Annotated in this window: 56 protein-coding genes (2 of these 56 only partly in view); 51 read left to right on the plus strand and 5 right to left on the minus strand. The window is 44.8% G+C overall.

Going from position 1 to position 57,671, the window contains the following annotated elements:
• Positions 1–753 carry the 3' portion of a glycoside hydrolase family 57 protein gene (locus G9Q97_RS17140; RefSeq protein ID WP_166149030.1) on the plus strand. It extends 456 nt beyond the left edge of the window, so the window shows 753 of its 1,209 coding nt (coding positions 457–1,209); its start codon lies off the left edge, out of view; it ends in the stop codon at positions 751–753.
• Between the two features lie 57 nt (positions 754–810).
• Here the strand turns inward: G9Q97_RS17140 and G9Q97_RS17145 are convergent, their stop codons facing one another.
• Positions 811–3,849 (minus strand): SbcC/MukB-like Walker B domain-containing protein, encoded by a 3,039-nt coding sequence (locus G9Q97_RS17145; RefSeq protein ID WP_166149032.1) that lies wholly within the window; start codon positions 3,847–3,849, stop codon positions 811–813.
• Entirely contained in the window at positions 3,846–5,072 is a 1,227-nt protein-coding gene (locus tag G9Q97_RS17150; RefSeq protein ID WP_166149034.1) for a metallophosphoesterase family protein, read from the minus strand. The genes G9Q97_RS17145 and G9Q97_RS17150 overlap by 4 nt, the downstream gene beginning before the upstream one ends.
• A 311-nt stretch (positions 5,073–5,383) precedes the next feature.
• Here G9Q97_RS17150 and G9Q97_RS17155 point away from each other — a divergent pair, with 311 nt between their 5' ends.
• The 14 genes from G9Q97_RS17155 (at position 5,384) to G9Q97_RS17220 (ending at position 19,521) form a co-directional block, all read left to right on the plus strand.
• The gene (locus G9Q97_RS17155) at positions 5,384–5,893 is read left to right on the plus strand and encodes a septal ring lytic transglycosylase RlpA family protein (RefSeq protein WP_166149036.1); all 510 of its coding nucleotides are present in this window, start codon (positions 5,384–5,386) and stop codon (positions 5,891–5,893) included.
• Positions 5,894–6,064: 171 nt separating this feature from the next.
• The gene (gene rsmA / locus G9Q97_RS17160; RefSeq protein WP_166149037.1) at positions 6,065–6,847 is read left to right on the plus strand and encodes a 16S rRNA (adenine(1518)-N(6)/adenine(1519)-N(6))-dimethyltransferase RsmA; all 783 of its coding nucleotides are present in this window, start codon (positions 6,065–6,067) and stop codon (positions 6,845–6,847) included.
• On the plus strand, positions 6,835–8,202 hold the full coding sequence (gene mgtE / locus G9Q97_RS17165) for a magnesium transporter (RefSeq protein WP_166149038.1): 1,368 nt from the start codon (positions 6,835–6,837) through the stop codon (positions 8,200–8,202). The genes rsmA and mgtE overlap by 13 nt, the downstream gene beginning before the upstream one ends.
• 6 nt (positions 8,203–8,208) lie before the next feature.
• Positions 8,209–9,141, plus strand: a complete 933-nt coding sequence (locus G9Q97_RS17170; RefSeq protein WP_166149039.1) for an NAD(P)-dependent oxidoreductase — start codon at positions 8,209–8,211, stop codon at positions 9,139–9,141.
• 141 nt (positions 9,142–9,282) lie between these two features.
• Complete coding sequence (gene greA / locus G9Q97_RS17175) at positions 9,283–9,756, plus strand: transcription elongation factor GreA (protein WP_166149040.1); 474 nt, start codon at positions 9,283–9,285, stop codon at positions 9,754–9,756.
• Positions 9,757–9,816: 60 nt separating this feature from the next.
• Positions 9,817–10,218 (plus strand): HIT family protein, encoded by a 402-nt coding sequence (locus tag G9Q97_RS17180; protein WP_166149041.1) that lies wholly within the window; start codon positions 9,817–9,819, stop codon positions 10,216–10,218.
• Positions 10,205–11,203, plus strand: a complete 999-nt coding sequence (locus G9Q97_RS17185) for a ligase-associated DNA damage response exonuclease (protein ID WP_166149042.1) — start codon at positions 10,205–10,207, stop codon at positions 11,201–11,203. Before G9Q97_RS17180 ends, G9Q97_RS17185 begins: the two co-directional genes overlap by 14 nt.
• A 79-nt stretch (positions 11,204–11,282) precedes the next feature.
• Positions 11,283–12,812 carry a glutamine-hydrolyzing GMP synthase gene (gene guaA, locus G9Q97_RS17190; RefSeq protein ID WP_166149043.1) on the plus strand — a complete coding sequence of 510 codons (1,530 nt, stop codon included), beginning with the start codon at positions 11,283–11,285 and terminating at the stop codon, positions 12,810–12,812.
• A gap of 136 nt (positions 12,813–12,948) precedes the next feature.
• Positions 12,949–14,607, plus strand: coding sequence for an ABC transporter substrate-binding protein (locus G9Q97_RS17195; protein WP_166149044.1), 1,659 nt, complete (start codon positions 12,949–12,951; stop codon positions 14,605–14,607).
• Between the two features lie 7 nt (positions 14,608–14,614).
• A complete protein-coding gene (gene hemL, locus G9Q97_RS17200; RefSeq protein WP_166149045.1) occupies positions 14,615–15,901 on the plus strand; it encodes a glutamate-1-semialdehyde 2,1-aminomutase in 1,287 nt (428 codons plus the stop codon).
• Positions 15,902–16,081: 180 nt separating this feature from the next.
• Complete coding sequence (locus G9Q97_RS17205) at positions 16,082–17,164, plus strand: AAA family ATPase (protein ID WP_166149046.1); 1,083 nt, start codon at positions 16,082–16,084, stop codon at positions 17,162–17,164.
• 574 nt (positions 17,165–17,738) lie between these two features.
• The gene (locus G9Q97_RS17210; protein ID WP_166149047.1) at positions 17,739–18,266 is read left to right on the plus strand and encodes a DUF2975 domain-containing protein; all 528 of its coding nucleotides are present in this window, start codon (positions 17,739–17,741) and stop codon (positions 18,264–18,266) included.
• A gap of 3 nt (positions 18,267–18,269) precedes the next feature.
• The gene (locus G9Q97_RS17215; RefSeq protein WP_166149048.1) at positions 18,270–18,500 is read left to right on the plus strand and encodes a helix-turn-helix domain-containing protein; all 231 of its coding nucleotides are present in this window, start codon (positions 18,270–18,272) and stop codon (positions 18,498–18,500) included.
• A gap of 118 nt (positions 18,501–18,618) precedes the next feature.
• Complete coding sequence (locus G9Q97_RS17220) at positions 18,619–19,521, plus strand: NAD-dependent epimerase/dehydratase family protein (RefSeq protein WP_166149049.1); 903 nt, start codon at positions 18,619–18,621, stop codon at positions 19,519–19,521.
• A gap of 120 nt (positions 19,522–19,641) precedes the next feature.
• Here G9Q97_RS17220 and G9Q97_RS17225 read toward each other — a convergent pair whose 3' ends face one another.
• Together G9Q97_RS17225 and G9Q97_RS17230 are read right to left on the minus strand one after the other, a co-directional pair.
• On the minus strand, positions 19,642–20,016 hold the full coding sequence (locus tag G9Q97_RS17225) for a group I truncated hemoglobin (RefSeq protein ID WP_166149050.1): 375 nt from the start codon (positions 20,014–20,016) through the stop codon (positions 19,642–19,644).
• Between the two features lie 119 nt (positions 20,017–20,135).
• Positions 20,136–21,227, minus strand: a complete 1,092-nt coding sequence (locus G9Q97_RS17230; protein WP_166149051.1) for a nickel-binding protein — start codon at positions 21,225–21,227, stop codon at positions 20,136–20,138.
• A gap of 350 nt (positions 21,228–21,577) precedes the next feature.
• Between G9Q97_RS17230 and G9Q97_RS17235 the strand changes: the two genes are divergently transcribed.
• From G9Q97_RS17235 to G9Q97_RS17375, 30 genes are all read left to right on the plus strand, one after another.
• Positions 21,578–21,949 carry a DUF6567 family protein gene (locus tag G9Q97_RS17235; protein WP_166149052.1) on the plus strand — a complete coding sequence of 124 codons (372 nt, stop codon included), beginning with the start codon at positions 21,578–21,580 and terminating at the stop codon, positions 21,947–21,949.
• A 233-nt stretch (positions 21,950–22,182) separates the two neighbouring features.
• A complete protein-coding gene (locus G9Q97_RS17240; RefSeq protein ID WP_166149053.1) occupies positions 22,183–23,139 on the plus strand; it encodes a flagellar protein FlgN in 957 nt (318 codons plus the stop codon).
• A gap of 413 nt (positions 23,140–23,552) precedes the next feature.
• Positions 23,553–24,062, plus strand: a complete 510-nt coding sequence (locus tag G9Q97_RS17245; RefSeq protein WP_166149054.1) for an RNA polymerase sigma-70 factor — start codon at positions 23,553–23,555, stop codon at positions 24,060–24,062.
• A gap of 62 nt (positions 24,063–24,124) precedes the next feature.
• Positions 24,125–25,066: a FecR family protein gene (locus tag G9Q97_RS17250; RefSeq protein ID WP_166149055.1), complete on the plus strand. Its 942-nt coding sequence runs from the start codon at positions 24,125–24,127 to the stop codon at positions 25,064–25,066.
• A gap of 1 nt (position 25,067) precedes the next feature.
• A complete protein-coding gene (locus G9Q97_RS17255; RefSeq protein WP_166149056.1) occupies positions 25,068–27,659 on the plus strand; it encodes a TonB-dependent receptor in 2,592 nt (863 codons plus the stop codon).
• A 5-nt stretch (positions 27,660–27,664) separates the two neighbouring features.
• Positions 27,665–28,525: a DUF4249 family protein gene (locus G9Q97_RS17260; RefSeq protein WP_166149057.1), complete on the plus strand. Its 861-nt coding sequence runs from the start codon at positions 27,665–27,667 to the stop codon at positions 28,523–28,525.
• A 195-nt stretch (positions 28,526–28,720) separates the two neighbouring features.
• Positions 28,721–29,647 carry a hypothetical protein gene (locus tag G9Q97_RS17265; RefSeq protein ID WP_166149058.1) on the plus strand — a complete coding sequence of 309 codons (927 nt, stop codon included), beginning with the start codon at positions 28,721–28,723 and terminating at the stop codon, positions 29,645–29,647.
• The gene (locus G9Q97_RS17270) at positions 29,635–30,534 is read left to right on the plus strand and encodes a TraB/GumN family protein (protein WP_166149059.1); all 900 of its coding nucleotides are present in this window, start codon (positions 29,635–29,637) and stop codon (positions 30,532–30,534) included. Before G9Q97_RS17265 ends, G9Q97_RS17270 begins: the two co-directional genes overlap by 13 nt.
• 440 nt (positions 30,535–30,974) lie before the next feature.
• Entirely contained in the window at positions 30,975–32,771 is a 1,797-nt protein-coding gene (locus G9Q97_RS17275; RefSeq protein WP_166149060.1) for a tetratricopeptide repeat protein, read from the plus strand.
• Between the two features lie 98 nt (positions 32,772–32,869).
• Complete coding sequence (locus G9Q97_RS17280; protein WP_246255765.1) at positions 32,870–33,910, plus strand: NAD(P)-dependent alcohol dehydrogenase; 1,041 nt, start codon at positions 32,870–32,872, stop codon at positions 33,908–33,910.
• Positions 33,907–34,278, plus strand: a complete 372-nt coding sequence (locus G9Q97_RS17285) for a DUF6567 family protein (protein WP_166149061.1) — start codon at positions 33,907–33,909, stop codon at positions 34,276–34,278. The genes G9Q97_RS17280 and G9Q97_RS17285 overlap by 4 nt, the downstream gene beginning before the upstream one ends.
• A gap of 23 nt (positions 34,279–34,301) precedes the next feature.
• On the plus strand, positions 34,302–35,024 hold the full coding sequence (locus G9Q97_RS17290; protein ID WP_166149062.1) for a DUF4386 domain-containing protein: 723 nt from the start codon (positions 34,302–34,304) through the stop codon (positions 35,022–35,024).
• A complete protein-coding gene (locus tag G9Q97_RS17295) occupies positions 35,011–35,703 on the plus strand; it encodes a DUF4386 domain-containing protein (protein WP_166149064.1) in 693 nt (230 codons plus the stop codon). Before G9Q97_RS17290 ends, G9Q97_RS17295 begins: the two co-directional genes overlap by 14 nt.
• The gene (locus G9Q97_RS17300) at positions 35,700–37,133 is read left to right on the plus strand and encodes an amidohydrolase family protein (RefSeq protein WP_166149066.1); all 1,434 of its coding nucleotides are present in this window, start codon (positions 35,700–35,702) and stop codon (positions 37,131–37,133) included. Before G9Q97_RS17295 ends, G9Q97_RS17300 begins: the two co-directional genes overlap by 4 nt.
• Positions 37,134–37,456: 323 nt before the next feature.
• Positions 37,457–38,335 carry a DUF488 domain-containing protein gene (locus G9Q97_RS17305; RefSeq protein ID WP_222852016.1) on the plus strand — a complete coding sequence of 293 codons (879 nt, stop codon included), beginning with the start codon at positions 37,457–37,459 and terminating at the stop codon, positions 38,333–38,335.
• Positions 38,335–39,153, plus strand: a complete 819-nt coding sequence (locus tag G9Q97_RS17310; protein ID WP_166149070.1) for a hypothetical protein — start codon at positions 38,335–38,337, stop codon at positions 39,151–39,153. The genes G9Q97_RS17305 and G9Q97_RS17310 overlap by 1 nt, the downstream gene beginning before the upstream one ends.
• 351 nt (positions 39,154–39,504) lie before the next feature.
• Entirely contained in the window at positions 39,505–41,895 is a 2,391-nt protein-coding gene (locus G9Q97_RS17315) for a penicillin acylase family protein (protein ID WP_166149072.1), read from the plus strand.
• Between the two features lie 219 nt (positions 41,896–42,114).
• Complete coding sequence (locus G9Q97_RS17320) at positions 42,115–42,696, plus strand: Crp/Fnr family transcriptional regulator (RefSeq protein ID WP_166149074.1); 582 nt, start codon at positions 42,115–42,117, stop codon at positions 42,694–42,696.
• Between the two features lie 81 nt (positions 42,697–42,777).
• The gene (locus tag G9Q97_RS17325) at positions 42,778–43,398 is read left to right on the plus strand and encodes a hypothetical protein (RefSeq protein WP_166149076.1); all 621 of its coding nucleotides are present in this window, start codon (positions 42,778–42,780) and stop codon (positions 43,396–43,398) included.
• A 74-nt stretch (positions 43,399–43,472) separates the two neighbouring features.
• A complete protein-coding gene (locus G9Q97_RS17330) occupies positions 43,473–43,646 on the plus strand; it encodes a hypothetical protein (protein WP_222852017.1) in 174 nt (57 codons plus the stop codon).
• Complete coding sequence (locus tag G9Q97_RS17335; RefSeq protein ID WP_166149078.1) at positions 43,643–44,017, plus strand: hypothetical protein; 375 nt, start codon at positions 43,643–43,645, stop codon at positions 44,015–44,017. The genes G9Q97_RS17330 and G9Q97_RS17335 overlap by 4 nt, the downstream gene beginning before the upstream one ends.
• 876 nt (positions 44,018–44,893) lie before the next feature.
• Entirely contained in the window at positions 44,894–45,070 is a 177-nt protein-coding gene (locus G9Q97_RS17340) for a hypothetical protein (protein WP_166148645.1), read from the plus strand.
• Positions 45,071–45,190: 120 nt separating this feature from the next.
• Complete coding sequence (locus G9Q97_RS17345; protein ID WP_166149080.1) at positions 45,191–46,222, plus strand: serine hydrolase domain-containing protein; 1,032 nt, start codon at positions 45,191–45,193, stop codon at positions 46,220–46,222.
• 129 nt (positions 46,223–46,351) lie between these two features.
• Positions 46,352–46,942, plus strand: a complete 591-nt coding sequence (locus tag G9Q97_RS17350) for a hypothetical protein (RefSeq protein WP_166149082.1) — start codon at positions 46,352–46,354, stop codon at positions 46,940–46,942.
• A 252-nt stretch (positions 46,943–47,194) separates the two neighbouring features.
• A complete protein-coding gene (locus tag G9Q97_RS17355; protein ID WP_166149084.1) occupies positions 47,195–47,491 on the plus strand; it encodes a hypothetical protein in 297 nt (98 codons plus the stop codon).
• A 70-nt stretch (positions 47,492–47,561) separates the two neighbouring features.
• Positions 47,562–47,888 (plus strand): DMT family transporter, encoded by a 327-nt coding sequence (locus G9Q97_RS17360; protein WP_166149086.1) that lies wholly within the window; start codon positions 47,562–47,564, stop codon positions 47,886–47,888.
• Positions 47,889–47,977: 89 nt separating this feature from the next.
• Positions 47,978–48,310 carry a hypothetical protein gene (locus G9Q97_RS17365; protein ID WP_166149088.1) on the plus strand — a complete coding sequence of 111 codons (333 nt, stop codon included), beginning with the start codon at positions 47,978–47,980 and terminating at the stop codon, positions 48,308–48,310.
• A 106-nt stretch (positions 48,311–48,416) separates the two neighbouring features.
• Complete coding sequence (locus tag G9Q97_RS17370) at positions 48,417–48,827, plus strand: hypothetical protein (protein WP_166149090.1); 411 nt, start codon at positions 48,417–48,419, stop codon at positions 48,825–48,827.
• Positions 48,828–49,144: 317 nt separating this feature from the next.
• On the plus strand, positions 49,145–49,273 hold the full coding sequence (locus tag G9Q97_RS25405; RefSeq protein WP_394353000.1) for a helix-turn-helix domain-containing protein: 129 nt from the start codon (positions 49,145–49,147) through the stop codon (positions 49,271–49,273).
• Positions 49,274–49,309: 36 nt separating this feature from the next.
• Positions 49,310–49,777 carry a DinB family protein gene (locus G9Q97_RS17375; RefSeq protein ID WP_166149092.1) on the plus strand — a complete coding sequence of 156 codons (468 nt, stop codon included), beginning with the start codon at positions 49,310–49,312 and terminating at the stop codon, positions 49,775–49,777.
• 23 nt (positions 49,778–49,800) lie between these two features.
• Here G9Q97_RS17375 and G9Q97_RS17380 read toward each other — a convergent pair whose 3' ends face one another.
• On the minus strand, positions 49,801–51,849 hold the full coding sequence (locus G9Q97_RS17380; RefSeq protein ID WP_166149094.1) for a helix-turn-helix domain-containing protein: 2,049 nt from the start codon (positions 51,847–51,849) through the stop codon (positions 49,801–49,803).
• Positions 51,850–52,080: 231 nt separating this feature from the next.
• Here G9Q97_RS17380 and G9Q97_RS17385 point away from each other — a divergent pair, with 231 nt between their 5' ends.
• From G9Q97_RS17385 to G9Q97_RS17410, 6 genes are all read left to right on the plus strand, one after another.
• The gene (locus G9Q97_RS17385; RefSeq protein ID WP_222852018.1) at positions 52,081–52,641 is read left to right on the plus strand and encodes an ankyrin repeat domain-containing protein; all 561 of its coding nucleotides are present in this window, start codon (positions 52,081–52,083) and stop codon (positions 52,639–52,641) included.
• 7 nt (positions 52,642–52,648) lie between these two features.
• Entirely contained in the window at positions 52,649–53,764 is a 1,116-nt protein-coding gene (locus G9Q97_RS17390; RefSeq protein ID WP_246255766.1) for an acyltransferase family protein, read from the plus strand.
• A 78-nt stretch (positions 53,765–53,842) separates the two neighbouring features.
• Complete coding sequence (locus G9Q97_RS17395) at positions 53,843–55,051, plus strand: PQQ-dependent sugar dehydrogenase (protein ID WP_166149095.1); 1,209 nt, start codon at positions 53,843–53,845, stop codon at positions 55,049–55,051.
• Positions 55,052–55,171: 120 nt separating this feature from the next.
• Entirely contained in the window at positions 55,172–56,203 is a 1,032-nt protein-coding gene (locus G9Q97_RS17400; RefSeq protein WP_166149097.1) for a serine hydrolase domain-containing protein, read from the plus strand.
• Between the two features lie 93 nt (positions 56,204–56,296).
• Positions 56,297–56,677, plus strand: coding sequence for a hypothetical protein (locus G9Q97_RS17405; RefSeq protein ID WP_166149099.1), 381 nt, complete (start codon positions 56,297–56,299; stop codon positions 56,675–56,677).
• Positions 56,678–56,958: 281 nt separating this feature from the next.
• On the plus strand, positions 56,959–57,671 hold the 5' portion of the coding sequence (locus G9Q97_RS17410) for an MBOAT family O-acyltransferase (protein ID WP_166149101.1). 697 nt of this gene lie beyond the right edge of the window; only the first 713 of its 1,410 coding nucleotides appear in the window; it begins with the start codon at positions 56,959–56,961; its stop codon lies beyond the right edge, outside the window.

Genomic DNA, 57,671 nt, shown 5'->3' on the forward strand with positions numbered 1-57,671 from the left:
AGTATTGGAGAAATGGTTGCAGGTATGGGCTTCGAAGGAATCCTTTCTGAAGGTGCCAAACACATCCTGGGATGGAAAAGCCCCAATTTTGTCTATGTCAATGCCAATGAACCAAAACTCAAGGTCTTGCTTAAAAATTTCCGGCTAAGCGATGATATTGCATTCAGGTTTGGGGAAAAAACATGGTCTGATTATCCCCTTACCACGGATAAATTTATCAATTGGCTGAACCAGGTTCCACAGGAAGATGAGGTAATCAACCTTTTTATGGATTATGAAACTTTTGGAGAACACCAATGGAAAGAAACCGGAATTTTTGAATTCATGCGGCACCTTCCGGAGGCAGTGCTCAACCGGACCAATTTTGGCTTTTCCACTCCTTCGGAGGTGATTGCCAATGCATCCCCCGTAGGCAAAATAAATGTGCCTATTCCCATATCCTGGGCAGATGAGGAGCGGGATCTGACCGCCTGGCTTGGCAATGACCTGCAGGATGAAGCCTTTGATCGACTGTTTGAGCTGGAAGGAATGGTAAAAAAATCAAAAAACCCGGAAATTCACCGGGATTGGCGCTACCTGCAAACCAGTGACCACTTTTACTACATGTGTACCAAGTTCTTCTCGGATGGAGATATACATGCTTATTTCAGCCCTTACGAAAGTCCCTACGAAGCCTTTATCAATTATATGAATGTGCTGAGTGATTTCATCCTGAGGCTTAAGCAGGAACAAAAAGAAAATATTTCTATTTAAATTCTTTTCACCGGAACTTATACGAAACAACCCCTTGATTTTTAGGGGTTGTTCTTTTCAGGAAAAACTGTACCGCACCTGGCTTCCCCTATCGGGATCCAGTTCGATGTTGGCATATACTTCTATTTCCTGTTGCAACTCTTCTACATGACTGATGATGCCCACTATGCGGTTTTCGTGCCTGAGGGCTTTCAATGTTTCGAAAACAACCCTTAGAGAGTTCCTGTCCAGTGCACCAAAGCCTTCATCCAGAAAAAAGAAACTTTGGTCGGCCTGATTAAGAGATTTTACCTTTTCGGCCAGGGCCAATGCCAGACACAAAGAGGCCTGAAAGGTCTGCCCGCCTGACAGTGTTTTCAGCAGCCTTTTCTTACCCCCATTCAGGTAATCCACCACCCAAAATGTATTGTTGTCATCGATTTCCAGACTCAGGCTGTTTTTGGTCAGTTTGGAAAACCTTAAATTGGCCGTATTACAAAGTTCCCGGAGGTAAATACGGCTAACATATTTTACAAACCCGCTTCCTTTAAACAATTGTTCCAACTCCCTGAAGTAAGATAGCCTTATTTCCAGTTTTTTAAATGATTGGCTAAGCCTGTCCTTTTCTTCCAGCTTATCCCTGGTCTCCACAATCACCTGATTGAGGAGTGTAAGCTGGTTTTGGATTTTTTCCAGGGCCTCCTTCTCAGCCAAATGCCGGGTAGTTATCTCATCAAATTTTTCCGGGTCAAAATCTTTCACCCCGGGAGTATTCTCCAGTACCGAAATCCTGGATTTTACCACCGAGCAGTTTTTTTCGTATTCCCGGATTTCCTGGTCTACCTGATCGGTATCCACTTTCCGGGAGAAAAGCTGTACCAGCTTCTCCTTATCTTCAAAACCCCATTCCTGCCGGAGCATTTCGAAGGTGTCGTTGAGATTTTGTAGCTTTTCGGTAGCTTTTTCCTTTTTGGTTTTAAAATTCTCCAGGTTTGCCAGATTGGTTGCCGCTTTGCTTTTTGTGTCATTCAATACTTTCTGTTTGCTATCCAGCAAGTTAGCTGTTTCTAGTATGTCTTCCTGAACCTTTTCTATGGTTAGTCTGATAACTTCTCTGGTTTTTTGAAGGTAAGCCTGGGTAAAATCCGGATTTGTGATCTCTTCCTGTTTGGCTTTCAGGGTACTGTTCAAGCCCAAAACATGTTGCTGCACCGCTTGAAATTCTTCCTGATAGGAATCTATTTGTGTGCGCAACTGATCCAGTTTTTTTCTCAGGGTCCTGCTTTTAATTTGCAGGTCTTTCTGTTTTTGTACTTCGTCTTCCAATTTTTGCTGCATGGCCTGTAGGGCCTGCAAATCGGGGATTCCCTGTTCCCCAAGCTTTTGCTGAACTTGATTCAGCTGATCCTTTACCCGCTTGAGTGCTTCGGTTTTATTTTGAATTTTCTGGTTTTCATTTTCTTTTTGAGTCCGCAGTAGCATCAGGTCACGGGCCATTTGTTGGCTTTGGTCCAGTACTGTTGCCGCTTTACTCAGCTCACCCTTAACATTTTCCAGTAATTCCTGTGACTGGTCCGGATTGAGCGGTGAAGGATGCTCAGAAGATCCACATAAAGGGCAGGGCTCTCCCTCATTAAGAACATGGGCATGATGTTGCAAAGCTTTTTTCTCAATTAGTCTCTCCTTCTCCGCTTCAAGTGTTTGGATATCAGCTTTCTGGGCTTCAACCCATTCGTCAAAATCTCCATATTTCTGAGGGAGCTTTTTGGTCATGGTTTCTATCTGTGTAGCGTATTGCTGAAGGTGCAATTCCATTTCTTTCATTTCCTGCCGGATCTCCAGGCCTTGCTCCTCAAATGTCATCCAGTCCCTGGCATCATTTCTATAAATAGCCAACAGTTCACTGCCCCCGTTTTTTTCTGTCTTTTCCGCTTCCTGATCTGATTCCGTCCACTGTTCTTTAAGGGTTTTTTCCTGTTGCAGGGAGTTTTCCAATTGAGGTTTTAAGACATTTAATTTGTCCTGCGCAGCTTTAAGGTCTTCCCGGATGGCCTGTATTTCCAGGACTTTTTTCAAATCCCTGATTTTAGCCTCCCTTTCGGATCTCTTTTCGGCTTTTTCCTTCAGGTCTGCTTCTTCCCTCTCCAGGTTTTTGATTTCCTGTTCATAACTCAGTTTAAATCGGGAACAGTCGGTGAAGCCTACACTGGCTTCCTCCAGGTTCATTTCTTCCTCCTGGATTTTTTCCCAGACAGGCCACAAATGGGTTCTGGCCTGAAGAAACGCTTTCAATTCCGTTTTCTTTTTTTCTATATCAGGAATTTGCTTTTCCAGGATCTCCCAGGATTGCGTTTGCGCTTTGAGTTCCTGGTGCTTTTCCTTGATTCCCTCCATTTGCTGCAGCTCCCGGCTGGATAAATCAAAGGATTCTCTTTGCTTTTTCAGCTCCTCTCCGATATGGGACTTTTCATTCAATTTGTCCTTGAGCATTTCTGGAGACAGGTGTTCAAGGGCCTCCAACTTGGTTTGCAACTTGATCCCTTCCTCTTTTTCCCTTTTCAGGAGAGTACCTGTTTTCCCGTAAAGATCGAATCGCTCGAGTCCAAACAATTCCTTCATCATGGATGCCCGGTCTCCGGGTTTCAGGTCAATAAACTCCCGAAACTTCCCCTGTGGAATAATCACCGTTTGCTTGAAGTGTTCTTTCTTCATGCCAATGATGGTCTCCGCCCGTTCGGCTATAGGAACCATTTCTTCACCCTGCCTCTTGTAAAAAGTATGCTCTGCTGGCCGGATGTCATCAAAGTTCTTCGGGTTCCTTTTGACTGCATACCTGGCCAGGTAGCTATAGCTGTGGTTTTTTCCTGCCGTGAACTCAAAGTTGATCAGCAAAAAATCACTTTGAAGATTGACCATGCTGTTTTTTTCACCTCTATCGGAAAGCCTTTCGGTGCTTCCGTACAGTGCCAATAAGATGGCCTCCAAAATTGATGATTTGCCGCTCCCTACAGCGCCGAAAATGCCAAAAAGCCCGGCGGCCGTGAGTTGACTGAAATCGATGGTTTGGGGTTCTTTATAGGAATAGAGTCCCTGAAGGGTAAGTTTTATGGGAATCATTGGGTTTCATTTTGGCTGATCACTTCTTTAAAAATAGTAATTAATTCGGGGTTGGGTTTTTGTCCTTTTTCATCCTGATAATACATCCCGAAAAGTGTAACCATATCTTTTTCCAGGTCTGCCACCTGCAGTTGCTGGTCTGCACCGGATAATTTGTTCTTGATTTGCGGGATGAGGTTAATGATGCCATCATGTGCTTTCATCAGGCTACGCCTGGTGGAGGCATCGATCGAGTGTTCCGTTTCATAGGTGAGTTCCACAAAACAATTCGGATGAGCCGCAAGCCATTCCAAAGCAGTTTGCAGGTCTGCAAAGGTTTTTCGTTCCAGGCTTCTGCCCTGGGTAATCGGTATGGCTTCATAGCTAACCGCTTCTCCTGGTTTGGCATCGATAACGACGACTTGTTTTTGCTGGCCTGCTTCGCTAAATGAATAAGCCAGGGGTGAACTGGAATACACCACTGGGAATGGTGTTTTGCTGGCAGCATGGTAGCGGTGAAGGTGGCCGAGGGCGGCATATTGTACCTGATCGGGGATGTTGTGTGTGAAGAGGGCCTGGGTTCCCCCGACATGCAGGATAGGGCGCTCACTTTCTGGCTCGGGTTCCGGTTTTTCTCCCTCCTTCAGGAAGAAAAAATGACCCAAAAACAAATTGACACCTTTGTCGTCACAGTATTTTTCTGCCAGGGTTTTCCACCTGCCAGCCAATAAACTCCTGAGTTCTTCCTCCCTGTCCTTTTCACCCAGATAGCTGCGCAGTAATATTTCGTTGGCATAGGGCGCGAGCAGTATGCGGACCGGAAATTCCACCTCGGGCAATTTCAACGATACAAAACCCGTATCTGCATCGAGAATTTCCAATCCATTATCCAATTTTCCCACTGGGATAACTGTGTCGTATTTTCCATAAAAGAAAATTCCCATTTCCCTGGCCAGGGGATCCGGTGCTTCAATAAACTGAGTGGAATCATGATTTCCTGAGATGGCAATGACGGGACGTTTTCCGTAATTGGAAAGTTTCCGAAGTGTGCGGTAAAGTAGCTCTACGGCTTCATGGCTGGGGTTGAAATTGTCAAAAATATCTCCTGCGATCAAAACCAGGTCTACATCATTGCCCTCTGCAATGGCCACAATTTCTTCGAGCACCAACACCTGTTCCTCATATCTGGAAACTTCCTGCAGCTTTTTACCCAAATGCCAGTCGGCCGTATGTAAAATTTTCATTTGTATATAATTGTTTTTCAAAGGTCATATCTAGCCCCGCACCGAAGGTTTCCCACTTTTAGGAGCAGCTCGCAATGATAATTATCCCTTTGTGTTTTGTTGTCGTTTTGCCCGATTTCAAATCTGCAAAAAAGGACTGATAAAACATTAATTAAAGTTTCAATTTACGCCAAACCGAGGGTAGGGCAATAAGAATTCATGAAATTTTAATGACAATATGGGTGGCTATTTAAGAAAAAATAGTAAAATTGAATGTGTAAAGCCCTTATCTGCTATATGGTATGGTATGCTGGTTGTAACTGATGAAATTTATGAAATTGATTTTTGGAATATTGATGATCAGCCAGTTGGCTGTAGTTTTTTCTTCAAGTGCGCAATCCCCATTTACAGCTCCGGATTCCCTGTTGATCATACAAGAGGGGATTGCCAGCTACTACGGGACCAGGTTTCATAACCGCATGACAGCCAATGGGGAGATCTATGACATGTGGGAATTCACTGCGGCTCACAAGCACCTCCCTTTCGGGACCCTGCTTAAAGTCACCAACAAAAAAAATGGCTACCAGGCCATAGTTCGGGTAAATGACCGCTTGCCCAAATCATCCAGACGTATCATAGACCTTTCCAAAGGTGTGGCCGAGCACCTGAATATGGTGAACGACGGGATTGTGCCGGTAAGCTTGGAATTGCTCAGCCACCATGCCATAGATTGGGTAAGAAATCAGTACCGGGAAGTGCCTCGGGACATCCGGTTAAGAAGTTATTTTCATGGGATAGCCTACCAAAAAGACCTGGAAATCATCAAGAAACCCCTGAGATAGTCGAATAGAATTATAAGTTGTATTTTTTGAAATTATTTTCGGCATAAAAAGGTTTTCTCACCAGAAATCCTGGCCAGTCCAAATTTTATATCAGCTCCGGTACAGGTCTATGGTCATTACAGATTATTGTTTTACTTTTGAAACACGAACCCCAATTAAACACCTTTCTATATGCGTAAAGTGAAAGCCAAAAAGCACCTGGGGCAACATTTCCTTACGGACTTGCATGTGGCAGAAAGGATTGCCAATTCGCTTTCAGGTCATATGCAAGTAAAAAAGGTGTTGGAGATAGGTCCGGGTATGGGCGTATTGACTGATTTTCTGGTGCAGCAGCACTGGGAATTATTTCTTATAGAAATAGATGAAGAGTCCGTGGAATTCCTGCAGGAAAAGTATGCCGATCCTGCTGTACATATAATTAAAGGAGATTTTCTTGACCGCAAGTACCGAACCTTATTTGAGGAGCCTTATGCCATTATTGGCAATTTCCCTTACAATATTTCCAGCCAGATTTTTTTCAAGGTTCTGGAGGAAAGGCATCATGTTACCGAAATCGTAGGGATGTTACAAAAGGAAGTAGCCGAAAGGATCGCTTCAAAAAAGGGCAATAAGACCTATGGCATATTGAGTGTATTGCTTCAGGCCTTTTATGAGGTGGAGTATTTATTTTCTGTGCCCCCTGAAGTTTTTGATCCGCCTCCGAAAGTAAATAGTGGGGTGATCCGCCTGAAAAGGAACGCTACTGGCCAACTTGCCTGTGATGAAAAGCTATTTTTCAGGTTGGTCAAACAGGCATTCAATACCCGAAGAAAAACCCTTCGCAATGCTTTAAAGCCAATGGGGCTTTCGGAAGTATTTAAAAATGAGCCCATGCTGGACTTGAGGGCCGAGCAACTCGGGGTGGAAGAATTTGTTTATTTAACCCAACAACTGGAAGCATCTTGGAACAAATAAAATCATTTGAGCTCTCCAAAGAATATTTGGAGGCTTTAAGGGAAAGCATAGAAAATGAAAACAGTGTTTTCATTCAGGAGTCCATGCAGGATGCCAACAGAGCAGATGTGGCTGCTCTGTTGGATGAGCTGGACATGGAAGAGGCGCTTTTTGTGCTGCGTGCCCTGGACCTTGATTTTTCTGCCGATATCCTTATTGAGCTGGATGAAGATTCGCAGTATAAGGTAATCACCACCATTCCTCCCGAAGAACTCGCTACCCTGATCGACCACATGGATTCTGATGACGCAGTGGATGTCCTCAACCAATTGGTGGTCAATGACAGGGAGGCAGTCATCAGCCACCTGGAAAAGAAAGAAAAATCCCTGTACATTATCGAACTGCTTCGGTATGATGAGGACAGTGCGGGGGGCTTGATGGCCAAGGAAATCATCAAAGCCAACCTGAACTGGACGGTGGTGCAGACCATTGAGGAAATAAGGAGACAGGCAGAAAATGTGGAAAAGATTTTTTCCATCTATGTGGTAGATAACAAAGAAAAACTTCTGGGTCGGATTGCGCTAAAAAAATTAATTCTGGCCTCATCTAATACCAAGGTGGCGGATTTGTATGAGGACAATATCATTTCTGTGCCTACCTATATGGAAGGAGAAGAAGTGGCAGAAATCATGCGCCGTTATGATCTGGAGGCAGTACCGGTGGTAAATGTAAAAGGCAAACTGGTGGGCAGGATTACGGTGGATGACATTTTAGACCTTATCCGTGAGCAGGCAGAGGAAGATATTCAGGCCATGACTGGTTTTTCTGATGATGTAGAAGAATCCGATTCCATATACAGGCTTTCCAGGGCCAGGTTGCCCTGGTTGCTTATTGGTATGGTTGGGGGACTTATGGGAGCAGGTTTTATTGGATTATTTGAAGAAGGCTTGAATGCGGTTACGGCTTTGGCCTTTTTTATTCCCCTGATAACAGCTACAGGAGGCAATGTGGGCATACAATCTTCTACTTTGGTAGTGCAAAGTCTGGCCAATAAATCTGTTTTTGAAGACAGCCTCACCAGGAGATTTTTAAAAGTCTTGCTGGTTGCTGTGTTAAATGGTCTGGTCTTGGCTGCATTTGTATTTTTCACTGTGGTATTTCTATACGGGCAGGAGACCAAATTTGGTTTGGTGGTAGGCATTGCCCTGTTTAGCGTAGTCTTGCTGGCCTCCTTTATGGGCACTTTGACCCCAATTATTTTGGACAAAATCGGTATCAACCCAGCCATGGCCTCGGGTCCCTTTATCACCACTGCCAATGACTTGTTGGGACTAGGCGTTTATTTTGGGGTAGCAACGCTTTTGTTAAACCTTTAATTAAACATGAGAATACTTATCATCGATCAAATGCATGAAAGCATTGTCCCATTATTAGAGGAGAAGGGACACCGGGTGGATTACAAGCCTTCCATAGACAGGAAAGGAATAATGGCCTGCCTGGGAGATTATGAAGGTCTGATTATTCGTTCCAAGACTCCCATTGACAGACCATTGTTGGAGAAAGGACGGGGTTTACAGTTTGTGGCCAGGGCCGGGGCAGGCCTGGACAATATCGATCTGGACTACCTGGAGAAAAATAAGATTGCCCTGTATCATGCGCCGGAAGGCAACCGGGATGCAGTGGCAGAGCATGCTATCGGCATGCTTTTGGCTTTGTTTAACCATTATATCCAGTCAGACCAGCAGGTTCGTAGAGGGATTTGGGACAGGGAAGCCAACAGGGGTGAAGAATTGGCCGGTAAAACAGTAGGTATATTTGGCTTTGGCAACATGGGGGAAGCCTTTGCCAGAAAGCTACGAGGTTTTGATGTGGAAATCCTGGCTTACGATAAATACAAGCAGGGTTTTGGAAACTCATGGGTGAAGGAATGTGATTTCAACACCCTACAGGAAAATGCTGATGTTTTGAGCATCCATGTACCACTTACGCCAGAGACCCGGTATTTTTTCAGCAGCGATGTGATGACAGGTTTCAAAAAGCCATTTTACCTGATCAATACCGCCAGGGGCGAGGTTATTAGTATGGATACCTTGAATGAAACTCTGCAAAATGGCGTTTTGAAAGGCGCCATATTGGATGTGTTGGAAAAAGAAAAACTTCAAGCCTTTAGTGCAGCGGAAAGACTTTCATTCGAAAAACTGACCGAAAGGAATAATGTAATTTTTTCACCCCATGTAGCCGGATGGACACGGGAGTCATACCTTAAAATCAACCAGGTTTTGGTGGCCAAGATCAGTGGTACCTGGATGGGGTAATGGTCTAATAAAAGGGCAGTTAAATTGTAAAATAGGAATTCTTACTTTATCTTTGTCTTTACAAAATACAGGAAGCATAAGGAAACGGTCTCAAAGTTGAGACCGTTATTTTATTTAATGTCAGGCTATTAATTAATGGATATGGGAAACATACAATATTACACAGAAGAAGGTTTGAAGAAACTGAAGGATGAACTTCAGCAACTGAAAACCAAAGGCAGATCTGATATTGCAAAGCAGATTGCGGAGGCCAGAGACAAAGGAGACTTGAGTGAAAATGCAGAATACGATGCTGCCAAAGATGCTCAGGGACACCTGGAGTTAAAGATTGCCAAACTGGAAAATGTACTCGGCAATGCCCGGGTGTTGGATAATTCGAAAGTGGATACTTCCAAGGTCAGTATTCTTTGTACCGTTAAAATCAAAAACACAAAAAATGGCATGACGGTAAGTTATACTTTGGTATCTGAGGAAGAAGCCGACTTGAAAGCCAATAAAATTAGCCTGGCATCTCCTTTCGGAAAAGGTCTGTTGGGGAAAAAAGTAGGTGAAATCGCTGAAATTCAAGCACCTGCAGGTAAACTTGAATTTGAAATATTGGATATCAGTTACTAAATTTCATCCCGATTGCATTGCATCGGGATTTTTTGTTTAGAACCATTAAGCTCCTGAATCATGTCTTCCATATTTACAAAAATAATTAATAGAGAAATCCCCGGATATATTGTCGCAGAGGATGAAAATCACATTGCTTTCCTGGATATCATGCCTTTGGTAAAAGGTCATTTATTGGTAGTGCCCAAAAAAGAAGTCGATTACATTTATGACCTGGATGATGCATTATACGCCAGCCTGCACCTATTTGCCAAAAAGGTTGCCAAAGCACAGGAAAGTGTCGTGGCTTGTACCAGAATAGGCGTGGCGGTTATCGGCCTGGAAGTCCCCCATGTCCACATTCACCTGGTGCCATTGAGGAGTATGGATGATATCAACTTCAACAGGCCCAAATTAAAAGTTCCCAAAGAAGAAATGGAGGCCTTGACCCAAAAGATAAAAACCGCCTTTGATAACGCTTGACGACAAAGGAATTTTTTGCCCTCAGGCGGGAATCTACATAGACCCCTGGAAACCCGTCGATAAGGCAGTCATTACCCACGCGCATGCCGATCACGCCCGTTGGGGCATGAAACATTACCTGGCGCAAGACCAATCCAAAGAAATTTTAAAGTACCGCCTGGGTGCAGACATACAGCTGGAAACCCTGCCCTATGGAAAGGAAATAAGCATTAATGGGGTAAAGCTTTCTTTACATCCGGCCGGGCATATTCCCGGATCAGCTCAGGTCAGGCTGGAATACAAGGGCCAGATTGCTGTGATCAGTGGAGACTATAAAACCGAAGCGGATGGCATCAGCAGCCCGTTTTCCCCAGTTTCCTGCCATATCTTCGTTTCGGAATGTACCTTTGGATTACCCATATATCGTTGGGAAAGTCAGGAGAAAATATTTGCCGACCTGAATCAATGGTGGGCCCGAAATGCCAAAGAAGGACTTTGCTCGGTGGTTTTTGCCTATTCCCTGGGAAAGGCGCAGCGAATCCTCCGACACCTGGAACTGGATACAGGCCATGTATACGCACACGGAGCGATATGGAATACCAATGAAGCACTGGCAGCAGATGGGTTTTTGTTGCCAGAGGTGCAAAAAATCAGTCGGGAAATACCCAAAGAAAATTACAGAAATGCTTTGGTATTGGCTCCACCCTCTGCTGCGGGAAGTCCCTGGATGAAGCAGTTTTTTCCTTATAGAACGGCAATTTGCTCGGGCTGGATGAATATCAGGGGTGCCAGAAGACGGCGGGCTGCGGATGCCGGTTTCGTATTGTCCGATCATGCGGACTGGACAGGCCTGAATGAGGCCATAGTGGCCACAGGAGCCAGCAAGGTCTATTTAACGCATGGCTCCAATCAGCCATTTGCCAGGCATCTACAGGAGGCCGGGCTGGACGCGGAGGCCCTGAACACCCTTTTCAAAGGGGAGTCTTCCGATGCCGGCGACGACTGATCATGGCATTGGTCCAAACATTCTTTTGAAAATTGCCTTTTTTATTTCGGGATTTGGTGGGGGCTGGTTAACTTTGCGCATGGCCGAACAGATTCTGATTCTTGATTTTGGTTCTCAATACACCCAACTCATTGCGAGGCGTGTTCGGGAACTGGATGTATATTGTGAAATTCATCCTTTTAATAAAATTCCACCCCTAACTGCTGACATCAAAGGAGTAATCCTTTCCGGGAGTCCCTGTTCGGTAAGAGATAAGGGTGCTCCGGACCTGGACCTGGATATTTTCAGAGGAAAGATCCCCCTATTGGCTGTTTGTTATGGAGCGCAATTGATGGCCCAAAAATACGGGGGGAATGTCACTCCCTCAGAAATCAGGGAATATGGCAGGGCCAGTCTTTCTCATTTGGACACCCATGCAGCCCTCTTCAAAGAAATGACCCATGGCTCCCAGGTTTGGATGTCACATGGGGATACCATAAAGGAACTGCCTGAAGGATTTGACATCATCGCCAGCACTCCCTCGGTAAGAATCGCCGCCTATAAAATTCAGGAAGAAGAAACCTATGGTATTCAGTTTCATCCCGAGGTAACCCACTCCACGGAAGGGAAGAATCTATTGAGGAATTTTGTGGTGCAGATCTGTGATTGTTCTCAGGATTGGACATCAGATGTATTCATCGACATTACTGTGGATGAATTGAAAAAAACGATCGGTCCGGACCGGGTAGTGATGGGACTCTCCGGAGGGGTGGACTCTTCTGTAGCAGCCACCCTGATTCACCGGGCCATTGGAGACCAGCTTACCTGCGTGTTTGTGGATAACGGGCTGCTGCGGAAAAATGAATTTGAGGAGGTGTTGGACTCTTACAAAGACATGGGATTGAATGTTATCGGTGTAGATGCCAGGCAAAAGTTTTATGATGCCTTGAAGGGTATTTCTGATCCGGAAGGAAAAAGAAAAGCCATAGGAAGGACATTCATTGAGGTTTTTGACCAGGAAGCCCATAAAATACAGGGGGTCAAGTGGTTGGGTCAAGGGACCATCTATCCCGATATTATCGAATCTGTTTCCGTTAATGGCCCCTCCGCTACCATCAAATCCCACCACAATGTGGGAGGATTGCCGGATTTCATGAATCTGAAAGTGGTGGAACCATTGAAAACCCTGTTCAAGGATGGAGTGAGAGAGGTAGGAAAAGCCCTGGATATAGCGGATACTATCATTGGTCGGCACCCTTTTCCCGGTCCCGGACTGGGCATCAGGATACTAGGAGATATCACTCCTGAAAAGGTACAGACCCTTCAGGAGGTGGACCATATATTCATTCAGGGGTTGAAAGATGCCGGCCTTTACGATCAGGTGTGGCAGGCGGGAGCTATCTTGCTGCCCATTCAGTCGGTGGGGGTTATGGGTGATGAGAGAACCTATGAAAGGGTGGTGGCCCTTCGTGCGGTATCCTCCGTTGACGGCATGACTGCAGACTGGATCCATCTCCCCTATGAGTTTTTGGGAAAAATTTCGAACGACATCATCAATAAAGTAAAGGGAGTCAATCGGGTGGTATATGATATCAGTTCCAAGCCTCCTGCTACCATTGAATGGGAATAAATACCCACAAAAATCTGATCATGTAAACATGCGAATGTTTCCAGAACCTTTAAATCCGAATTTCAGTTTCCTATAAAGGTATCTTTTAAAAAAGGTATGAAATTTGACTATCAATGCCTGTAAAAATATGCCAATCATGAAAACAGCACTATCCATCATCTTTTTATTCCTTTCTCTGGGGGGATTGTTTGCTCAGGAGGAAATAGCAAACTACAAGCGGGCCAAAGTACTCATAGAAGAGGGAGAACATGTAGAAGCCATGGAGCTTTTGAGGCCTTATCTGGATGAGGAAAAATATGGTGCACTCTCCGGTTATGCAAGGTATCATTTTGCCCGCGCAGCCTATGGAAACCGGCAATTTGAATTGGCCAAAAATACCTGCCTGATGCTATTGGAACAGGATAATTGGTCCGGTGAAGATGAAGCCAGGTACCTGCTTGCACTTTCACATTTTCAGCTCTCAGCACCTTCAGAAGCATTAAAGCATATTGCTGCCATCTCTTCGGAAAACATAAAAAATGAGGCTTATAAAGCCACTTTTAAATTTTTAAAAGTAAGTTCTTCCAGCGTCCTGGCAGTTCAATATGGTCAATATCCGGATAATAAGGGTTTGGTCATGGCATTAAAAACCATACTTGAATCCCAGGGTTCCCTGTCCAGCACTGAGCGCAACCTCTACGAGGAAATCCGAAGAAGGGCTTTTGAAATAGTGGATAGTGGTGAAGATGCCAAAAAAGATCAGGTCCTGGATATCGCAGTGGTTTTGCCTTTCAATTATGAGGGCGGTTCGGGAACAGCTTCGCTTGGCGGAAATAATTTTGTTTTGCAATTGTACCAAGGTATCCAACTGGCCCTGGAGCAGGCAAGGGAAGATGGTGTGGATCTGAATTTTCAGGTTTTTGATACCCAACGCAATGCAGAAAAAGTAAGGGCAATACTCGGGGATCCATTTTTGAAAAAGGCAGATATCATTTTGGGCCCGATCTATCCGGAAGAAACAGCATTGGTCGCTGAATTTGCCAATTTGTATCAAATCCCTCAAATCAATCCACTTTCCAATATGGATGAAAATATTAAATCATCCAACTACTCTTATTTGTTCAGACCCTCTGTTCAATCCATCAGCCAGAAAGTCATTGATTACTGCAGGAGATTTGAAGGGAGAAGGATTGCACTGGCTTATTCCGGAGCAAGCAGGGATGAACAATTGGCCAACTTATTTACAGAGATGGCCAGAAGAAGTGGCCTGCAGATTGTTCAAAGCCAAAAGGTCAACACCCCGGATATGCGGGACTTTTTTGAAAGCCTGGGTTTAGGCAAAGATGATGAGCCAAAAGTAGACATGATGGTGATCTTTTCCGATGACCCCAACGTGGCTTCTCCGGTTTTTGCCATGGTGGAATCGCTTGGCCCTGGCATTCCGGTGGTGGTTATGGAAAGCTGGCTGTATTTCAATTTTGCCAACTACGAAATGATGGAAACACAAAATTTTCATTTTGTGGGCAACAATACCGTGGATTTCAATGATGAAATCCTGAATAATTTTAGAGAACGTTACATGGATACCTACAAAACCTATCCCTCTTCATTTGTGTACATTGGGTATGAACTGGCAGACTTTGTCTGCCAGATGATTAATGGAAGGGAAGGATTTGATTTTCGGAAAAATCTGGATAGAAGTGGTTATCAGAAAGGGAAATTAACATTCGGGTTTGATTTTGCCGGACAGAGATCCAACGATTACGTTCCCATTTTGAGGCTGGAAGAAGGAGTATTGACCATTGAAGAAGAATAAACCACGCATGATTACAGAAAAAAGCAAACAACTTTTCGAAAAAGCCAAAAAATTTATTCCAGGTGGCGTAAACTCCCCCGTCCGGGCTTTCAAAGCCGTCGGAGGAAACCCACTGTTTATTTCCAAAGCAGATGGACCCTATATTGTGGATGCAGATGGCAACCGTTTTATTGAACTGATCAACAGCTGGGGCCCCATGGTCCTGGGCCATAATCATCCAGAAGTAAGGGAAGCGGTAATCAAAGCCATGGAAAATGGAACTTCTTTTGGAGCCCCCACCGCCATGGAAGTAGAAATCGCAGAGTTGATCACAACCATGGTTCCCTCGGTAGAAAAAATAAGGATGGTCAATAGTGGTACAGAAGCCACCATGTCCGCCATAAGGGTTGCCAGAGGATATACGGGTAAGGATAAATTCATCAAATTCGAAGGGAACTACCATGGCCATGGCGACAGTTTTCTGATTGCCGCTGGGTCTGGTGCCATTACCATGGGAAATCCGGATTCCCCGGGAGTGACCAAAGGAACGGCCATGGATACACTATTGGCCCCCTACAATGATTTGGAAAAGGTCAGGTTATTGGTAGAGGCCAATAAAGATGAAATTGCTGCCATAATCCTGGAGCCTGTAGCTGGAAACATGGGCTGCGTTTTACCAGAGCCGGGCTTTTTGGAAGGCTTGAGAAAAATTTGTGATGAAGAGGGTATTGTCCTCATTTTTGATGAGGTGATGACCGGATTCAGGCTTGCCAGAGGCGGAGCTCAGGAAGTCATGGGTGTAAAACCTGACCTGACTACAATGGGTAAGATTATCGGTGGAGGAATGCCAGTAGGTGCCTATGGAGGAAGAAAAGAAATTATGGAGTTTGTGTCACCGGATGGACCAGTGTATCAGGCAGGAACCCTTTCAGGCAACCCCATAGCCATGGCAGCTGGATTGGCCATGCTGCGCCACCTGCACCAAAACCCCGCAGTTTATACCCGCCTGGAACAAACCGGCAACACACTTGTCAATGGCATTCATACCATCCTGGATAAATTAGGCTTGCCCTATACCACCAACCATATCGGTGGCATGTACAGCCTTTTCTTCACGGATAAAAAGGTCAGGGATTTTGCTGATGCCCAAACTTGTGATACGGGACTTTTTGGCAAGTATTTCAAGGCCATGCTGGATCAGGGCATTTACCTGGCACCATCCCAATACGAAAGCCTCTTTCTATCCACAGCCCTTGAAAAAGAGCATCTGGATCAGATTTTGGAGGCCAATGAGAAAGCTTTAAAAAGTCTATAGGAAATAGGATTACCTTAGATAAAAGCTTGTTTCCCTGTTAGCTGTGTTCCGGAGCCACAACAGATTACTGACCGGAAAGCATGATGGCAGAAAGTTTAATCGTATGATCCCAATCCTTTAATTACTGGCAAACTTGTAATAAATTGTGAATAAACTAAGGTCTAACCAATAAAACAGCAAATGGCCGAATTAATAGATTCATTCGACTCCTCCGGTATATTTGATAGATACCCGTATTTTTCCGTTTGCTTTGATCAACTTCCTTCCAGTCTTGGATTTGAAACGCCACTAAAAATGGACAGGGCACTTATGGAAAAAGTGCTGGAGACGGTCGATCTTGTATCCCAGGAGATGGAAGTGGTTTTTAAATATTGGAATACCGAAGATACCAAAGAAGCCGACTTTAGCGAAGATTTTCCATATCGATACCTGCTGAAAAGCAAGGCCAAAAAATTGCTCATTTGGCTCTCATTAGAATTCGATCAATTGTTTGTAGACATGCTGTATGATGCTTCGGATTTGGAGTTGGAAAAATGGGTGATTGCAACAAACCATAAATTAAGAATGACATTTGGTCTGGATCGAAGCCCAATCTTTAACGTATTGTCAAGGAACGATAATGGCTTTTTCAAGGAGGAAGTAAAAACACAAAACTTCGAGTGCGATATTCAAAAAATGTATAACGATGACTTTGAAGCAATAAATGAGCTTATCGAAAACGCATTGGAGGTGGAAAAGGCAGGGTTGATTTTGCTGCACGGCCTGCCGGGAACAGGTAAAACCTCGTACATAAAAAATTTGATTAGCAGGCATCATAAAAAGAGCTTTATCTTTATACAAAATGATTTTGTCAATGAATTGCTGCACCCCAACTTTATTTCCTTCCTTCTCAAAAACCAAAATGCCGTTTTAATCATTGAAGACGCAGAGAAAGTGCTGACAAGCAGAGAGCAAGTGAATGAAACCTCTGTGGTTTCTACCATTCTGCAACTAACGGACGGGCTATTCAGTGACTATTTGAATATTAAAATCATATGTACCTTCAATACAAGCATTGACAAAATTGACAAAGCCTTGTTAAGAAAAGGCAGAATGATCGCCTACTATGAATTTCAGCCGTTAATTCCCGAAAAAGCCGATGAACTTCTCAGGGGCTTGAACCATGAATCGAACGGTACAGAGATGACCCTGGCAGATATATTCAACTACAAGAAGAAGGATTTTAACCAGACTAAAAAAGGGAAAATTGGTTTTCAAAAATAAGCAATTGGTCCCAATCTTGGGAGAAAACAGACCTATTTAAATTTACTAGTCAAGTGCTTTATAGCAGATCATGTAAGTTAAGATCTTTTAGCTGGACAGTATCACAAAAAATACCGAACCAATGGTTTTATAATAGAAAATTCCTAGTTGACTCATCTGTGCAGGATCCGACGGTATACTGATTGGAACAGTTGTAAGTATGATTTTTTTTATCCCTTTTATTTTTAATCGATGAGTTCTTTTCAGGAGAGTGTTTTTACCACTGTCAAATATGGAACCAGCATTGGGACGAACTGGCAATAGAATTACTTTGTTTCGGGCCAAAGCAAGCAATCAGGCGGCATACTGGTACTTTGATTCCTGATTCCCGTCTTTTTGTGTTTTTTGGAACATAGGAATGTCCACAACTAGTCTATATCATGAGCCGATTTAATAAGATACTCACATAAATCTGTTTTTTTGGAAGACAGTCTCATAATGAAAATCGAGAAATTTTTTAAAATAAAACGGTAATTTATTGTTTTACAATAAATTTTTATTGATATATGTATCATTATTAATAAATAGCATGCAAATGATCTCAAAAAAATCAGTTGTGATAAAAGTATTAGAAATACTTTTTAGTATAGCATTCGTTGAATTTTGCCTTGAAGCAAGTGTAATCCTGGTTTTGTTCATCGGTAGCTTTATTGTTAACCCAGAAGCTTCAAAACAACTATATCTTGGACTCAACCTATTCGATTTGTATTCTTTCAGTAAGCCCTATTACATTTCTACCGTTCTATTACTCATTGCCCTAACCGGGTTAAAATCATTTATTGCATATCTGACTTTTTCAGTTTTCTCAAAATTTCAACTATCAAAACCATTTAACAAAGAGCTGACAGAAATGCTATTAAGGATCAGTCATGTTTCATTAGGTACGGGTATTCTTTCCATTATAGCCAGTTGGTATTGTCAATGGATTTCGAAAAAAGGGGTAGCTATTCCCATCGATTGGACTGGTAATGAAATATTGTTTTTTGCGGGAGTTATTTATATAATAGCCCTGGTGTTTAAAAAAGGAACTGATTTACAAACTGAACACGACCTGACGGTATAAGCGATGGCAATTGTAGTAAATTTGGATGTTGTAATGGCAAAGCGAAAAATGTCTCTCAATGAACTTTCAGCAAAAGTGGGTTTGACCTTATCTAATCTATCCATACTAAAAACGGGGAAAGCCAAAGCAATTCGTTTCAGTACCTTGGAGGCGATTTGTAACGTTTTGGACTGCCAGCCTGGGGATATTATGGAGTACGTTGAAGACAACAAAAGGCAATTGGAATCTTATTAAGTTGGATAAAAGGCAAAATCCCTGGATTTGCTGGAACTGGTTTTGAAACAAAAATGGAATTAGTAGCTTAGCCACCATTAGTTGATTAAAATAAACTCATCATCAAATAACAGCATACATGACTAAGAATCGGATATTTTTCACCGGAGGATCGGGAAAAGCTGGAAAACACGTAATCCCCTACCTCCTTAAACAGGGGCACCGTGTGATGAATGTGGATCTGAAACCACTGGATCACCCTGGGGTGGACAACCTTATCGCCGATATTACCGATTCCGGACAGATGTTCAATGCCATGAGCTCCTATGCCGGACTGGATGAACTGGAATCAGGAAGTGGTGTTCCACTTTTTGATGCGGTGGTTCATTTTGCAGCGGTGCCCCGCATCCTGATCAATCCGGATAATGAAACCTTCAGAGTCAATACCATTGGGACCTATAATGTAATTGAAGCGGCCGTGAAGCTAGGCATCAGGAAGATTATCATTGCTTCTTCCGAGACCACCTACGGGGTCTGTTTTTCAGACGGCCAAACTGATCCCCATTCCCTGCCTTTGGAAGAAGACTATGACGTAGACCCCATGGATAGCTATGGTCTTTCGAAGGTGGTAAATGAGAAAACAGCACGCGCCTTCCAACGACGTTCAGGGTTTGATATCTATGCACTCCGGATAGGAAACGTGATCGAGCCCCATGAATATCAGGAGCTGTTCCCCTACTACTTCAAGCATCCCGAAGTGCGTCGCCGAAATGCTTTTTGCTATATCGATGCCCGTGACCTTGGGCAAATTGTGGATTTATGCGTGCAAAAGGATGACCTGGGGTTCCAGGTTTTTAATGCCGGAAACGATCACAATGGAGCGATAATCCCCAGCAAAGAATTGGCGAAACGGTTTTTCCCCGGCGTGCAGCTTACCCGTAAATTGGAAGAACACGAAGCCTTATTTTCCAATCGGAAAATTCGTGAAGTACTCGGATTCAAAGAACAACACAACTGGCGGAAATACGTGAAAGAGGCCTAAAGCCTGGTGTTGCTTTGCGGCTCTCAATGGGCGTCCATGTCGCGAGGGTTAGTAGAAGTATCGCAGATTATAAGTAGTCATTAAAGCCAAAACCTTCCTGTTTTCTTGGGATTATTCCTTTCATTTTCCCATGATCGTACCCTTTAGGGACCAAAGGATTTCGAGCACGTCCTTTTTGGTCTGTGCATCCTTGCCATGTTTGTCAAGTACCAGAAAGATATCATCCATGGTCTCCATGTATTCTTCGGCACTTATGTTCATTCCTCTGTGGGTGGTCTCCATTGTTCTTCCGGCGTAAACCTGGGGACCTCCACTTCCGGTAATAAAAAAATTGACCGTGTGCGATTTGACCTTCGCTAAATTTTCGGGCTGCTCTAAATAGGGGGTGAACCTTGCGGAAATTACAGGATTGTTCATGTGTGCTTCCACCACGTCGTCTACAATTTTAACAATGCCTTCCTCAGCGCCTAATCGTTCAAATAATGATGTGGACATATCTACGTTTTTTTGATTTATTCGGTAAAGGTACTGCAACTTCTATGATTTCGCAGGTAGAATCTGTTCAAATAGATGTAAAATTTGATCAGAAAAGGGTTTTGTGCACTAAAATTTGGTTATTCATGCATTGCCAGGATGTAATCCTTTGGACTGACTCCATACTTTTTATGAAAGCATTTTGAAAAGTAGGAAGAACTGTTAAAACCGCATAAATAGGCCGTTTCTGATACCGAGGCACGTCTACTGAAAATTTCCAACGATTTTTCCAGTCTAACGGAGTTGATTAAAATGCTGGGCGCGCAATTCATCAGGCCCCTCGTCTTCCGGAATAATTGAGATCTGCTTAATCCAAGGCCGTATGCAAGGTTATCGATACTCAATTCTGTACACGAAAAATTCAAATCCAGGTAATCCAGTAGTCTGTGAAGAAAAACTAGCTCCGATGCACTCACCTCCACAATTCCCATCCTTGTGTGAGAAGACTTTGAAGAATAATCCTCATACAATTCGAGAACAACTGAAGAGATCGAAAATCCCTGTCTGGATTCACATAACCTTTTGGAGGATCTGACGGTATCTTCAAAAATAGATTTGCTTTCGGTTACTGGAATACCCCCATCCAATCCTAAATTAAGGGTTAGATCGGGATATTGTAAAGCCAAGGTATTTGCAGCAGCCCAACCACATTCCACCGACAGTCCTGCGGTTTTAAAAGAAGCCAGAATATGCCGACCTTCTTGCCGGACCACGGTTCCGCATAAAGCATGAATTGATTCAACGATTCGGCTTTTATAGCTCCTAATGGTTGATGGCAGTCCTTTTAGCTGTAAGGTTTCAAGCCGACGAAATCCTATTTGTGCTGAAAGTAAAAAGCGATAGGCGGGATCACTTATGGGGTTTAATGCTACTCCTGAATTAGCTTTTGGATCTTCCATCCTTCCAAGAAATGACTCAACCAAACCAGCATCGACTTCGATAACTGCATGGGGCACTTGCCCATGTGCGTAGTCATGCATGCGGTGTACGGATGCTGCATCTGGTGCTTCTACCAGACAAAAGGCGGTTTTTCGCTCCGCATCAAACCAATAGGTCAACCCCCGGCAGTTAAATTCTTCCTGAATCTTTAGGTCTTCCTGATGTAACCGGGCCACATTTTCAGCAGTGACTCCTGCAGACAGATCGTGTCGATCCATGTATATAGGCATCATTTTTTAATTGGATGAATACACAAGATAAGGGTTTAATCAGGTTACTTTGATACCATCTTTAAAGATTTGTTATTCCTCACTGGCAAGTTTCCGTGTTTGACATTTTACTTCTTTCAACTAAATTTAAGCAAATGGCCAACATTAGGGGCGTTAAACCGTTTGCAGCGTTAAGACTTCGGGTTACCCGGAAAATTAATTGGAACAGTTTGAAACCAAGAAATGTGGGGAGCCCAGCGCTTTTCTTGGTTGGTAATGGTATGCATCTCCCATACCAATGCTACATCGAACCTTTCGGATTAAATTTACCTTCGGCAAATTATAACATTTCTTAATTGTAAACATTACGCAAAATGAAAAAAACCAGAAATGCCATTCTAGGACTGGCACTTATCCTCGGTCTTGGCTCCTGCGGAGTCAATCAGGCCTGGATACTCAACCAAAATCAAAACAACACCCAGATAAACCTTGGAAGCAATAACTTTCAGGTACTTGGTCAGGTAAAGGGTGCGGCTGAAGTAGAGTACATCCTTGTCTTCGGAGGAAAGAACCGAAGAAATTTATTCAATGAAGCGTATTCTGCCATGATTGAAGAGGCCGATCTGACCTCGGGTTCGCGAGCCATTACCAATATCCTTACAGAGGAGCATGTGGGTGGAATCCCCCCGTTTTATTACAAACGCACCATCACCGTAAGCGGTACCGTGGTTGAATTTACCAGGTAAGCTTGGTCGGCCAGGATGCAATTCACTGGAAATTAAACCGAAAGGACAGAAGGTAGGAGGCCTTTCTGTCCTTTTTTCTTGTCCTACACATCATTTTTCTTCATAAATTATTTAACTTAGAGAGCATTCCCCTACTACGAACTGAATGAGTTTTGGTTACCTGCGGCAGTGTGCTCGAAATTCAGCGTTAACGGAAGTCGCTTTTGGTCGTATATTATCCAATTGCCCGGAATATGGAATCAACGCATGAAATACCCGCAAAATACATGGAGGCCTGGATTCCATTGCTTCAGGAATTGGTTTGGCCATTTACCATATTGCTTATTTTATTCTTTTTAAGAAAATACATCCCACAGTTACTGGGTCGAACCACTAAAATTGGTGCATTGGGGATCGAACTGGAGTTTGAAAAAGCAAAAGAATTTTCATCCACATGGAGCAATGAATTCGCAGGAGACATTCGTACGGGTGTAAAATCAGATGATTTTTCCAGCGGTGTCATGGACCTGATGGAGCAATTTAGCAAAGAAGGCAGTTACGACTACGCAGGTATAGATATATATGGGGGCAGAGCCTGGTTGACCTCACGATTGTTTATCTTTTCGACGATTTTGTCAAAAGCGAGGGGAATTAACTACTGGGTATTCGTTGACTCTCATGATTCGATTCACAAAAAATTTATTGGTTATATAGATTCCAGAAGCTTGCGACTGCAATTGTCTGATCATTTTCCCTTTCTATCAAAGGCCTATACGGAGGCATTGCTGGAAGTTTTTCCGGAAGGAGAGAACAGTCTGAAGGCGGCTGATACCTGGCAAATTACCCAGCTGGTGCAACAGTTTTTAAAAGGCATTCAAAAGGACTATCACGGGGTGCGAATTCAAGGCGCGGATCGACAGGAGATAGAAAAGGGCTGGGCGCTGCTGAAAGACAAGGTAACCCTCGAAAAAGCCCGGTTTCTGGACATCAATGAACTGAGAACGATTTGCGGAGAGTGGATACTTTCAGATGCAATTAGAAACCTGGAAAATACCTCAAAGGAAAACTTAGCCGCAAAAATCCTCCTTTGTAACGAGCGACTGATTCCTGTGCTTAACCCGGGAAACCAGTTTGTTGACATGGTAGATGTAGCACATTCAAAAAAAAGTTTGATGAAAAATGGATCTCTGGGACAAAATATGGGTGGTTAACCGCTGAAAGCCGATGCCAAGAGATGGAAATTAGCTGCTCTACTTAAGTCAACAAATATCATGAAACCCGAATACAGCACCCCATGAAGGCCTCTTTTGATTAACCGTTAAATGAAAAAAGGCAGCAGATAAAAGAAAAGTGTGCTACACCGGTGATTTTATCCGAAATAATTAATTTAGTATAAAATAGGTTGTTTACTTATAGTGTGCTTGTATTTCATGCCTTTTTATTCATCTAAGTTCTATTTTCCAGGTATATCAATGCTTAAAAATCATCAGCATTGCCTTATCAACCTTGATATTCTTGATGATGCAAAATCCTCATCAGGTAATAATGTCAGTTTGACGGAGAACACTGTGATAATTCAAGTCAAAGATCGACGAATTGATTTTACCTTACTTAAGCGTTAATCATGGATACCGATGAGGTCAAAACATATTACCTGAGTTATTTTAGAAAGCTTGTTTTATTTGCCTGCAAGTATGTGGGAGATATGGACCTTGCCCAGGATCTGGTCCAGGATGTTTTCGTGAGCCTCCTGAACAAGCCGGTTGAGAAGATTGAGAACCCAGATGCCTTTTTTTATACTGCTACGAAACGAAAATGTCTTGATCATATAAAAACGCAAACCATCCGTTCTGCTCACCATGAGAATATTCTCTCTGTATCCGAGTCGGTGTTTCATGATGATGCAGTAGAAAAAACAGAGCTTGAAAATCACCTGCTGTCAATAATCAATGAATTACCCGGGAAATGCAAAGAGATTTTTTTGCAGAGTCGTTTTGAGGGCAAATCAAACCTGCTGATCGCCGAGGAAATGCAACTTTCTAAACGCACAGTAGAAACCCAGATTAGTAAGGCATTAAAAAAAATACGTGAAGGCCTTACAGGTTTTAAAAATATATTACTCACCATTTTTTAATTTTATTCCCCTTCGATACGTGTGAAACCAGAGTTGTTCGTCTTACCAATAAAGAAACAGAGATGAACAGCAAAAAGGAACTGGAAATATTGATCCTACGCAATTTTCTCGGAGACCTTCGTGAAGACGAAAAAAAGATACTGAGCCAATGGCTTGACGCTTCGCCGGAAAATCGACAACATCAGGAGAAAATGCTTTCATCCTGGCAGGATGGGAAACTTTTTCGGGATTGGCAGCGCATTGATTTGCAGGAAAACTGGGAAGAGATTATCGAAAAAGCACAACAGGAGCAGACAAAAACACTAAGACTCAGACCGGTTTTAAAATACGTCGCTGCCGTTGTTTTTCTCATTTTGTGCAGTGTATGGATGGTCAATTATTACGCCAATACTTCCATCGCAAATGATACGCCTAGACCTATGGCTGTACTTCTCCCAGACGGTTCTCAGGTGTGGCTCAGGCAGGATGCACTTGCCAGTTTTCATGAAAGGTCTTTCAAAAAAGACCGATCAATCGAAATAGAAGGTGAAGCTTTTTTTGAAGTTCAAAAAGGTGAAGTACCCTTTATTGTTCTTGCTGATGAGGGAAAGGTGGAAGTCCTGGGAACCACTTTTAATGTCAGGGAAAATGAAAGCAGTACAGAGGTCCTGTTGCTGGAGGGTTCTGTTCGCTTCTCGGCGGCTGGATCAGAGCAAATTTTGAAGCCGGGCGAAGGAGCCATTTCTGACGGAAGAAGGATCCAAGTCATACCCCAAGTCAATGTCAACAGCGTTGGATGGAAAACCGGAGTTTTTAGATTTTCCAATCAGCCGCTGCGAGAGGTCATGGAAGTTGCTGCTGGCTATTATGGTTTCAGCCATGAGATGTCGAAAGCTGTAGAAGACCTTAGGGTAACGGCGGCATTTAATAAAAATTCGCTGTCCGAATTTATGGAAGAGCTATCCTTCATACTGGGCATCGAAATAAAAGCTACAGAAAATAAACTTACCATTACCAAAGAATAACATGCTTCGATACCTTTTTCTCTTAGTTTGTTGCGGTTTCGTACTCGTTTCGGCAGCTCAGACACCCCGGCAGGTGTCCATTGAAAAAAGCAGCTGGACATTCCGGGAGTTGATCAATCTTCTCGAAAACGACTATTCCTACAATTGTTCTTATTCCTCATCCATCCTGGATCTGGAAAAGGAGCTGCGACTGGAGGTGAAGAGATATGATATTGACGCACTTATCGAAACGATTTCCAGCCAGGCTAATCTCAAAATCAGGGTTCGGGGAACCAAAATTCTTATCAACAGGAATGAAAAGACTGGTCCGGAACCGAAGCAGGAATTTACACTGAGTGGTTATATCAGCGAACAATCATCAGGCGAGCCATTGATAGGGGCAACTGTCAGGGTATCCGGCACATCCAAGGGTACTGTAAGCAATGCCTATGGTTTTTATTCGCTGAGTTTACCGGAGGGGAATTATACCATAGAGAGTTCTTATCTGAGTTTTTCAACGCAGTTTTTGGATATCCGGCTGGACCAGGATATAGACCTAGATATCCGGCTTAGAGATCAGATGAATTCCCTGAAAGAAGTGGTGGTAACCGCAACGGGGGATGAGCCGATAAACGAAATAGCGAACGTGGATTACCAGCAAGTCAATGCTGATTTCATAAAGAACCAGCCTGGGTTGGTTGGCGAACCTGATGTAATCAAATCGCTCCAAACCATCCCCGGTTTCAAAGCGGCTACAGAGGGTTCCTCTGGGATATCTGTCAGGGGAGGCGGAAGGGATCAGAACCTCATTTTATTGGATGAAGCCATTGTGTTTAATCCATCCCATCTTTTCGGCTTTTACTCGGTGTTTAACCCGGATGCCATCAAAGATGTAAAGGCCTATAAAAGTGGCTTTCCGGCCCAATACGGCGGGCGGCTATCCTCGGTCATTGACATTAAAATGAAGGAAGGCAACAATCAGTATTTTGAAGGTGAAGGGGCTATCGGGTTGGTTTCCAGCCGACTAACCTTGGAAGGACCCATCAGCAAGGACAAAAGTTCCTTCATTGTGTCTGCCCGCAGAACCTACGCCGACATGTTTTTGAAGCTGGGTGGGGATGACGGTGGCAATAAGGCATCTTTTTATGACCTGAATGCCAAAATAAACTTTATACTTGGCAAGAATGACAGGTTGTACCTGTCGGGCTATTTTGGCCGGGATTTGCTGCGCTTCTTTGATCAGTACCAAACCGAGTGGGGCAACCAAACAGCAACGCTACGCTGGAACCATGTCTTTCACTCCAGGCTTTTTTCCAACACGAGCCTGATATTCTCAAATTACTTCTACGATATCAATTACTTCCAGCGGATCAATAATACCGATGACTTTGGCTGGAGATCAAACGTGCAGAATGTCAATGTCAAAACAGATTTCACTTGTTTCGTCAATCCAAAAAACACCCTATCTGCCGGAATTTCAGCTTTGTCCACCAAGTTTGTGCCCGGGGAAAATAAGAATGAGGAAGCTGCAGAAAATGTGTCCTCTACCAACCTGGCGGAATTATCCCTCTATGTCCAAAATGAACACCAATTCAATGACTGGCTCAGCTCCGATTATGGCATTAGGGTTTCTGCCGTCGCAAACTCCGGGAAGAATACCTTTTATACCTTTGATAGTTCCTATGAAGTTTCTGACACATTAAATACAGACGGATTGACCAATGGAAATTTTGTAGCTGCACCGAGAGTCAGTATCAAAGTTTTAACCGGAACAGACCATTCTACCACGCTGAAAGCCAGCTATAGCCGTACCTATCAGTTTATGCAGACATTGGCCAATACCTCCCTTTCTTTTTCGGCTTTTGATATTAACTTACCTACAACGCCGAACACTGACTTTTTGAGTGGTGATCAGATTTCCCTGGCTCTAAAAAAATCATTCAACCCGACCTACCAGTTTATTGTAGAAGGATATTACAAATGGCTGGATAATGTGATTGATTATAAGGATCATGCCAGACTTATACAGAATCCGTTGATAGAAGGAGAAATACGGGCCGGTCGTGGAAAGGCGTACGGAATAGAATTTTTATTGGAAAAAATCCAGGGCAAGGTCACCGGCAGACTTTCCTACACACTATCGAAAAGCAGAAACCAGATAGAAGGGATCAATGAAGGTCGTTGGTACAATTCCCCATACGACCGTCCCCACCACCTTACCCTTTCCACAAGTTACCAGCAGGACGGCAGGTGGAGTTTTTTCAGTAACTTCACCTATTCCTCCGGTAATGCATTCACCTTTCCAACTTCCTTTTTTAATTACGATGGCCTTACCGTTCCGCTCTACAGCGACCGTAACAGTGACCGAATGCCTGATTACCATCGACTGGATCTGGCTGCCAGGCTGAAAAATAAAAAAAAGAAGACCAGGCTTTCGTCCTATTGGGAATTTTCCGTTTACAATGCCTATGCACGTATCAATCCGATAAGCATCGCATTTGGAAGACAGGAAAATGCCCTTTTAGGGGAAGTCAGGCCAGGGGCAAAAAATGTGGTGAAGAAAACCTTTCTCTTCTACATTATCCCATCTGTTTCCTATAACATTAAATTTTAAAAGCGATGAAAAATACGATGAGGCTTATACCAGTAATCATGTTTTTAGGGGCCTGTACCATGGAAGAGCCCATCTCTGAGTTCCTTGATGACCAAAGCACGGAGCCAGGTCTGGTGGTGGAGAGTATCTTCACCAACAAGGCCGTCGTTCAACAGGTGAAGCTAACTTTTAGCCAAACAGCCGGAGAGTTGAACGACGAGGCGGTACCGGTAGAAGGCGCAAATCTGCTGATTACCGGAAACGACCAAGAATACGTTTTGCTGGAAGTGAAGCCGGGAATCTACGAAACTGAAGGGCCGGTGAAAGGGGAAATTGGGCAGAGGTACACCCTCCGGATCGAATACCAGGGCAACATTTACGAGGGTTCCGATATGCTTGAGCCCATTGCTTCACATCAACCCATAGAACTGGTGATGGAAATAGATGGCTTTTATTCCATCCCATTTCGTCCACACCAGTTTGGCTACGAGGAACCAAATCGGTATAACCTAAGCGTGTTTATTCCGGATTCGCTATGGACGGAAAACTTTGAAAACGTTACCAAAAACAGAATCTGGACCTACTACACTCATCCTTTTTTCGAGCCTAATGGAGTTTTCGAATTTGTCGCGACGGACTACAAGACCTTTGGCGAGCATACCTATTACCTGCGACAAAAAAAATATTCCATAAGCGATAGCTACTACGACTACCTGCGGGCACTCTTCTCAGAAACAGAATGGCGTGGAAGCTTGCTGGATTCCAATCCCGGAAAAATCCCTACCAACTTGGTTAACCTGTCCAAAGGAAATAGTGCCGGAATAATGGGTTTTTTTGCCACCTGCGCTACGGATGAGTTGATCTACAAATACCCGGACAGAGAGTAATAAGTTTTTGTTTCAAAGGATTTTTAAATTTCAGTCTTAGCCTGATCTCAGCGAGTATGCTTCGACTAAACCAGTCGATTGACAAGCCTACAAAAGTATGGGAGAGATGAAATTCATAGGCACATGAGCTGCCGGAAGGATTTATTAGGATGGCTGATTAATCAAAAAACTAAGTTTAAATTTATCTGATTTACCATGTATTTTGCGATAATGAAAAGAAAGTTGAAGGGGTTCTCCACCAAAACCACATTAATAGTTAGCAGTCTGCTATTGCTCGGGTCAGTGACACAGGCGCATCCCACCGGAAATATGATCACCATGGGAGAGCATGTACTCTGGTCTTATATCCATCCAATCAATGACGTAAACCATTATGCTTGTGTCATGATTTGGGAAAAAGGGGCTGAACCAAAAGTATTTATTCAATCAGAGCATCCGGCAAGTGACTTTATGCTATTTGGTAAAGAGGAAGAAATCTACATTATAGAACGGAAGTTTCTACAGGCATCGGACGAATTTCAGGTAAGAATTCTAAAATCTACCATTGATACTGAACCTACCGTAATATGGGATTGGCTCAGAGACGATTTTAGGATTGGGGAAGGCGGATTTTTCATGTTATCCGATAATGAACTGGTGTTTGGGAAATACCCCGAAATAGTGATCTTGGGAAAAGGAGAAAAGCCTGCCAGGTATTTTGATTTTAACGATTCCATAAGGAGAATTCGGGCAGTTGAAAACAATCATATCCTTTTACTGGGCGACAAAGCCTGTTATTTGGTAAAGCAAGATGGTAGCATCCTTACCGAATGGAATGAACTCATTGACCCAAATGTAATGGATGCTCCATTGAACCGAAATCAATTATTTGATGTGGATTATTACAATGGTAACCTGTTGCTGGCTTATTGGGGCAAACGGTCTTTTGACTTGATTCAACCCAATGGAAAACGTCAGACTATTCTTCAACAAAGCGAACCATTGGTACCTCACTGGGTGGCAATCTGGAAAAAAGATTTACTATTGTTCTCCTCCCGCTTTATTTTTGATGGAAGCAGCCCTAAACCTCACTTGACACTATGGACCGGACAAAATGATCAGCATCTAATATGGAACAGATAATAAAAAGAATCCTCTATTTCTTATTTCCGTTAGTATGGCTCACGCTTCAGGTTGGGTTAGTACAAGGACAAACCAGGATAAATTCTGGTCCCGTTAACACCATTTTATTCAAGGTAACTACTTCTGAAAGCAATAATGTTTCCTACTTATTCGGAACACACCATGCATTTGGAAAGGAATTTTTCGACGCACTGACGAACGCAGGCAAAGCTTTGTCTTCCGGTGAGGTATTGATCAAGGAAAACCTGAGCATTCCCGGGCACACTGCGGAAGATATTATCAATGCACGTACCGGGACGACCAGCTGGGAAAAATACCTGGGAAAGGAAGACCTGACGTACATTGAGGATCTCTTTGCCGATAGTCCTACAGATTTCAACAAAATCACCCCCACCGAAATGCATGTTTTCCTCAACAGGCATTTTAAACAGCAGATCTGTTTGAACAAAGCGCCTGAGGATATTTCTCTCTCGCTGGACGATTACATCGCTTCTAAGGCCGTCGAACAGGACATCAAACTTTATGGTCTCGAAACTACAACCGAACAAATAGCCCTGATCAATAAGGATGTCGAAGGGATGCCCCGAAAAATTCATAAACGCAGGTTGTCCACTATAATTGAAAAAATCAGAGCCAGGCATACCAGTGACTGTGAAGAAACCGATTGGTATGCGCAGATGGAAATAGACTACCAATTGCAGGCTCCTTGTACCAATGCACTGATGCTGACAGACAGGAACGAAAAATGGATGGAGACGATTGTTGAATTGCTTAGCAAAAAAAATTGCTTCATCGCAGTTGGATTAAGTCATCTTATGTACGAATGCGGACTGATAAATCAATTGACCGCACTCGGTTATACCATTACACCCATGGAGGCGAAGTGAAAACCAGAACGGAAAGCCTAAAATGCTGAAACGGATTTCTCAGGAATCCTTGCAAGGAAGGACCTAATGGACCAGGAAGGGTATCGGGTTTGTCGACGAACCCAAACCTTCCACTAGGTGGCCAGAAAAATTTAAGATCTCCGCCATTAGCTGCAGGCTTCACTTACCCCATCTTCGAATCAATGCAGGGTAGCAAAGGGTCCAGGCGTATTTTACTCAATCAAGAGAAAATGTAGGAAAAGAAGTCCTGTTTCTAACACATTAGGAGTACCTGCCAAAATCGGGCATCAACCGACCGCACGATGATGCCAACCTGCCAACCGCTTCAGCCCCAGGGCATCGTTTGCAGCCCAGGGGCAATTTTTAAAAAAAATCAATAACTTAGAGCGAGTAATTGTTAATTTCCAATCGCCCGCCTGACGGCACAAAATAACCGATCGATGACCCATCCAAAATCCATTGCTGTATTGCCCTTTGTTAACACAAGCCCCGGAAAGGAAAATGAGTTTTTCTGCGATGGTATCACGGAGGAAATCATCAATGCCCTGGCCAAAATCGAGCAACTCAAAGTCACATCCAGGACTTCCAGCTTTTTCTTCAAGGGGAAAAATCTCCCGCTGGCAGAAATTGGGAGGGAATTGGGGGTAGCGAACCTACTCGAAGGAAGCCTACGGGTAAGTGGCGACCGCTTGCGCATCAGCGCTCAGTTGATCAACGTGTCGGATGATTCCCATTTCTGGTCCGAAAGCTGGGACCGAAAACTGGAAGACATTTTCGCCATACAAGATGAGATCAGCCTTCGGATAGCAGACAAATTACGCGAACATGTCGGCCACCTGAACATCGCCGATCAGCTCGTACAGGCCCCTACCGGGAAGGTGGAGGCCTACCGGTACTACCTGCAGGGGAAATCACTTTTTAACAAGTGGAATCCCGAACACGCCAACCAGGCCATCGGGTATTTTGAAAAGGCCCTCCAGATTGATCCCGACCTGATCGACGCACACACCGGACTGGCCGATGCCTACAGTTTTTTGGCGGTTGCCGGCTTTGCTCCGCGCGAAATTGCCTGGGCCAAGGCCATCGAGTCCATTCAGCGGGCCAAAGCCCTTGATCCCCAAAATGCGCCACTCAACTACCTCCTTGCCAATCAGGCTTTCTTCACCGAAGCTGACTTTGGCCAGTCCATGCAGTTTGCCCGGCAAGCCATCGCCAGTAAACCTACCTATGCCGAAGGGCATCAGTTTCTGGCATTTCTTTTTATGCTCAGGGACGATATGAAAAAGGCTGGAGAGCATTTGCGCTATGCCCGATCCATAGATCCACTTAACCCGGAAACAAAATTTTACCAGGCGTATTTTTTGTATCGTTCTCGATCCTTTGATGAGGCAGAAGTATTACTCGAGCAGCTATTGGAAGAAAACCCCAAAAGCCTACCGGCGCTCATTACGCTGATTTATGTGCTTTTGAAAACTGGTGCATACGATCGGGCAGAGGCACTTATTGCTGACCGAAACCCTGATGAAATCATGCCGGATGAAAAATTGGGGTTGGCCTGCCTGCTTCGGGTGATGCAAGGAGCCGCAGAAGAATATCCTGCTCTGCTGACCGAATTGGAAACGAATGCTTCCGGAGATACATCCTTCCAGGCGCATGCGTATTTATTTTTAGTATACTGTGCACTTCATCGGGAAGACCAGGCGTTTTCCGTCCTGGAAAAACTATTCCAAAAACACTCATCCATTCTCTTACTTACCTTTGGGGATCCGCTAGCCGACTACCTGCGAGGTAGTTCTCGTTTTGAGGCCTACCGGCAGCGGATATATGCCGATATCACGCCGACCGTCGCTTCTCCCAGGCGGAACAGTGCCGAACTCAGCGAAAGGGAGGCAGAAGCGTACCTTCGGAAATTGGCTGACTTTATGGAAACAGAGAGCCCCTTCCTTGACCCTTCTCTTTCCCTTCGTTCTCTGGCAAACCTACTGGAAATGCACCCCAACCAACTGTCATGGCTGCTCAACGAAAAGCAAGGCAAAAACTTCAACGCCTATATCAATAGGTTCCGAGTGGACCATTTTAAAAAACTGCTGGCAGATCCCCGCAATACAAGCATTTCCCTGATCGGACTTGCCTACGAGAGCGGCTTCAATTCCAAAACGGTATTCAATACCGTATTCAAAAAGGAGACCGGGATGACCCCCAAAGAATTTCATAAAAACAGCGGTTTATCGGATTAATTGGTTCCAAATTATAATTCCGAACCCCTTTTTACTTTTCCCGAACCTTTGTGACGCTTCATTGGCCCAACTTTGTTCCGAATCAACAAGGTAATGTCATGAACAACGAGAAAATGGAAGCCATCAGGGCCACGGGATACGGCCCTGCTTCCGTGCTGAAATTACAAAAAGTCAGCAGGCCCCTTCCTGGTCGGGATGAAGTTTTGGTGAAAGTGATTACCTCATCGGCTACTACAGCAGACGCCATGATGCGAAGCGGCAAGCCCTGGTTGGCACGTCTTTTTCTAGGGCTACGAAAGCCAAAAAACGACATACCGGGAACCGGATTTGCCGGATACGTAGCAGAAATAGGAGCCGAAGTCCGCAATTTCCAGGTAGGGGACCGGGTTTTTGGGGAAACCACCCTTGGGTTTGGCGCCAATGCCGAATACCTGGCCCTAAAGGCCAGCGGGGTCTTACTGCCCCTTCCGGAATCATTGGGTTTTTCCGAGGCAGCCACCTTCAGTGATGGCCACCTGACTTCGTATAATTTCCTGAAGCGTCTCGGAAAGGTGAAAAAGGGGGATCAGGTATTGATCAACGGAGCCTCAGGAAGCCTTGGCACGGCTGCCGTTCAGATTGCCAGCCACCTGGGAGCCGAGGTGACCGCTGTATGCAGCGGTAAGAACGCCGGTCTGGTGAAATCACTGGGAGCCAGCCATGTGGTGGACTACACCAAGGAGGATTTCACACGTGGCGACAATTGTTACGATCTCATTTTTGATACCCTGGGCAAACGCTCCTTTACGGACTGCAAGCGGGTATTGAAAAAACACGCTACCTACTATTCGCCGGTATTGAAATTTTCCTTGTTGGTTAAAATGCTCTACACGCGTTATTTTTCTTCCAGGAAAGCGGTGTTCGAAGCTACCGGCATGCTTTCGGACGAACAACTTCGCAGTCTTTTGGCCGAGGTCCTGGAACTTCAGCAAGCAGGCAAACTCCGGACCGTGATCGACCGGCAATATCCGCTGGCCAGGCTTTCCGAAGCACACCAATACATCGAAAGCGGTCACAAAAAAGGGAATTTACTAATTATTAACTCGGATGATTTTTCATCCTTTCAATCAAATTCAATTCTTAAACAACAAACAACATGAAAAACGTACGAAATGCAGTTATTGCCCTGACTTTAGTTGTCGGGCTGGGATCTTGTGGGGTCAATCAGGCCTGGATTTTAAACCAAAACCAAAACAGTACCGAAGTACATCTGGGCAGCAATAATTTCGAGGTACTGGGACAAGTAAAAGGATCGTCAACAGTCGACTATGTACTGATTTTCGGCGGGACGAATCGGACAAACCTCTATAACGAAGCCTATGCGGCCATGCTAAAAGAGGCAGATTTGACATCCGGTAGCCGTACCATTACCAATATTCTTACCGAAGAACATGTGGGGGGTGTTCCTCCGTTTTACTACAAGCGAACCTTGACAGTCAGCGGAACCGTGGTGGAATTCACCGAGTAAATGGGGTTAAAGTGTATTTTACAATGAATCCACTATCTGGAATATCGGAAAGAAAAGCGTACATGAGGCGAACAGGCCTCATGTACCTTCTGGTAATCGTTTTTGCTGGCTTCAGTCAGGGCTACATCCGCAGCAGTTTGATCGTTCCGGATGATGCGGCGGCCACTTCCCTGAATATCGCTGGCGAGGAAGCATTGTTTCGCCTGGGATTGGTACTTGATCTGATAGCTTTTTTGCTGGATGCGATCATTTCGATCTTGTTATTCAAGCTGTTTCGAACCTATGGGCAGACGCTGGCGATGACGGCAATGGTGTTGCGACTACTAGCCCACCCGGCTATAGGCAGCTTGAATCTTCTTAATCACTACCTGGCCTTACAGGCAGCTCTGGCACCGGATTTCCTGGCTGGATTTGACGGACCGCAACTTCAATCTATGAGCCTTCTCTTTATGGAGGCGCACCGTATAGGCTATCTGATTGCAGGAGTGTTTTTTGGTCTTCACTGTCTGCTTTTAGGGCTCCTGCTTTACCGCTCTTCACTACCGGGTTGGTTAGGAATCTTGATGATTTTGGCAGGAATAGGCTACGAAATGGAAGCCTTTGGCGATCTTCTGTTTCCCGGTAATGAAGAATGGCTCGCAGTTCTGGTGGGACTGACGGCTGTACTGGGAGAGGTTACGCTCACCGCCTATTTGTTGATAAAAGGATTCCTTATGAGTAAATTGAATGCGGATGATGTCAAATAAACGAAAAATGGCCATTATTTCCGGGCTAGCCCTCATCGCGATGGCCCTGGCAGCTGGGTACGCGTATGGCTATGTGTACGGAGGCCTGATCGACATGAAGAGCCCGCAGGATACGTATCGAAACCTGCAGTCATCAGGTACGCTATTTCGCAATGGAATGGTGGCATGGGGAGCGATTGTGGTATTGGACCTGTTGGTAGCAGGTAGTTTACACGGATTTCTGAAAGAAGTTCATTTCCGTCTTTCGGTACTCACCGCCCTGATCCGGGTACTATATGCATTCATATTGCTGGCTGCAGTTGTCCATTTGGTGGATGCCATATCCCTCGTGGAGGCCGCTGCAGGTGCCACTGAAGTTATGCTGGCGCTGCAGCGTTTTGAAACGATCTGGTCCCAGGGTTTGATTCTGTTTGGCTTTCACCTGTTGGGTCTGGGTTTGCTGGTAATTAGGGATAGCAGAATACCTTCCATCTTCGGCTGGTTGCTGCTCTTTGCCGGTTGCTGTTACACGGGAATACACATGGCCAAATTCGGTCTCCCCGACCATGCACAACAGATCGAAATTACCGAAATGATTGCAAGCCTTCCGATGGCCTTTGCAGAGATTGGCTTTGCATTCTGGCTGCTTTTCCGGGCTGGCCGGCAGCGCTTTTCCCCACCATTTACCGCATTATCATGAAACGAGTTAAAAAAATAAGCCGGGTAGCCGGCGGCCTGCTCTTGCTGATTTTGTTGATGGTTTTCGCCATGATGTATCAGGAGCAACGGAGCCTTTCCTATCTGAAAATAGCGAAGCATCCCGGATTTCAGCAACGCGATTACCTGATCAAAAACGTGCAGATTGTACCCATGACCGCCGATACCGTGCTAGCCGATCAGATGGTACACATACAGGATGGCCTTATCGTCGAAATCGCTCCTCAAATTGAGTCCTCGGGAATACCGGTAATTGATGGGGGAAACGGGTACCTGATGCCCGGTTTGACTGACATGCACGTTCACGTGTGGGATGCCCAGGAGTTGGGCATGTACCTGGCCAATGGGGTGACTTCTGTGCGTAACCTCTGGGGGCAACCCATGCACCTGCGAATGAAGAAATCTATCCACGCGGGCGAATTGCTGGCTCCGGACTTCTATACCTCCGGACCCAAGCTGACCGGACCCGACTATCATGGAAACGATAACCTGCAGCTGGTTTCCGTTGCCGAGGCCCGGAAAAAGGTAGCAAGCTACAAAGCGCGGGGCTATGATTTTATCAAGACCTACAACGGGCTGACGCCGGAGCTTTTCGAGGCCATTTTGGAGGAGTGCCGGATACAAGATATGGACATCGCCGCCCATCCCACTGCGGCCATTCCCTATGCTGCGCACTTGCGCCCGGAAATTATTAGCGTGGAGCACACCGAGGACATTGTGCAACAGGCCCTGAACTACCAGTTGGATACTGCCGGTCTGGACCGGGTAGTAGCGGACTACGCTTCCTTTCCCTCGGCAGCACACTGTCCTACACTGGTCGTGTATTACAATATCTACCGTTTATTGACGGAAGAAGGCATTTTGAATTCCAGTGAGGTAGACTTTATGAATCCGCTGATCCGAATGGTCGATAGCGAAGCCCAGTACCAGCGCTGGTCAGCGGCAGCAAAAAGTGACTCCTTGTTAGCAGACAAGATTCTGGCGCAGCACCGCTTTCACCTGCTTGCGGTTCGCAAACTGCAGGAGGCAGGTGTCAACCTGGTCGCCGGTACCGATGCCGGCATTGGCATCACTCCGGCCGGTGTCTCCATGCATCAGGAGCTGGCCTTCTATCGGGAAGCTGGAATGAGCCCCTTTGAGGCGTTAAAGACTGCTACCGTCAATCCCGCCAAAACGCATGCGTTTCTGGCCAATACCGGAACGGTGGAAGTGGGCAGGAAGGCCAACCTGGTGTTGTTGCAGAGCAATCCGCTGATAGATCCGGCCACGCTTCGGAAACCGCTGGGGGTATGGGTAGGCGGGCGTTACATTCCCCGGGAACAGTTGGAGGCGTTTACCGGTCATGCCCGGGATCGGAAAAATTTGCTGCCTTCCGCCTTGCGTTACGCGGAATATTTACTGCGGGAACGCTGAGGCTGGTGGTCCTTAAGTTTTGGCGATGGAGTGATCGGGCTGAAAGTTAATACTGAATCCTGTTCGTAACCGGTCGTTCTATTGGATTGAAACATTCGAAAAAAGCAAAAGATAGAGTCGGGAACGAGTACTTTTTGGTGCCAAATGGTTTCTTTAATGATGAAAAACCGGGGCAGGAGATCACTTCAAATTTGAGCACATTCAGTTCGCCTGATATTCGGTTTCATGCCAGACATAGAGTGATCATATTTAGCATATTGAGATTTCCCGTAGTTGTTGGTTTAGTTATTTACTAAATTTGCATAATGTATTATCGGAGGAAATTGTTATTAGGAATTTTAGAGGAGTTTGGCGGAGCTTTGTCACATACAAAACTTCAAAAAATACTCTTGTTGGTAACGAGAAAGCAGCATGAGAAGTCTTTTGATTTTGTCCCTTTTAAATATGGGAGCTTTTCTTTTCAAGCCAACCAAGATTTATCTACACTTTCCAAGAAGGAAATTATCATCAACAAAACAAAGGCGCGTGGTTCCGATTGGATTATAAACTCCGAGGAACCCTTCTTTACAACGCTAAAAAAAGAAGATAAAGCTGCAATTAAGCAGACCAAGGAAGAAATCGCTCATCTCAATCAGAAGGAACTGGTAAAGTACACCTACATTAAATATCCTTATTTCGCAATCAAAAGCCAGATTGTTGATGATCTGTTGACTGACAAAGAACGTGAACAGGTTCACGCACAAAAAAGAAGTTTCGACGACCCCGCATTTTTCACAATTGGATATGAAGGTATAAGTCTAGAGACTTACTTGAACAAACTCATAATCAATGACGTAAAATTACTTTGTGATGTTCGTAAAAATCCACTGAGTATGAAATATGGGTTTTCAAAGAAGCAGTTGAAGGGAGCCTGTGAAAGTGTTGGAATTGAATATCAACACATTCCGCAATTAGGTATAGACTCGGAAAAGAGGGCTGATTTAAAAACGATGAATGACTATAACAAACTTTTTGATGATTACGAAAGGACCACTCTTGTTGAAAACAGTGTTCAATTAGATGAACTTTTTAAGCTGGCTGAAAAATATCGCCGCATTGCCATTACCTGTTTTGAGAAAGAACCATGTATGTGCCATAGAAGTAGAGTGGCTGATGCTCTTAAAAAGCTTCCAACATGGGACATTGATCAGAAAAATCTATAATGCCCAAGGAGAAAGTATTAATCACCGTAAAAACCTATCCATCACTTTCTGCAAAATATGATGAACTTGTTTGTACTGCAGGTTTCAAAGAAGACGGGTCATGGATTAGAATTTACCCAGTGCAGTTTCGGAAAAGGAACTACAGCCAGCAATATTCTAAGTATCAATGGATTGAAATCGACCTTGTAAAGAACACCAGTGATTTTAGAAAAGAAAGTTATCGTCCAGTAAGTCATGAAACTGAGATAAAAATTGTGGGTGAAATCAAACCTGACGGTGATGATTGGAAGGAAAGAAGAAAGGTTGTTTTAAATAAAATCTATAAGAGCTTAAGCAAATTGATAGCTGAGGCCAAGAATAAAGAAATTGGCACTTCATTGGCGGTGTTCAAGCCCTCTGAAATAGTTGGTCTTGAAATAAAGAAGGTGGATCGTGAATGGAGTAAGGAAAAGCTTGATAAACTGAATCAGCTCAACTTGTTTGAATTCGCTGACAAAGAAGGAAAATTCGAAGTTGTTAAAAAACTTCCATACAAATTCTCATATAAGCTTAAGGACTCTGAAGGCACGACAAGTACCATGATGATAGAAGATTGGGAAATTGGTCAACTTTATTGGAATTCGTTAAAAAGGCATGGTGGCGATGAAAGACTTGCTTGTGAAGACGTCAGGAAGAAATACATTGATGATTTCGCAAGGACTAAAGATCTGTTTTTATTTCTTGGAACCACGAAACTTCATCATAACACGGCTCCAAACCCATTTGTAATCATTGGAACATTTCACCCAAAACCGACAACTCAAACGTCTTTGTTTTAAAAGAAACGAGAAAAAAAGAATCGAGCAACTCGCCCAACTGGCAGCAAGGGGCGAAAAACTATCGGGGAGTTGATGTGAAAATATAGCGGCCGACAATCGGTACGCAACAGCAGCCCTTTTTAGGTACACCTTGCGCCGAACTCCCGCTGCCGTTGGCCCATCGGTATTTTTGCTGTATATTGAAGGCAGGGAAAAAGGAAGGGCTGTTCTCCTGAAGCATTTGTGCCTAACTGTGCTTGACGCAAAGGAAGACTCCTTGTCCATCCCGGGCAGATGAAGGGGCCGATGAGGCAGTATGCAACCAGCCGGGTTTTTCTCCTTCTTTTTTACCGATTCAAAATCAAACTACCTATGAGAACACTTGTCTTTGCCTTCCTCTTGCCCTTGCTTTTGGCCTGCCAATCCAAAGATGCCGAGCGATTCTCTCTTCCTGGCCTGCAGAAGCCCGTAGAGATCATTCGCGACCAATGGGGTGTGAACCACATCTATGCCAACAACCAGCACGATTTGTTTTATGCTCAGGGTTATGCTGCTGCCAAAGACCGCCTTTTTCAATTTGAGGTCTGGAGACGGCAGGCCACCGGCACGGTAGCGGAGATCCTGGGAGCTGCAGAATTGAAGCGGGACATCGGCACCCGGCTGTTTCGGTTTCGGGGAGACATGCAGGAGGAGATGAATCATTACCATCCCGAAGGAGAAGCCATCATTACTGCCTATACGGAGGGCGTTAATGCCTACATTGAGGAAATCCGCTCCAGGCCCGATGAGCTTCCCCTGCCGTTCCGGATGCTCGGTATCCTGCCGGAAAAATGGACACCCGAGGTGGTGATATCCCGACACCAGGGGCTGCTGGGAAATATAGAAGAAGAACTGGACCTGGGGCGGGCCGTGGCGCAACTGGGTGAAGCGCAGGTGAAAGACCTGAAGTGGTTTCACCCCAAAGACCCGGAGATTGCCCTGGATCCGCAGATCGAGCCGGAATTGTTGTTTGCAGATATTCTGGCCCTATACAAGGCCTACCGAAAACCCCTTTCCTTCAAGCCCGGCGATATCCTGCCGGAATACCGCGATCCGGAGATGGACAGCGCAGCAGAAGAAATTGCCTTCCTACCCGAGGAAGCGCCGTTTTCCCTGGGCAGCAACAATTGGGTGGTGGACGGTTCACGTACAGCCAACGGTCATACCTATATGGCCAACGATCCGCACCGGACCATAGCCGTTCCCTCGCTGCGCTACATGGTGCACCTGAATGCCCCCGGATGGGATGTGATCGGGGGAGGGGAACCCGAGATCCCCGGCATCTCCATCGGACACAATGGCTATGGGGCATGGGGGCTGACCGTGTTCCGGACAGACGGGGAAGACCTGTACGTATATGAGCTGAATCCGGAGAATCCAAACCAGTACCGCTACGACGGTGCCTGGGAGGACATGAAGGTCATTATGGAGACCATTCCGGTGAAGGGCCAGGAGGATGAGAAAGTTGCCTTGCGCTATACCCGTCACGGACCGGTGACCTATGTGGATTCCATGCACCACAAGGCCTATGCAGTACGATGCGCCTGGCTGGAACCCGGAGGGGCTCCCTACCTGGCTTCCCTGCGCATGGACCAGGCAAAAAGCTGGGAGGAATTTCGGGAAGCCTGTGCCTACAGCCATATTCCGGGGGAGAACATGGTCTGGGCAGACAAGGACGGTACCATCGGCTGGCAAGCCGTGGGCATTGCCCCCATTCGGCGGAATTTCAGCGGCCTGGTGCCTGTGCCGGGAGATGGACGCTACGAGTGGGAGGGCTACCTGCCCATTCCCCAGAAGCCCCACACGGTGAATCCACCGGACGACTACTTTGCTTCGGCCAACCAGAACGTGACCCCTGCCGACTATACCCATTGGGAGGCAATAGGCTTTTCCTGGGCGGATCCCTTTCGCGGCAATCGGGTGGAGGAAGTGCTGAAAGCCGGCAATGCCCTGAGCATGGAAGACATGAAAGCCCTGCAGGTAGACTACCACAGCATTCCCGCCCGGGTCCTGGTACCCTACCTACTGGACCTTCCCCTTTCCGGCAAGGCCGCGGAGGACCGGGACCGGCTCCGGGGATGGGACCATAGGCTGGACCCGAATTCCATTCCTGCCGCCATCTACGTGGCCTTTGAAAACGAGCTAATACGCCTGGTCAGCGAGCGCTTTGTACCAGAAGCGGGGAAGAAAATGATTGGCCGAATCCAGCTGAAGAAAATCCTGGATTGGATCGCTGTCCCGGACGGGCGTTTCGGTACCGACCCGGAGGCCGGCCGCGACAGTCTGCTGGCAGATGCCTTTGTGCAGGGACTGGCCTACCTGGAAGAAAACCTGGGTGAGAACCGGGACAACTGGCAGTACGGGCAGGAGCGGTTCAAGCATGCCTACCTGGTGCACAGCCTGGGAACGCTGGGTACCGAGGAGTTGAATGCCCAACTGAACCTCGGTCCGCTTCCGCGGGGCGGCAATGCCTATACGCCCGGTTCCACAGGGGGAAACAACCGGCAGAGTTCGGGTGCTTCCTTTCGCATCATTGTGAACACAGGAGACTGGGATGCCACACAAGCCAGCAATGCCCCCGGGCAGTCCGGCGATCCGGACAGTTCCTTTTACGACAATTTATTCGAAGCCTGGGCCAGGGACCAGTACTTTCCCCTGTATTATTCCCGGGAAAAAATCGATTCCGTGGCGGTGGATAGGACGCTGCTGGGGCCGGGGAGGTAAGGGTTGGGTGCATGGATTGAGAAGCGGTTAAAAGGTCCTGATCTTCAAATATTTTCTTCACAAAATCTGAAGGGGCTGCTGTTTTTTGCCTGCGAATTTCTTAATTTGACAAGGGCAAACCGGGAACGATGTGGGAGTGATAGTGAGATATACGTAACTCCATTCTGGAACATCGCTAAATACGGACGTTACCATTAATTTCAAAAAAAATATCGATAAATGAAAAACTTACTTTTTGACTTCATCTCAAAATATATTCCGTTGACAGAACAAGAAAAAGATGCTCTTGTTGAGTTAGATATATTCCATGCCTTTAAGAAGGGAGCTGTCTTGCTGGAAGAAGGACAAAAATCGAATAAGGGATATTTTGTATTAAAGGGGTGTATTCGGTCATTTTATGTCATAGATGGCGATGAAAAAACAACCGCTTTCTATACAGAAATGGAAGGCTTTACTCCTCCTTGTGTTTTAAATGGAAAGCCTTCAGAAAATTCAATTTCTTGCGTTGAAGACTCCATCCTTACGGTTTCTGATCCTAGCATGGAAGGCGAAATCTTTCAAAAATTCCCAAAGTTTGAAACGATGTGTCGGATATTGTCTGAAGAACTGTTGGTTCAACAGCAAGTAGACTTTGATGCCTTCAAAACCTCTTCGCCGGAACAACGCTATCTGGACCTTTTGGAAAAACGACCGGATTTAATACAACGGGTGCCGCAATATCAGTTAGCTAGTTTTTTAGGAATTAAGCCACAATCTCTAAGTAGGCTAAGAACAAGAATCGTTGAAAAGAATAAGGGTTAACCTGCTTTCTTAACTTAAGTGAACGAGTTATAGCATCTCCCTAATCTACTTTTGCATTATCACTTTATATAAAAAGAAGATATGGGGAAAAAAACAATGTGGATCGGTTTTGTCATTTTCATAACAAATAGTTTTTACGTCAATGCACAATATTCCCGCCAGAATAGCACTTCAGAAAAATTTTTTGTTGGCAGCACCTTTTTCGTCCTTGGAAATTTCGCTGAGACAAACAGGCCTGATTTTGCACAGCTAAATTTCGGTTACCGCATCACAGAAAAGGATGTGGTATCGGTAGAACTAAAAACCTGGAAATATGCCTGGTCCCTGGGTATTCCATATGGAGACGCTTATGAAGCCCCAGAAGAAAAGTTTCCCGGTTACATTAGAGAGTATGGTTTTGCGCTGGTTTATCAGCGATTTTGGTGGAAAGGTCTTTATACGGGACTTCATGTAATGAATGCCTGGCAACGTTTTGTTGACGAGAATAACCAGAAAATCGCAAATGGCTTTCAGATTTTTAACACTTACCGTCTAGGCTACCATATTAAGTTGTTCAAAAACAGGTTTTTCATTGAGCCATCTATTGCCATCACCCACCGTATTTTTCACACAGAAATGCCAGATGGATTCAAGCAGCAAGATGACAAATGGTCAAAATTTTTTTATGGAGAGCCCGGGCTGCATTTTGGATTTAATTTTTAGGCAATGAAAACAGGTTTTAGCACCAAATACGGAAGTCCCCAAGTGCTTCAATTGCGAGAAGCACAAAAGTCCAATTGGAATTTATTAAAGCTCATTTTGAAAAGGGAGAGATGAAAGCCATTATCGATAGAACCTATTCACTTGAAGCCATTCAGAAAGCCCATGTTTATGTAGATATAGCAAAAAAGAAGGGAAATGTAGTGGCAGGGGGTAACGAACTAATAAAACAAAAACATACATTTAAATGATGAATAAAATGAAAACCATTTTAAAGCTACCACAATCAGTCATTTTGGTATTTTTACTCGGACTAATTTCATGCGAAAAAGACGATTCCTTACCAACAAATCTTTGTGAAGTACAGAACCCGATACAGGAATTAGAGTGGTTAAAAGAAGCCATTGATGAGGTGCGTAATGATGAATACTCCTATTATTCCACGGCCTTGTACCAAGGCCGAAGAATTTTCTTTTACGGCACCTGTGATCCTTTAGCAAATTACGCATCATTTATCCGGAATTGTGCTGGAGATAATTTGGGAGATACAAATGAGCTTTTTGACAGGCTTTTAGAAATTAAGGTGATTTGGAAGCCGGAAAACTCAAAATGTAATTTATGATGCAATGGATTATTTGGAAAGCAGGCATTGCCGATTATGTTGTAATGCAACGCAATAAATCATATCTATTGACTTTATTGGTAGCTGGCTACCTCATCATTGTTCTCTTATCGGCACTCGTGATTCGAAAAAAGAGTAAATATACCGTTGGCAGTAAGGGATAAAGTGCTGAAAAGAAGAAATTACTTTAAATGATAGGCATTGGTTTAGCAACGCCAATGACGAATGACCAGGCTGTAAAAACCATATTGAGTGTAGGACACGTTAATTTTGAGGCGGGTGCGCACTTTCAAATCAACTCAGAAGGAAAAGTATCAGGATTTGTGCTATCAGGTCAAAATTTTGAGAACATCAGGTTTTTAAAACTAAAGTAATACGATGCCAATCAGGTTAAAAATTGGTAATAAATCACATGAAAAACCTGCAAGGTCAAACCTCATTTTGATATGAAGAAAACCAGTTGCTTGCGCAAGCTGCCAAAAAATTCCTGAGAATTCTCCGCTTATCCTGATGTATGGGGCCGTGGTTTTCATTCCAGAACCGTTTTTTGGACGTATTTCAAAAAGGAAACCGGTGCGATCCCCAGGCAGTTTTTGAAAGGTTAAACCATTGTTTCTATACTTTTTTGGTTCCGAAATGTAATTCCGAACCTATACCTGAGAATGCGAACCTTTGCGAAGCATAGAAAGTGCACCTTTGTACTCGAATTAATACGAAGACAATGATTCACAAAAAAGCAGTAACCATGAATTCACAATTCAAATCTCCTGAAGACGATCAAGGTATGCTTTGTCTTTTCCAACCGAAACAGGGTGAATGAAGGATCCTGGAAGCATGGTTTTTATTTCGGTTACTTAGAATGTTTGAAACAATAAAATGATTATGGAAAAGAAAGAAACAAAATACGTTGGAGTGGGAATCGCCCTGGGAACGGCCGTTGGCGCCGCCATCGGAATCGCCATGGGCAACCTGGCGATTGGCATTTCTCTGGGAATCGCCATTGGTGCTGCACTAGGATATTCCCTGCAGCAAAAGGACAGCGACTCAGTCTGAGGTATTAGCCCAAAGGTCCACCGGTATGAATTACTGGCAAAAATTGAATGGAAACTGTCCACCTGTAGATCCGGCTGTGGAACGGGTTAAAAACAAAGAAGCGTCTCAACTTACCGAATCATGAAAAAGAAATATACCAAGCAAGTACTGAGAGTAGTCCTGATCCTTGGATCAATCGCCTCCCTCTTTTTTGTTCCCTGGCTGTTGGTGAAAGCCTGGATCCTTCCCCTGCCTGATACCATTCAGGAACAGTTGGAGGAGGCAATCGCTCATGGGTTTGACGGCATGATCGTCTATATCGACCAGGGGGGTAAGGCACCGCAGCAGTATGCTGCTGGCTGGCACAACCGGGAATCCGAAACACCGACCAAAGCCGATGCGCTGTTTAAAATTGCGAGTATCAGCAAGCTGTATGATGCAGTAGCTGTCACAAAACTGGTAAGTGAGGGACGGCTTTCTCTTGATAAAACTTTAGCGGAGTACCTGCCTGAACTTGAAGGAAAAATCCAACATGCAGACAAAATCACCTTAAGGTTGATGATTCAGCTCAGGAGCGGAATTCCCAATTTTACAGATGCCCCTGGTTTCTGGGCTTCTCCAACCGGGTCCTACGAAGAAAGCCTTGCATTGATACTCGGGAAACCGGCCAACTTCGAACCCGGCAAAGACTATGAATATTGCAATACCAATTACCTGTTGATCAACAAGATCATGGATGATGTGCTGGGGTATGCCAACTTTGAGTTTATCCGGGAGGAAATTTTAGACCCCCTTAAGCTCAGAAATACATACTCTTCGCTGAAGGAGGTGAATATAGACGATGTGATGAGTGGCTATCATGAAGGACATCCCTTTGATTTAAAGGCAGACGATCATGGCATGCTGGCCACTGCAGCAGATGTAGGGATTTTTCTAAGGGCCTTGAATGAGGGATCAATGTTTAAGCCCGGAGAACAGGAAATATATGCTTCCCTTTACGAGTACGAACATGGAGGCTGGGTTCCGGGCTACCAGAGTTTTGCCACATATCATAAGGATATAGATACCGTAATTGTTGCCTTCTACAGCACAACTGACCCTAAGCTTTACAATTGGAACCTGTCAGAAATAATCAACAATAGAATGGCACAAATAATCAGAAAGAATCAATAGCCACAGCAACGCTATTTTCCACCGCCTCAGTAAGTGGGCGGGGAACTCACGTACACCATGGTAAAGACCGCCTGAACACACTAAAAAAGAGTGTAGGGCATAGTAAACAAATTCAAAATAGATCAAAAAATGAAAAGTTACATCATATTATTTTTGGCATTGGTAATGATGGGTTCCTGTAGCCGTTCATTGACATCTGATATCTCCCGCCAACCAACGCTTGCCGATTACCGGCTCGGTGAAAAATGGGTTTGGAAATACAAGGGTGTCACCACGGAGGGAGAAGTCCGCTCGGATGGCGAAGACACCAGAGAAATAGTCAGTATGAATGGCGTTTTAGGTATGACCATAGGAAGCGATACGATTCCTGTTGCTGACATTGTCAGGCCCGACGAAAGCGGTACACCTAAATACGACTGGCCTTTGGAAGTGGGTAAAAAGTGGAAATATGAGAACAATTGGACCAGCCAGGATGGAACAACGGGAAGCCAAAGTCAGGAGGCTGAGGTATTGAGTTACCGGGAAGAAACGGTAGCAGCTGGAACATTCATGGCATACACCATTAGATACACAGGTAAGACCACAAATTCCAGAGGATACAATGCAAACGAAGAGGAAGTTTGGATGTATGCACCTGCAGTAAAAAATTTCATTAAACTGACCCAAAATCAAGGTGATTTTTTCTACGTAGAGGAATTAATCCACTATTCAAAACCTTAATAATTCTTTATATAACAGTTAACTTTAAACTTTACGCTACCTTCAGGCGGCCTGAGCTGAGCCATTTACATGCACTGCAAAACCCTTTGACAGGTTCAGCTTACGTAAAAACATAGAGGCCCTTGCAGGGAATTTGGGGAATGGTATAGCGAAAGTACTGAATAACAGGACCTGTGTGATCAAAGTATACCAAAGTCGATACCGAATTTTCGATAATTTTGTCTATTTTTCAAACAAGAAAAGAAAAATACCATGATCCTTCAAACCAAAGAACCCACTGACCTCAATGACTTGCAGCGGTCCTTGGAAAAGCAATTTTCCGATTATTCGGTGTATGCATTTGACAGCGCACCTCGAAAAAGCCTCATTGTACGCAAGTCTTCAACGATTGGTGCGCAAATCTCGATTCATGAAAATGAAATCATAATTGATGCCTGTTGCCCCAATATTTTGGTATCAGGATTAATCGGTTTAATCAGTTCAATCTTACCCCCTTATCACCAGTTTGAGCGGAAAATTACTGATTTCCTGAGGAAGAGTTACAGCTGATGTGGTACTCTGGAAAAGGTTCAATAAAATAATAACCCGATATTGCAGTCTGATACATAAATCGGAGAAAATGAATTGGATACTATTGGTGATTGCCGGCCTTTTTGAGGTAGCTTTTGCTGCCTGCCTCGGCAAGGCGAAAGGAGCATCCGGCGTAGAGGCTACCTACTGCTACCTGGGATTTTTGATTTGCCTTGGCATCAGCATGCTGCTGTTGGTAAAGGTGACCCAACAGCTACCGATCGGAACGGCCTATGCGGTATGGACCGGTATTGGTGCGGTAGGGACGGTGCTGATTGGAATTGTGATTTTTAAGGAACCGGCCACCTTCTGGCGCCTGTTTTTTATCAGCACATTGATCGCCTCCATTATCGGGCTAAAAGTGGTTTCGCACTGACCTGATCTGGTCCGAAGGGGCCATCTATAATATAGGTTTTGAAAGCGGCATAAAGCACTGGAAAAATTTCCAGAAGACTGGGGGATTTTTTGGCCCTGAGTGAAATCACCTGGATCAGCCATGCCCGGCCCAAAGAAATTGAGGATTATTGGCATCAGGCCTACCCGGAAATCGCTACCGCATCCGATAAAATCAGGATATTAGAGCACAATGGGTTTTCACCGGTAGCCTATTTTTGTCTTTCGCCGGAAAGGTGGACTGATCATTATTATAAGCCCCTGGAAAAGCGGTTTGTAGCTTTTCTGGATCAGCATGCGCATTCCGAACCTCCCAGAAAAGTGGTTGAAGATACGAAAATGGAATTGTATCAAAAATACAAGGCCTATTACAGTTATGGGTTTTATATTGCGAAGAAAATATAGGGAAAGAAATGCCAGGTAATGATCATCAAAACCGCTGGTAAATATCAAGTATTTTGGAGAGGAGCAGATCTATTTTGCAGCCGGCAGCGGATACGGCACCAAGAGCGTGATCATCCGCATGCCGGATAGTGGTGATTTTATAGGCATCACCTCCAACTGGGGCAATACCCCCATCCTGCAATTGCTGCGGGACCTGTACCTGACAGCGAGAGGGCAGCCTGTTTCCCTTCCTTCCGATGACGGTCTCGCTGATCCCGGGGCCTATCCGGACCAGATGGGGCAATATACCTTTGTCAGAGGAGAGCTGAAAAAACACCTGGGAATGGATCGGGAGCAGCTACGACTGCACGCATTCGAAGGGCGCCTGTTTTTGGACGATGAGCTCCTGGCGGCAGGTGAAGGCTACCTGCGGCTTACCTATACGGATGAATTGAAAATATTTTTCAAAAACCAGCAAATGATCATCGAAATCAACGGCAACACACTGATCGGGAATAGGGCATTACCTGGTCAGTAGCCGATCCGTACCAGAAAGAAAGGATCTTCATAGATAATGGTCCACGAATTGGCTAATAAAGGGTAATCCTTTACTGGATATTGGTCTTAATCCGTTGCTTTCAAAGTAAAAGGCAAAAGAAGCGAATGATTTTTATCCGAATTGATTAATTTGAAAACCAAAATTGATGCATATCAGGCTCGAATACGATGAATGGAAAAAGAAAGGAAGATGAAAGCATATAAATTAGACGAGACGCAGGATTTGCTAATAGGCAAGCTTGGGACAGCGCGAAGAGACGAATTTGAATTTGAGCTTAAACTCGAGCTCATTGTTCTATGATCAAGGCTGCTCGCAAGGAGCATAAACTAACCCAGGAACAACTTGGTGAGCTAATCGGTATAAGAAATCATATCCACATACACCCACCGCACCAACCAAAGCTACGATTCATACTTTGGCGTTAGCGGTAATGTGAGGTGGCATTCTCGAAAACGAAAAAAATGACTCAATCTGAACTTATAATTTTGAATTTTACAGAGATAAGGAGAAGAAGCATAAAGCTTTGGAATGGGCTTCCCGAGAGCCATTATCATTGGAAACCCGACGACAAAGCAATGACTGCCTTAGAAATGGTTAGGCATATTTTGGAAGCCGATTATGGATGGAATCGTATCATCAGAAATGAGAGTATGATAAACTACCAAACGCCCTGGAAAAATCGACCATTCATTAGCCTTGCAGATGAACTTGAATTTGCTGACCCTCATAGAAAAGCGTTTTTAAAAACTGTTGCCCAATTTTCGGATGCAGAATTAACCGAAACCGAAATCATTCACCCTGGAAATGGTGAAAAGAAAATTCTCGGAGCATATTTACTACGGATTGGATATCACGAATCTGTTCACGCAGGCCAGTTCCTTTCGTATTTAAGAACAATGAAAATTCGTTGTCCGGAAATATGGGACTAAAAAATACCAAAACACTCCTGCCACTAAATCAATCCCTTGGCCTCCAATGATTTTTTGAGGGCCGCATGCTTTTTCCAGAACCGATCCTTTATCCGCTGCATCAGGGTCTCAAATTCCGGATGTTCCTTGAGGGGAGCGATTAGCGGGTCTTTCTCGAAAAACAAGAGAATCCAGTATTGGTAATCTTCCTGGTTGGAAAAAATGCGCAGTTGCTCAATGCCCTGCTTTATTTTTCCTTCACGGGCGTACAATACAGCCATGCTGGCACTTTTGTAAATGGATTGGTCTCGCTCGCAGTATTGGGCATAGGAATCGAAAAATTCGGCGGCGCGATCAGGGTATCCCATTTTCTCGTACACCAGCCCAATTTTGATGTCCTCCTGTGGATAAATGCCCAGACCTTGTCTCTCCCTTTCGGCGACGAATTGCTCATAATAGACAAAGGCTTTGGCATATTCTTCCTGGAAATAATGCATTTTTGCCACTTCCTGCAGGATGTCCAGCCGGCTGCTATCCTTTTGCCATTCCTGCAAAAGCAGCGTAGTAGTCTGCTTTATGTTCCTGTTTTTGGCGTAGCGTATATAGGCATTCAGGAAAGGAGCATATTCGTTGTCCGGGTTGAAAGCTATTGATTGGTTGATATACCGGATCGATTCGTCTACAAAGCCGGTTTGGATCAGGGCATTGCTCAGGTGCAGGTAGGTATAACTTTTGGTTACTGAGTCTTGCGTGCCCACGTCCAGTTGAATGCCTTTCAGTGCATATTCCAGGTACCGGGCGGTGTTTGGCGTAATGCGTGCGTAGAAATCCGCCAGCAGTTGGATCACCGGCAAAGAATTGGGATTGTATTCCAGTGCTTTTTCCAGATGGGGCAGGGCCAGGCGAAACTCCTTTGTGTGCAGGTAGTACAATGCTTTGGCAATCAGGCTTTCGGCAGATTTTGAATCGTAAAGCAATGCTTTATCTGCATAATTGTTGATGAGGTCCGTGTATTGTTTCTCAATCTGATAGATGTCGAGGTAATAGTAGGAAATGGCCAGGTTGGCATAGGCCAGGGCGAACTGTGAGTCTTCTTCAACCGCCTTTTCAAGCAAAGGAATGGCCGAAAGGAGCCCCTCCCGATTTTGTTCATTCATACGCTCCAAGGCCTGCAAGTAATAATCGTATGCGAGGAGGTTGTCCGTAGGCTGCCTCTCGATGCGTTCCAGTTCGGCTGGAGTAACCACTACTTTGATAGCATCGGTGATTTCGCTGGCTATTTCGTTTTGCAAGGCAAATATGTCCCCGACTTTCCGACTGTATTGCCCTCCCCATACCGGTCGATCGGTCGCTGCTTCCACCAGTTGGATGGTTAATAAAACCTGATCACCAATACGCTGCCCACTACCTTCCAGGATATAGCTGACGTGGAGAATTTCAGCTATTTCAGGAATGGCAAGGTCTGTATTCCGGAATTGTTCCACAGAAGTTCGGCTTACCACACGCAGATCCTGGATTTTTTGTAATTTACTCAGGGCAGATTCCATAAGACCATTGACGAAGTACAGGTTAGCGGAATCGCTGCTTTCGTTTTTAAAGGGCAAAACGGCAATGGATTTATCCTGGCCCGTACCACCAGCAGGTATTAAAGACCTCAAGACAAAAAAAGCAATAGCAAATAACAGAACCAGAAGCCCTGCCAATGCGGAAATCCGGTATTTTTTAACGAATCGGGAAGGGACTGCTTGTTCCTTCCTGATTTTTCTGGCCTCACCCGGAGCGTAGCCGAAGTGCTCCCGAAAACATTTGATAAAATAGGAAGTGCTTCCAAAACCCACCTGAAAGGAAATCTCCGAAACTGTCAAAGAAGTTTGTTTCAGCAATTCCAATCCTTTTTTTAACCTTATCTGCCGGATGTACTGACTGGCAGATAGAAGGGTGTGTTTTTTGATTTTCCGGAGCAGGTTAGAACGGCTCATGTTCATCGCTTCTGCCAGTTCGGACACCCCAAAGTCTTCCCGCGACACATTGTCCAGGACAACGGCCTCTACGGCATCGATAAATGCTTCGCCTGAAATGGATGGGTCTTCCATGAGGAAATTTTAACAATCGAATTTACAAATAATTCCGACAATACAAACGGCTTGGAGAGGGTCGTTTTCTATCCGAAAAATCCGGCTTTGCGTCATAATTTATACTTCTGCGCCATAATTTTTATCTCCTCTTCAAAATTCATGCTTTTGGCAACATCGCAGTTACATCTGATTTAGGTGGCTTGATGACCTTTGTAGGAAATAAAATTTCAAACAAATAATTTCAAAACTATGAAAACGAAAAGAATGAATGCCTTTGTATGTATCGGTTTGTTGCTCGCTTTATCATTCGGCTGTTCCCCATCATCTGAACGACGAAATGAAAAAGGGAATAAAGCACCCGATATGGATATTCATGCCGCCGTGCTAGCCGGAAATGTTGCTGTGGTTAAGCAGCACATTGATGCAGGATCGAATATCAATAAAAAGGAACCGCTTGGCGGAGCCACGCCTCTGATCTCAGCGATAACTTTTGGAAAAGGCGATATCGCCCGACAATTCATTGACGCCGGAGCGGACTTATCGGCAAAAAATAACGATGGATCTACAGCGCTCCACGTGGCGGCTTTTTTCTGTCGGGTAGAATTGGTTCAGGCATTGCTGGATGCGGCGGCTGATAAATCCCTGCGAAACGAGTACGGGGCTACGCCCAGGGAAACCGTCATGGGGCCGTTTGAGGCCGTCAAACCGGTGTATGAAATGATGCAGACGCAATTGGGACCTTTGGGCTTACAACTTGACCTGAAGGAACTGGAAAAGACCCGCCCCGTCATTGCCATGATGCTTCAATAACTATAGGATGAGCGTAATGGAAAATGAAAGAAGATACGATATTGATTGGCTGCGGGTAGTAGCCATCGCGTTGCTGCTGATTTACCACATTGCGATTGTGTTTCAGCCCTGGGCCGCATTTATCGGCTTTATCCGGAGTGAGGTACCGATGGAAAGTCTGTGGAAACTGATGTCCATGTTGAATGTATGGCGCATACCATTCCTGTTTTACGTTTCCGGAATGGGTGTCTATTTTGCTATCCGGAAAAGAAATGGGGGCCAATTGGTAAAAGAGCGGTCAAAAAGAATTCTTTTGCCCTTTGCGTTTGGGGTGTTTGTCGTAGCGCCCTTGCACGTCTTTGTTTTCCAGCAATATTATAAGTTGCCTTTGATGTATTATCCGCACCCGGGTCACCTGTGGTTTTTGGGAAACATTTTTGTCTATGTGTTGTTGCTGGCACCTCTTTTTTTCCTGTTGATGAGAAAGCCACTTCGAGGGTTCAGGAAAAAACTATCGGCCATCATGGGTAATCCCTCAGGCCCGCTTAGCGTATCAATATTTTTTATAATGGAGGTACGCATTCTCCAGCCCGCTGTATTTGAAATGTACGCCCTCACCTGGCATGGGTTTTTCCTGGGATTCCTGGCCTTTTTCTTTGGCTTTCTGTTTGTTTACAGTGGAAAAGCCTTCTGGCAAACGGTATTACGGTGGAAGTGGTTTTACCTGGGAGTAGCACTGACCTCCTATCTGATCCGGCTCTTCTTTTTTGAAACCAACCTACCAGATTACGCGCTTGCGATAGAGTCCCATTGCTGGATTTTTGGCATCTTTGGTCTGGGCTACCGCTATCTGAACCGGCCTAGTCGATCGCTTACGTATTTGAGTCAGGCGGCCTATCCGGTGTACATCGTCCACATGGCGGTCTTGTATGCCGTAGCTGCCCTGGTACTGCCACTGGCTATACCAACCCCAGCGAAATTTATCGCAATCAGCGGATTTACCTTTGTCGGATGCTTTCTCCTCTATGAGGGGCTTATCAGCCGGGTAGGGTTATTAAGGCCGCTGTTCGGGATGAAGAAGCAAGCCCGGGAAATGGAAGCCCCTGGCGAAGGTTCCGCAAATGCGGTAGCGGCCATTCCATGAATACAGCGGTTTCCTGTAGTAAAAGACGAGAGGCGGCACCTGCGCAGGCTAAGTAAAACACCGAAAATAGAGAGAATCATGAAAATCAAATCCCAAATTTTATCGATTGGCGCGGGGATCTTCCTGCTTGGTTGTACCGATGCCATGATAGTTGTGCCAGAGGCTCCCTTTCCTATTGCTGACGATTCTTTTGTCATAGATACTGTAGCAACAGGCTTTACCATCCCTTATGGTATAGCGATTGTTGGCGAAGAGGAATATTTCATTACCGACCGGATAGGGAAGATGTTCCATTTGGACGGGAATAACCTCACCGAACTGATGGGACTTCCAGCAGTGGTGACCTTCGGTGTTCCGGGCCTGCCGGCAATTTTGCATGGCGGCCTCATGGATATAAGCCTCCATCCCGACTACGCGTCAAACGGATGGATTTACATTTGCTATCTGGCCGAAGACGGTTTTGCCAAGGTATCCAGGCTTACCCTGGAAAATCATACCATTGACCGGTTTGAGACGATTTTTATTACCAGAGATCAAAATTATACCGGAAACGGTATGCGGATAGCTTGGCAAGACGAAGGTCACTTTTTTCTAAACGTCGGGAATTCAGACTTTTCAACGAGCACAAATCCCATTATGCATGCTCAGGATTTAAACCACGATGCGGGGAAAATTCATCGGCTTGGGGAAGATGGAGGCATCCCCTCTGATAATCCGGTATTTGATGGAAGCACATCACCGACGAGCATTTGGAGCTATGGCCACCGAGACGTGCAGGGGCTATTCTATGAGCGATCATCTGATACACTGTATGGACTGGAGCATGGCCCGAAAGGAGGGGATGAATTCAATATCATTGAAAAGGGAGGTAATTACGGCTGGCCGCTCTTCAGCTACGGCGTCAACTATGACGGCGCCCAGGTGTCGACCCTATCGGAAGATTCAGCTTCTCGTTTTACCGTTTTACCCGTACATATCTGGACCGTGCCGACACCCAGCGGCGGACAGGCATTGGCGCCTTCCTGTCTGCTAAAGGTGTCGGAAAGCAGGATTTCCGACTGGAATGATCACTTTATTTTCGGTTCCCTGGCCTTTAGGAGACTGATGAAATACAACCCGGAAACACAGGAAACGGTAGCATTGAATGTAACCGGCCGGGTGAGGACCATAAAACAGCTCCCAGGTGGCGACCTCCTTGCCTTGGTGGAGCGAAATGATCTCCGACGGGCGAATGGGAAAATCATAAAAATTCGGCAGCTCCCTAAAAAAGAGCCTGATGATATGTAATTTGTCCCGGAAAGCTGCTTTGAATTATGGATGTAGTTGAAATGTTTACCATTTTGCCGCACTCCGGACCTGAGCCGCTATTCCTTTTCAAAATCAGCATTTATATTAAACCAATTTCACATGTCCCTGAAACAAATCCTCCGCATTACATTACTTGTAGCTACACCAATCTCCCTTTATTTTGTGCCCTGGACGCTTTTAGTTGCCTGGTTGACGCCACTTCCCGCTACGGTTGAGGACGAAGTTCAGGCAGCGCTGAAGCATGACCTGGATGGCATTATCGTGTATGTGGACCGAAAGGGAGCAGCACCCGAGTATTACGCCGCCGGCTGGCACAACCGCGAAGCGGAACTACCTGCCCGGCCCGATGCCCTGTTTAAAATTGCCAGCATCGGCAAATTGTACGATGCCGTGCTGATCGCAAAGCTGGTCGCGGCAAAACTTCTGTCCCTGGACAACACACTCACGGATTATTTCCCCGAATTGGCAGGAAGGATTGAATATGCCGAACAGATTACCATCCGCATGTTGGTGCAGCATAGGAGTGGTATTCCCAATTTCACGGATACACCCGATTTTTGGATCAATCCGCCCGCGAGCAGCGAAGAGGCACTGGCAGGGGTGCTCGACATGCCGGCCGATTTTGAACCGGGCGCTGCCTACGCCTACTCGAATACCAATTACCTGTTGCTCTCCCAACTGATCGAAAGGCGGGTGGGGTATGGGAAATTCCAATACATGCAAGAGCAGATTTTCCTTCCCCTGGGTCTGAAGAATACATTTGGCTCCCTGGAAGACATCGATCTGGAGAACCTGATGAGTGGGTATTACGTGGGCGTGGAAGAAGATATCAAGACAACGGATTACGGCTCCATGATAGCGAGCGCCGGGGATGTAGGTACCTTTCTCCGGGCACTAAACGACGGATCTCTGTTGACGGATGAGGAACAGGAAGTCTATTCCTCCATTTACGTATACGAGCACACCGGCCTGATTCCCGGTTATCAGAGCTTCGCCCGGTACTACAAAGATATCGATACGGTGGTGATCCAGTTGGTAAATACGACGAATTTTGACGGATACACCTGGGGATTATCGGAAATCACCTTCAATCGAATTGGTAAAATCCTTCGCAAGCGATACGGAACCTGATACAGAAAGTAAGCGGTTTGTTTCAATGAATGTGGATTTCTTACCTGTTTCCAACCAGGGAAAATGGATTTTTAGTAAATTGAAGGAAAAACAATGACAGTAACGGTATCCCTTATCCTTTTCACCGCCCTGACAAGTATCGTGATCCTATTTCAGCTTGGTCTGGCTGCCGGCATGCCCTGGGGTGCCGCTTCCATGGGTGGCAAATACCCCGGCAAATACCCCCCGAAAATGAGGGCCATTGCCATTGTCAACGCCTTGGTATTAGGAGGAATGCTGGCCATTGCATGGGCAAGGGCGGGGCGGGTATTTCCGGAACTCCAATCCATTTCCTCGGTAGGGATATGGGTGATGGTGGTCTTTTTTGCATTGGGAACCGTTATGAATGCCATTACCCCCAGTAAAATTGAACGAATCTGGGCGCCGGTAGCCTTTGGCATGTTCGTTACAAGTTTGCTAGTGGCATTGAGCTGATAACAACTATGGCAGGCAAGAAGTGTTGGCTGATTCCTCATCTAATTGAGGGGGAAGATAAGTTTTAAGTAAATTCTACTACAGAATTAAATAATTATGAAGAAAGTTGACCGATTCCTTGTCCGAATTCCCTATTTTGAGAAAGAATAGAAAGAATGGAACAGGGTTCATGATCTAGATATCCGCAACATTCTTTCTCAACATAGCTTAAATCAGAAGATGAATGTCCTACTAAAAAACGACAGCGGTAAAAATTAACATTTAAAGGATAAATAAAAAAGATGCTTTTTAATTCCATAGACTTTGCTGTATTCTTGCCAACAGTTTTTCTACTTTATTGGCTAGTGAAAGACCAAAACTTGAAATTACAGAATTTTCTGATTGTTGCCGCCAGTTACCTTTTTTACGGTTGGTGGGATTGGAGATTTCTTTCTTTAATTTTGTTCAGCACCATTGTTGATTATTTGGTAGGACTTGGACTTTTAATACAAAATAATAAGACTAAACGAAAGATATTATTGTGGACAAGTATCTTAGTAAACTTGGGTTTTCTTGCCTTCTTTAAATATTACAACTTTTTTCTTGACAATTTTATAACCGCTTTTTCATTTTTCGGAAAAGAAATTAAAGCTAGTTCATTGAATATCATTTTGCCTGTAGGTATCAGCTTTTATACTTTTCAAACTTTGAGTTATAGCATAGATGTATATAAAAGAAAGCTTGAACCCACAAAGGACTTTCTAGCTTTTTCGGCATTTGTCAGTTTTTTTCCCCAATTGGTTGCCGGACCTATTGAAAGAGCAAAAAATTTATTGCCTCAATTTTATGTAAAACGAACCTTTACATATCAACTCTTTTCTGAAGGGGTGAAATTAATGATTGTCGGATTTTTCATGAAGTTGGTAGTTGCAGATAGAGCTGCCATATATGTAAATGCTGTTTATAATAATGTTGATAACCATGCTGGTTTATCATTTATGGCAGCAACAATTCT

The sequence above is a fragment of the Cyclobacterium plantarum genome, from assembly GCF_011290685.1.
GTDB lineage: Bacteria > Bacteroidota > Bacteroidia > Cytophagales > Cyclobacteriaceae > Cyclobacterium > Cyclobacterium plantarum.

Bases quoted from the DNA above. Each gene is read 5' to 3' on its own strand.
- G9Q97_RS25405 (WP_394353000.1), top strand. From the start codon at position 49,145: ATGATCAAGGCTGCTCGCAAGGAGCATAAACTAACCCAGGAACAACTT.
- rsmA (WP_166149037.1), top strand. From the start codon at position 6,065: ATGCGTAAAGTGAAAGCCAAAAAGCACCTGGGGCAACATTTCCTTACG.
- hemL (WP_166149045.1), top strand. From the start codon at position 14,615: ATGATTACAGAAAAAAGCAAACAACTTTTCGAAAAAGCCAAAAAATTT.
- G9Q97_RS17235 (WP_166149052.1), top strand. From the start codon at position 21,578: ATGAAAAAAACCAGAAATGCCATTCTAGGACTGGCACTTATCCTCGGT.
- G9Q97_RS17400 (WP_166149097.1), top strand. From the start codon at position 55,172: ATGTCCCTGAAACAAATCCTCCGCATTACATTACTTGTAGCTACACCA.
- G9Q97_RS17240 (WP_166149053.1), top strand. From the start codon at position 22,183: ATGGAATCAACGCATGAAATACCCGCAAAATACATGGAGGCCTGGATT.
- G9Q97_RS17270 (WP_166149059.1), top strand. From the start codon at position 29,635: ATGGAACAGATAATAAAAAGAATCCTCTATTTCTTATTTCCGTTAGTA.
- G9Q97_RS17155 (WP_166149036.1), top strand. From the start codon at position 5,384: ATGAAATTGATTTTTGGAATATTGATGATCAGCCAGTTGGCTGTAGTT.
- G9Q97_RS17375 (WP_166149092.1), top strand. From the start codon at position 49,310: ATGACTCAATCTGAACTTATAATTTTGAATTTTACAGAGATAAGGAGA.
- G9Q97_RS17245 (WP_166149054.1), top strand. From the start codon at position 23,553: ATGGATACCGATGAGGTCAAAACATATTACCTGAGTTATTTTAGAAAG.
- G9Q97_RS17335 (WP_166149078.1), top strand. From the start codon at position 43,643: ATGATGAATAAAATGAAAACCATTTTAAAGCTACCACAATCAGTCATT.
- G9Q97_RS17395 (WP_166149095.1), top strand. From the start codon at position 53,843: ATGAAAATCAAATCCCAAATTTTATCGATTGGCGCGGGGATCTTCCTG.
- G9Q97_RS17250 (WP_166149055.1), top strand. From the start codon at position 24,125: ATGAACAGCAAAAAGGAACTGGAAATATTGATCCTACGCAATTTTCTC.
- guaA (WP_166149043.1), top strand. From the start codon at position 11,283: ATGGCCGAACAGATTCTGATTCTTGATTTTGGTTCTCAATACACCCAA.
- G9Q97_RS17205 (WP_166149046.1), top strand. From the start codon at position 16,082: ATGGCCGAATTAATAGATTCATTCGACTCCTCCGGTATATTTGATAGA.
- G9Q97_RS17215 (WP_166149048.1), top strand. From the start codon at position 18,270: ATGGCAATTGTAGTAAATTTGGATGTTGTAATGGCAAAGCGAAAAATG.
- G9Q97_RS17340 (WP_166148645.1), top strand. From the start codon at position 44,894: ATGATTATGGAAAAGAAAGAAACAAAATACGTTGGAGTGGGAATCGCC.
- G9Q97_RS17355 (WP_166149084.1), top strand. From the start codon at position 47,195: ATGATCCTTCAAACCAAAGAACCCACTGACCTCAATGACTTGCAGCGG.
- G9Q97_RS17170 (WP_166149039.1), top strand. From the start codon at position 8,209: ATGAGAATACTTATCATCGATCAAATGCATGAAAGCATTGTCCCATTA.
- G9Q97_RS17385 (WP_222852018.1), top strand. From the start codon at position 52,081: ATGAAAACGAAAAGAATGAATGCCTTTGTATGTATCGGTTTGTTGCTC.
- G9Q97_RS17255 (WP_166149056.1), top strand. From the start codon at position 25,068: ATGCTTCGATACCTTTTTCTCTTAGTTTGTTGCGGTTTCGTACTCGTT.
- G9Q97_RS17180 (WP_166149041.1), top strand. From the start codon at position 9,817: ATGTCTTCCATATTTACAAAAATAATTAATAGAGAAATCCCCGGATAT.
- G9Q97_RS17310 (WP_166149070.1), top strand. From the start codon at position 38,335: ATGCCCAAGGAGAAAGTATTAATCACCGTAAAAACCTATCCATCACTT.
- G9Q97_RS17285 (WP_166149061.1), top strand. From the start codon at position 33,907: ATGAAAAACGTACGAAATGCAGTTATTGCCCTGACTTTAGTTGTCGGG.
- G9Q97_RS17145 (WP_166149032.1), bottom strand. From the start codon at position 3,849: ATGATTCCCATAAAACTTACCCTTCAGGGACTCTATTCCTATAAAGAA.
- G9Q97_RS17345 (WP_166149080.1), top strand. From the start codon at position 45,191: ATGAAAAAGAAATATACCAAGCAAGTACTGAGAGTAGTCCTGATCCTT.
- G9Q97_RS17280 (WP_246255765.1), top strand. From the start codon at position 32,870: ATGAACAACGAGAAAATGGAAGCCATCAGGGCCACGGGATACGGCCCT.
- G9Q97_RS17360 (WP_166149086.1), top strand. From the start codon at position 47,562: ATGAATTGGATACTATTGGTGATTGCCGGCCTTTTTGAGGTAGCTTTT.
- G9Q97_RS17230 (WP_166149051.1), bottom strand. From the start codon at position 21,227: ATGATGCCTATATACATGGATCGACACGATCTGTCTGCAGGAGTCACT.
- G9Q97_RS17225 (WP_166149050.1), bottom strand. From the start codon at position 20,016: ATGTCCACATCATTATTTGAACGATTAGGCGCTGAGGAAGGCATTGTT.
- G9Q97_RS17260 (WP_166149057.1), top strand. From the start codon at position 27,665: ATGAAAAATACGATGAGGCTTATACCAGTAATCATGTTTTTAGGGGCC.
- G9Q97_RS17290 (WP_166149062.1), top strand. From the start codon at position 34,302: ATGAATCCACTATCTGGAATATCGGAAAGAAAAGCGTACATGAGGCGA.
- G9Q97_RS17295 (WP_166149064.1), top strand. From the start codon at position 35,011: ATGATGTCAAATAAACGAAAAATGGCCATTATTTCCGGGCTAGCCCTC.
- G9Q97_RS17195 (WP_166149044.1), top strand. From the start codon at position 12,949: ATGAAAACAGCACTATCCATCATCTTTTTATTCCTTTCTCTGGGGGGA.
- G9Q97_RS17220 (WP_166149049.1), top strand. From the start codon at position 18,619: ATGACTAAGAATCGGATATTTTTCACCGGAGGATCGGGAAAAGCTGGA.
- G9Q97_RS17150 (WP_166149034.1), bottom strand. From the start codon at position 5,072: ATGAAAATTTTACATACGGCCGACTGGCATTTGGGTAAAAAGCTGCAG.
- G9Q97_RS17380 (WP_166149094.1), bottom strand. From the start codon at position 51,849: ATGGAAGACCCATCCATTTCAGGCGAAGCATTTATCGATGCCGTAGAG.
- G9Q97_RS17300 (WP_166149066.1), top strand. From the start codon at position 35,700: ATGAAACGAGTTAAAAAAATAAGCCGGGTAGCCGGCGGCCTGCTCTTG.
- G9Q97_RS17275 (WP_166149060.1), top strand. From the start codon at position 30,975: ATGACCCATCCAAAATCCATTGCTGTATTGCCCTTTGTTAACACAAGC.
- G9Q97_RS17350 (WP_166149082.1), top strand. From the start codon at position 46,352: ATGAAAAGTTACATCATATTATTTTTGGCATTGGTAATGATGGGTTCC.
- G9Q97_RS17325 (WP_166149076.1), top strand. From the start codon at position 42,778: ATGGGGAAAAAAACAATGTGGATCGGTTTTGTCATTTTCATAACAAAT.
- G9Q97_RS17320 (WP_166149074.1), top strand. From the start codon at position 42,115: ATGAAAAACTTACTTTTTGACTTCATCTCAAAATATATTCCGTTGACA.
- greA (WP_166149040.1), top strand. From the start codon at position 9,283: ATGGGAAACATACAATATTACACAGAAGAAGGTTTGAAGAAACTGAAG.
- G9Q97_RS17210 (WP_166149047.1), top strand. From the start codon at position 17,739: ATGATCTCAAAAAAATCAGTTGTGATAAAAGTATTAGAAATACTTTTT.
- G9Q97_RS17405 (WP_166149099.1), top strand. From the start codon at position 56,297: ATGACAGTAACGGTATCCCTTATCCTTTTCACCGCCCTGACAAGTATC.
- G9Q97_RS17315 (WP_166149072.1), top strand. From the start codon at position 39,505: ATGAGAACACTTGTCTTTGCCTTCCTCTTGCCCTTGCTTTTGGCCTGC.
- G9Q97_RS17390 (WP_246255766.1), top strand. From the start codon at position 52,649: ATGAGCGTAATGGAAAATGAAAGAAGATACGATATTGATTGGCTGCGG.
- G9Q97_RS17265 (WP_166149058.1), top strand. From the start codon at position 28,721: ATGTATTTTGCGATAATGAAAAGAAAGTTGAAGGGGTTCTCCACCAAA.